At 70.5% G+C, this 42,024-nt stretch carries 39 protein-coding genes and 1 pseudogene; 23 read left to right on the top strand and 17 right to left on the bottom strand.

Features of this window, described 5'->3' with window-relative positions; genetic code table 11:
- Positions 1-206: 206 nt before the first annotated feature.
- A pseudogene (locus Vgi01_RS27260) lies at positions 207-1,305 on the top strand (IS630 family transposase).
- A 54-nt stretch (positions 1,306-1,359) separates the two neighbouring features.
- On the opposite strand, the gene Vgi01_RS27265 reads toward Vgi01_RS27260, so the two are convergent.
- Positions 1,360-1,629, bottom strand: coding sequence for a hypothetical protein (locus Vgi01_RS27265; RefSeq protein WP_239089184.1), 270 nt, complete (start codon positions 1,627-1,629; stop codon positions 1,360-1,362).
- Between the two features lie 243 nt (positions 1,630-1,872).
- Between Vgi01_RS27265 and Vgi01_RS27270 the strand changes: the two genes are divergently transcribed.
- A complete protein-coding gene (locus Vgi01_RS27270) occupies positions 1,873-2,172 on the top strand; it encodes a BON domain-containing protein (RefSeq protein ID WP_043724991.1) in 300 nt (99 codons plus the stop codon).
- A gap of 269 nt (positions 2,173-2,441) precedes the next feature.
- On the opposite strand, the gene Vgi01_RS27275 is transcribed toward Vgi01_RS27270, so the two are convergent.
- Positions 2,442-3,017 carry an STAS domain-containing protein gene (locus tag Vgi01_RS27275; protein WP_204292977.1) on the bottom strand — a complete coding sequence of 192 codons (576 nt, stop codon included), beginning with the start codon at positions 3,015-3,017 and terminating at the stop codon, positions 2,442-2,444.
- Between the two features lie 211 nt (positions 3,018-3,228).
- Between Vgi01_RS27275 and Vgi01_RS27280 the strand changes: the two genes are divergently transcribed.
- The 4 genes from Vgi01_RS27280 to Vgi01_RS27295 all read left to right on the top strand — a co-directional run bounded on the left by Vgi01_RS27280 (position 3,229) and on the right by Vgi01_RS27295 (position 7,897).
- Complete coding sequence (locus tag Vgi01_RS27280) at positions 3,229-4,335, top strand: L-dopachrome tautomerase-related protein (RefSeq protein WP_204292978.1); 1,107 nt, start codon at positions 3,229-3,231, stop codon at positions 4,333-4,335.
- Positions 4,336-4,437: 102 nt separating this feature from the next.
- Positions 4,438-4,608: a hypothetical protein gene (locus tag Vgi01_RS27285; protein ID WP_199180027.1), complete on the top strand. Its 171-nt coding sequence runs from the start codon at positions 4,438-4,440 to the stop codon at positions 4,606-4,608.
- Between the two features lie 137 nt (positions 4,609-4,745).
- Positions 4,746-6,098, top strand: coding sequence for an extracellular catalytic domain type 1 short-chain-length polyhydroxyalkanoate depolymerase (locus tag Vgi01_RS27290; RefSeq protein ID WP_204292979.1), 1,353 nt, complete (start codon positions 4,746-4,748; stop codon positions 6,096-6,098).
- Between the two features lie 185 nt (positions 6,099-6,283).
- Positions 6,284-7,897: an RICIN domain-containing protein gene (locus Vgi01_RS27295; RefSeq protein WP_239089185.1), complete on the top strand. Its 1,614-nt coding sequence runs from the start codon at positions 6,284-6,286 to the stop codon at positions 7,895-7,897.
- Positions 7,898-7,998: 101 nt separating this feature from the next.
- Here Vgi01_RS27295 and Vgi01_RS27300 read toward each other — a convergent pair whose 3' ends face one another.
- Positions 7,999-8,907 (bottom strand): AraC family transcriptional regulator, encoded by a 909-nt coding sequence (locus Vgi01_RS27300; RefSeq protein ID WP_013734582.1) that lies wholly within the window; start codon positions 8,905-8,907, stop codon positions 7,999-8,001.
- Between the two features lie 90 nt (positions 8,908-8,997).
- On the opposite strand from Vgi01_RS27300, the gene Vgi01_RS27305 reads away from it, so the two are divergent.
- Positions 8,998-9,972 (top strand): SDR family NAD(P)-dependent oxidoreductase, encoded by a 975-nt coding sequence (locus tag Vgi01_RS27305; protein WP_013734583.1) that lies wholly within the window; start codon positions 8,998-9,000, stop codon positions 9,970-9,972.
- A 170-nt stretch (positions 9,973-10,142) separates the two neighbouring features.
- Here the strand turns inward: Vgi01_RS27305 and Vgi01_RS27310 are convergent, their stop codons facing one another.
- The 3 genes from Vgi01_RS27310 to Vgi01_RS27320 all read right to left on the bottom strand — a co-directional run bounded on the left by Vgi01_RS27310 (position 10,143) and on the right by Vgi01_RS27320 (position 14,006).
- Positions 10,143-11,594 carry an endo-1,4-beta-xylanase gene (locus tag Vgi01_RS27310; protein WP_204292980.1) on the bottom strand — a complete coding sequence of 484 codons (1,452 nt, stop codon included), beginning with the start codon at positions 11,592-11,594 and terminating at the stop codon, positions 10,143-10,145.
- A gap of 318 nt (positions 11,595-11,912) precedes the next feature.
- Entirely contained in the window at positions 11,913-12,956 is a 1,044-nt protein-coding gene (locus Vgi01_RS27315) for an acetylxylan esterase (protein WP_102655816.1), read from the bottom strand.
- 18 nt (positions 12,957-12,974) lie between these two features.
- Entirely contained in the window at positions 12,975-14,006 is a 1,032-nt protein-coding gene (locus Vgi01_RS27320) for a LacI family DNA-binding transcriptional regulator (protein ID WP_102655815.1), read from the bottom strand.
- Positions 14,007-14,301: 295 nt separating this feature from the next.
- Between Vgi01_RS27320 and Vgi01_RS27325 the strand changes: the two genes are divergently transcribed.
- The 4 genes from Vgi01_RS27325 to Vgi01_RS27340 all read left to right on the top strand — a co-directional run bounded on the left by Vgi01_RS27325 (position 14,302) and on the right by Vgi01_RS27340 (position 18,731).
- Positions 14,302-15,285, top strand: a complete 984-nt coding sequence (locus Vgi01_RS27325) for an ABC transporter permease (protein WP_239089186.1) — start codon at positions 14,302-14,304, stop codon at positions 15,283-15,285.
- On the top strand, positions 15,282-16,220 hold the full coding sequence (locus Vgi01_RS27330) for a carbohydrate ABC transporter permease (RefSeq protein WP_233196539.1): 939 nt from the start codon (positions 15,282-15,284) through the stop codon (positions 16,218-16,220). Before Vgi01_RS27325 ends, Vgi01_RS27330 begins: the two co-directional genes overlap by 4 nt.
- Positions 16,221-16,268: 48 nt before the next feature.
- On the top strand, positions 16,269-17,912 hold the full coding sequence (locus Vgi01_RS27335) for an ABC transporter substrate-binding protein (protein WP_204292981.1): 1,644 nt from the start codon (positions 16,269-16,271) through the stop codon (positions 17,910-17,912).
- Positions 17,913-18,035: 123 nt separating this feature from the next.
- On the top strand, positions 18,036-18,731 hold the full coding sequence (locus Vgi01_RS27340) for a DUF624 domain-containing protein (RefSeq protein ID WP_204292982.1): 696 nt from the start codon (positions 18,036-18,038) through the stop codon (positions 18,729-18,731).
- Here Vgi01_RS27340 and Vgi01_RS27345 read toward each other — a convergent pair whose 3' ends face one another.
- The gene (locus Vgi01_RS27345) at positions 18,732-19,628 is read right to left on the bottom strand and encodes a LysR family transcriptional regulator (RefSeq protein WP_204292983.1); all 897 of its coding nucleotides are present in this window, start codon (positions 19,626-19,628) and stop codon (positions 18,732-18,734) included.
- Positions 19,629-19,710: 82 nt separating this feature from the next.
- On the opposite strand from Vgi01_RS27345, the gene Vgi01_RS27350 reads away from it, so the two are divergent.
- Positions 19,711-20,673: a DMT family transporter gene (locus Vgi01_RS27350; protein ID WP_204292984.1), complete on the top strand. Its 963-nt coding sequence runs from the start codon at positions 19,711-19,713 to the stop codon at positions 20,671-20,673.
- A gap of 42 nt (positions 20,674-20,715) precedes the next feature.
- Here the strand turns inward: Vgi01_RS27350 and Vgi01_RS27355 are convergent, their stop codons facing one another.
- Together Vgi01_RS27355 and Vgi01_RS27360 are read right to left on the bottom strand one after the other, a co-directional pair.
- Positions 20,716-21,555 (bottom strand): SCO4651 family lipoprotein, encoded by an 840-nt coding sequence (locus Vgi01_RS27355; protein WP_102655810.1) that lies wholly within the window; start codon positions 21,553-21,555, stop codon positions 20,716-20,718.
- A gap of 103 nt (positions 21,556-21,658) precedes the next feature.
- Positions 21,659-23,821 carry an alpha-glucuronidase gene (locus tag Vgi01_RS27360; protein WP_204292985.1) on the bottom strand — a complete coding sequence of 721 codons (2,163 nt, stop codon included), beginning with the start codon at positions 23,819-23,821 and terminating at the stop codon, positions 21,659-21,661.
- A gap of 140 nt (positions 23,822-23,961) precedes the next feature.
- On the opposite strand from Vgi01_RS27360, the gene Vgi01_RS27365 reads away from it, so the two are divergent.
- Positions 23,962-24,348 carry a DUF2267 domain-containing protein gene (locus Vgi01_RS27365; RefSeq protein ID WP_102655886.1) on the top strand — a complete coding sequence of 129 codons (387 nt, stop codon included), beginning with the start codon at positions 23,962-23,964 and terminating at the stop codon, positions 24,346-24,348.
- An 11-nt stretch (positions 24,349-24,359) separates the two neighbouring features.
- Here Vgi01_RS27365 and Vgi01_RS27370 read toward each other — a convergent pair whose 3' ends face one another.
- Together Vgi01_RS27370 and Vgi01_RS27375 are read right to left on the bottom strand one after the other, a co-directional pair.
- Positions 24,360-24,770: a roadblock/LC7 domain-containing protein gene (locus tag Vgi01_RS27370; RefSeq protein WP_102655808.1), complete on the bottom strand. Its 411-nt coding sequence runs from the start codon at positions 24,768-24,770 to the stop codon at positions 24,360-24,362.
- A gap of 153 nt (positions 24,771-24,923) precedes the next feature.
- Entirely contained in the window at positions 24,924-26,165 is a 1,242-nt protein-coding gene (locus tag Vgi01_RS27375) for a YncE family protein (protein WP_204292986.1), read from the bottom strand.
- A gap of 84 nt (positions 26,166-26,249) precedes the next feature.
- Between Vgi01_RS27375 and Vgi01_RS27380 the strand changes: the two genes are divergently transcribed.
- Positions 26,250-26,822: an RNA polymerase sigma factor gene (locus Vgi01_RS27380; RefSeq protein ID WP_204292987.1), complete on the top strand. Its 573-nt coding sequence runs from the start codon at positions 26,250-26,252 to the stop codon at positions 26,820-26,822.
- Positions 26,815-27,609: a hypothetical protein gene (locus Vgi01_RS27385; RefSeq protein WP_204292988.1), complete on the top strand. Its 795-nt coding sequence runs from the start codon at positions 26,815-26,817 to the stop codon at positions 27,607-27,609. The genes Vgi01_RS27380 and Vgi01_RS27385 overlap by 8 nt, the downstream gene beginning before the upstream one ends.
- Before the next feature lie 36 nt (positions 27,610-27,645).
- Here Vgi01_RS27385 and Vgi01_RS27390 read toward each other — a convergent pair whose 3' ends face one another.
- The gene (locus Vgi01_RS27390; RefSeq protein WP_102655885.1) at positions 27,646-27,981 is read right to left on the bottom strand and encodes a DUF952 domain-containing protein; all 336 of its coding nucleotides are present in this window, start codon (positions 27,979-27,981) and stop codon (positions 27,646-27,648) included.
- Between the two features lie 46 nt (positions 27,982-28,027).
- Positions 28,028-28,504 (bottom strand): molybdenum cofactor biosysynthesis protein, encoded by a 477-nt coding sequence (locus Vgi01_RS27395; RefSeq protein WP_102655804.1) that lies wholly within the window; start codon positions 28,502-28,504, stop codon positions 28,028-28,030.
- Between the two features lie 133 nt (positions 28,505-28,637).
- On the opposite strand from Vgi01_RS27395, the gene Vgi01_RS27400 reads away from it, so the two are divergent.
- The 5 genes from Vgi01_RS27400 (at position 28,638) to Vgi01_RS27420 (ending at position 33,862) form a co-directional block, all read left to right on the top strand.
- On the top strand, positions 28,638-28,943 hold the full coding sequence (locus tag Vgi01_RS27400) for a DUF6403 family protein (RefSeq protein WP_102655803.1): 306 nt from the start codon (positions 28,638-28,640) through the stop codon (positions 28,941-28,943).
- Positions 28,940-30,307 carry a hypothetical protein gene (locus Vgi01_RS27405; RefSeq protein ID WP_102655884.1) on the top strand — a complete coding sequence of 456 codons (1,368 nt, stop codon included), beginning with the start codon at positions 28,940-28,942 and terminating at the stop codon, positions 30,305-30,307. The genes Vgi01_RS27400 and Vgi01_RS27405 overlap by 4 nt, the downstream gene beginning before the upstream one ends.
- On the top strand, positions 30,304-31,233 hold the full coding sequence (locus tag Vgi01_RS27410) for a hypothetical protein (protein WP_204292989.1): 930 nt from the start codon (positions 30,304-30,306) through the stop codon (positions 31,231-31,233). Before Vgi01_RS27405 ends, Vgi01_RS27410 begins: the two co-directional genes overlap by 4 nt.
- Before the next feature lie 127 nt (positions 31,234-31,360).
- A complete protein-coding gene (locus Vgi01_RS27415; RefSeq protein ID WP_204292990.1) occupies positions 31,361-32,575 on the top strand; it encodes a S8 family peptidase in 1,215 nt (404 codons plus the stop codon).
- Between the two features lie 114 nt (positions 32,576-32,689).
- Complete coding sequence (locus tag Vgi01_RS27420; protein ID WP_204292991.1) at positions 32,690-33,862, top strand: DUF2332 domain-containing protein; 1,173 nt, start codon at positions 32,690-32,692, stop codon at positions 33,860-33,862.
- 95 nt (positions 33,863-33,957) lie between these two features.
- On the opposite strand, the gene katG is transcribed toward Vgi01_RS27420, so the two are convergent.
- Both katG and Vgi01_RS27430 read right to left on the bottom strand, forming a co-directional pair.
- Positions 33,958-36,162, bottom strand: coding sequence for a catalase/peroxidase HPI (gene katG / locus Vgi01_RS27425; protein WP_199180022.1), 2,205 nt, complete (start codon positions 36,160-36,162; stop codon positions 33,958-33,960).
- A gap of 66 nt (positions 36,163-36,228) precedes the next feature.
- Positions 36,229-36,660, bottom strand: a complete 432-nt coding sequence (locus Vgi01_RS27430; protein ID WP_102655799.1) for a Fur family transcriptional regulator — start codon at positions 36,658-36,660, stop codon at positions 36,229-36,231.
- Between the two features lie 226 nt (positions 36,661-36,886).
- On the opposite strand from Vgi01_RS27430, the gene Vgi01_RS27435 reads away from it, so the two are divergent.
- The 3 genes from Vgi01_RS27435 to Vgi01_RS27445 all read left to right on the top strand — a co-directional run bounded on the left by Vgi01_RS27435 (position 36,887) and on the right by Vgi01_RS27445 (position 40,429).
- Positions 36,887-37,585 (top strand): hypothetical protein, encoded by a 699-nt coding sequence (locus tag Vgi01_RS27435; protein ID WP_204292992.1) that lies wholly within the window; start codon positions 36,887-36,889, stop codon positions 37,583-37,585.
- Between the two features lie 107 nt (positions 37,586-37,692).
- Complete coding sequence (locus tag Vgi01_RS27440; RefSeq protein WP_204292993.1) at positions 37,693-39,822, top strand: sensor histidine kinase; 2,130 nt, start codon at positions 37,693-37,695, stop codon at positions 39,820-39,822.
- Positions 39,794-40,429, top strand: a complete 636-nt coding sequence (locus Vgi01_RS27445; protein ID WP_102655796.1) for a response regulator — start codon at positions 39,794-39,796, stop codon at positions 40,427-40,429. Before Vgi01_RS27440 ends, Vgi01_RS27445 begins: the two co-directional genes overlap by 29 nt.
- A gap of 12 nt (positions 40,430-40,441) precedes the next feature.
- Here the strand turns inward: Vgi01_RS27445 and Vgi01_RS27450 are convergent, their stop codons facing one another.
- Positions 40,442-40,969, bottom strand: a complete 528-nt coding sequence (locus tag Vgi01_RS27450; RefSeq protein WP_013734613.1) for a P-loop NTPase family protein — start codon at positions 40,967-40,969, stop codon at positions 40,442-40,444.
- Between the two features lie 65 nt (positions 40,970-41,034).
- The gene (locus Vgi01_RS27455) at positions 41,035-41,928 is read right to left on the bottom strand and encodes a hypothetical protein (RefSeq protein WP_204292994.1); all 894 of its coding nucleotides are present in this window, start codon (positions 41,926-41,928) and stop codon (positions 41,035-41,037) included.
- Positions 41,929-42,024 lie beyond the last annotated feature (96 nt).

The raw sequence follows: 42,024 nt of genomic DNA on the forward strand, positions 1-42,024 counted from the left end.
TCTTAGTGCGTTGCTTATCCGACACGAAGAGAGCCGCTCCAGGCGGACATCCCGTCACCTCCAGCAGCCCTGCCTGTAGCGCGAGCCACGAAGAAGCAGCACCGTAGTCGTCCGACCCGTCGCCAAGACTCGGCAGCGTCGCTCGTACGGGCAGCACGTTCGTGCTCTGGCTAGTGCCGTGACCACGAACGTTCACGGTTGTACGTGTGCGGCGGCTGAGTGATCAGGAAGGTCAGCAGCTGCTGCGGATCACTCGCCGGGGAACCGGTTCGGCGATCCGGCTGCGGCGGGCGATGGTCGTGCTCGCTTCGGCCGGTGGGAACACCGTGCCGGCGATCGCCCGCCTGGTGCAGGCCGATGAGGCCACGATCCGGCAGGTTATCCACCGGTTCAACGAGATGGGGATGGCCAGCCTGGACCCTCAGTGGGCGGGTGGCCGCCCCCGCCGGATCAGTAGCGACGAGGAGCAGTTCATCGTCGAGACGGCCCACACCCGCCCCGAGAAGCTGGGGCGGCGTTCACCCGCTGGAGTATCCGCAAGCTCGCCGACCACCTGCACCTGCACGCCAGCCGCCGGGTCCGGATTGGGCGGGAGCGACTGCGGCAGATCCTGCACCGACACCGGATCACCTTCCAACGGACCAAGACGTGGAAGGAGTCCACCGACCCGCAGCGGGACACCAAACTCGCCCGCATCGAGTACGTCACCAGCCACTTCCCGCAACGCGTGTTCGCCTTCGACGAGTTCGGGCCCCTCGTGATCCGCCCCCAGGCCCGCACGGGGTAGGCGCCCTCGGCCATCCGCACCGGCTGCCAGCGAACTACCACAAGCTGCACGGCGTCCGGCAGTTCCACGGCTGCTACTCCGTCTGCGACGACCAACTCTGGGGCGCCGTCCGGCGCCGCAAGAGCGCCGCGAACACCCTCGCCGCACTCAAGTCGATCCGAGCAGCCCGCCCGGACGGGGCACCGATCTACGTCATCCTGGACAACCTGTCCGCGCACAAAGGCCGCAAGATCCGGGCATGGGCGGCCCGCAACAAGGTCGAACTCTGCTTCACCCCGACCTACGCCTCCTGGGCCAACCCGATCGAAGCCCAGTTCGGACCGCTACGCACCTTCGTCATCGCCGGATCCCACCACCGCAACCACCCCGCGCTGACCCGAAAGCTGCAGGCCTACCTGCGGTGGCGCAACACGAACGCCCGCCACCCCGACGTCCTGGCCGCCCAACGCCGCGAACGCGCCCGCATTCGCAGCGAACGCCAACGACGCTGGGGCCACCCCACCACCCGCGCAGCTTGAACCCCAACACTCCGACACGTTGGTGGTTACGGCACTGCATCTGCTGCCCGAGCATCAGGCCTCGCCGGTTGGTCGCCCCACCTCGCCAAGCGCATCCAGTAGCCGATTCCTCGCCTCCTGCAATCGGACGGGATAGTCCGGCCTGAACACCTCCGCCAGCGAGGTCTCCAACGTCCCGGAGATGCGATACAGCGGGGACCACACCGCACGATCGCGATCGACCAACTCGTCGAAATCGGCAGTGCCCATCATCCGGTGAAGCCAGTCTGAGAACACCAACGCCTCGTCCCGGCTAAGCCCGATCATGAAGTCGTCCTCCGTCACCGCGCCGAGGCTACCGTCCGCTCGACACCGTGAACGTTCACGGTCACGGCACTAGCTAGCCGCAGACCGCCTCGATGACGACCCGCCACCTGCCTTCCCGTGGTGACCGCCGGGTGCCGGTGATCTGTCACGCAAATGTCATCCAACCGTGCGGTCGACTCCAAGGTCCTTGCGCAAGGTGGTCACCGATCGGGACGGCGCGTCGGGTTGCCGACCTCGACGACGAAGGAGACCGCTGTGGTGATGCCGTGGCCCTGGCCGATGCCCGACGATCATTCGTTCCGCGCACTGTGGGACGCGCCGCAGGACCATGACGAGGATGTCCGTCTCGCCGCACTTGTCGCCCAGCGACTGAGCGCCGACTGGAGCACCCGTCGTCAGCAGATCACAGTAATGGTGCAGAACCGCGTCGTGATCCTCACCGGTCTGGTCGCCGGCGCGGAGACCCGGCGGGCCGCCGGCGAGTTGGCCTGGGACGTCGAGGGCGTTGCGGATGTCTGCAACGCCCTCCGACTTGCCGGGCATCGACGCGGCCGTCGCTGAACTTCGACCCGCTCGCGCCGCCCGGCACCGGCGAGCGCGAGCGGGTCGGACTTCACCCCCCACGCACCCACGCACCCACGCACCCACGCACCCACGCACCCACGCACCCACGCGATCTTGCACTTCTCGACGGGGCAGATCCCGCGATAAGCCGCAAAAAGGCGACCGAAAGTGCAAGATCGCCGCAGCGTGGGCTCGCCGTGCGGGGCGTGGGGGTGGTGCCGGGCGGGCGGGCGTGCCTCGGGCCGCAGGGTCGGGTGGGGGCCGGGTCAGGAGGCGGCGGTGGTGGGGGCGGCGTTCCGGTCGGCTGCCAGGTACGCGAGGGCCGCGGTGCGGGTGTCCGCCACGGTGAGCACGTCGTGCAGGCCGGTGACCTGCAGGACCTGGCGGATCAGCGGCGACGTCACCGCGACGCAGAACCGCGCGCCGCGTTCGACGGCGTCGTGGTGGGCGCGGACGAGCAGGCCGAGGGCGATGGAGTCGATCAGGTCGGTACGCACCAGATCCACCAGCACGTGACCGCCCATGTCGGCCGCGTGTCGTAGCGCCATGCGCAGGGTGTCGCCGGTGTCGAGGTCCACGTCGCCGGCGGTGGTCACCACGGTGACGCCGCCGAGGTGCTCGATGCCGAGGATGCCGCCGGGCGGGGTGCCGGGCGTCGGGCCGAACCGGATGCAGTGGGCGCACCGGTGGGGACCGTCGGCCAGCGGGGATCCGCCCCAGCCGTGCTCCGACAGCAGGGTCCAGACGACCTCGCCGTCGGCGAGCGGACGCGTACCGGTGACGCTGTCCCCGCAGTTGTCACAGGTCAGGGTGGCCAGTTGGGCAGCCAGGACGACGGCCATACCGGGCTCCTTCCCACGTCGTGATGATCGGCCACCCACCCTGCACGGGCCAGGTGGCGGGCACCGCGCGGACACATGACGGTTGGGTGACGAATCGACTTCCGGTGGGCGTCGGGTCGGATGGCTGACCGCCGACTGCCGCGACACCGTTGATCTGGGACTATGACAGTGAGGTACGGAAATATCACTGTGTGCGACAGGAGGTCGAAGGATGCGGACCGGACTGCCCACCGATGAACCAGTCGGCACGCTGGAGGTCGTACACCGATTCCGGGGGCCGATGCCGACCGGGGTGACCGTCTCGCACCGCGGGCGGATCTTCGTCAATTTTCCCCGCTGGGGCGACGAGGTGCCGGCGACCGTGGTGGAGCTGCGCCACAACCGCGAGGTGCCCTATCCCGACCTGCGGTGGAACTCCCCCGCCGGCAACGATGACGCATCGGCGTTCGTGTCGGTGCAGAGTGTGGTGGTCGATCCCGTCGACCGGCTCTGGGTGCTCGACACCGGCAGCCCGATGTTCCAGCCCACCGTTCCCGGCGGGCCGAAGCTGGTACGCATCGACCTCAACACCAACACCGTCGCCCAGGTGATCACCTTCCCGCCCGACGTGGCGCTGCCCACGTCGTACCTCAACGACGTGCGCTTCGATCTGCGGCGGGGGACGGCGGGGATCGCGTACATCACCGATTCGGCGGACGGCGCGCCGAACGCGATCATCGTGGTGGACCTGGCCAGCGGCACCTCGTGGCGGCGGCTGAACGACCACCCGTCCACCAAGGCGGAGTCGCTTGTGAACTTCCGCCCGGTGGTGGAGGGTCGGCCGTTCCTGGTCCGACCGCCGCAGGGGCCGCCGCAGCCGGTGGGCGTGGGCGCGGACGGCATCGCGATCTCCGCCGACGGCGTCCGGCTGTACTACTGCGCGCTCGCCTCGCGCCGCTGGTTCAGCGTGGCCACGGACGCGCTCGCCGACCGGAGCGTCGACGAGGACGAGGTGGCCGCGACCGTACGCGACGAGGGCGACAAGGGTGGCGGTTCCGACGGCCTCGAATCCGACGACGCGGGGCGACTCTACCTCACCAACTACGAGCACAACGCGATCCTGCGGCGACGCCCCGACGGCGAGTACGAGACGGTCGTCCACGATCCGCGCCTGCTGTGGCCCGACACGTTGAGTGTGGCCAGGGACCGGCACCTGTACGTCATCGCCAACCAGGTGCACCGGCAGCCCCCCTTCAACCGCGGCCGGGACCTGCGGCGCAAGCCGTACGCCCTGTTCCGGACGCGCATCGACGCCGGCCCGGTCCTGTTGCGGCCCTGACCCGGCCCCTCGAACGGGTGGTGGTTGCGCCGGCCGGGGCGAGCGCCCACCGGTGCCCGCATAGCGTCGGTGGGACGTGACCCCGAGGTGAGGAGTGGGCCGGTGACCGAGCCGGAGGAAGACCAGGAGAAGACCCGCAAGACCGATCGGGTGCTCTTCTCCCCCGACGGCGATCCGCACCACACCCTGGCGGAGGCGCCGCAGCCCGACGAGCACCTGTCGGTGCGGTTCACCCACGACGACGAGACCGAGGTGGTCGACGACGATCAGTGACCAGCATGGCGCGGCTTGTCACCGCGCACCCTCAAGACTGATAATCATCAATGTTCTTGAGCCGGACGAGATCGGGCACCGGGCAGCCTCGATCGGAACACCCCCCTGTACACATCCGTCCGGAGGACATCCTGCCCATGAAGAAAGCGATCAAACTCGGCTGGGCCGCGTTCACGGCCATCGCCCTGACGACGCTCGCCGCGCTGTCGATCCCGAGCCCGGCCTCGGCGGCCACCCTGACCGAGGTGACCAACTTCGGCGCCAACCCCAGCAACCTGCGCATGTACCTCTACGTGCCGGATCGGGTCGCGCCGCGACCGGGCCTGCTGGTCGCGATGCACTACTGCACCGGCACCGGGCCGGCCCTGCACTCGGGCACTCAGTTCGCCGCCCTCGCAGACCAGTACGGCTACATCGTCATCTACCCGTCGGTGACCCGCAGCAGCCAGTGTTTCGACGTCTACTCGCCGCAGGCGCTACGCCGCGGCGGTGGCAGTGACCCGGTGGGCATCATGTCGATGGTCGACCACGTTCGGTCGCGTTACTCGGTCGACCCGTCCCGGATCTTCGCCACCGGCGTGTCGTCCGGGGCGATGATGACAAACGTGATGCTCGGGCTCTACCCCGACGTCTTCGCCGCCGGCGCCGCCTTCGCGGGGGTGCCGTTCGGCTGTTTCGCCACCACCAACGGCTCGGAGTGGAACAGCCAGTGCGCCAACGGGCAGATCAGCCGTACTCCCCAGCAGTGGGGTGACCTGGTGCGCAACGCCTACCCCGGTTACAACGGCCCGCGTCCGCGGATGCAGACCTGGCACGGCACCAATGACGACATCCTGCGCTACCCGAACTTCGGCGAGCAGATCAAGCAGTGGACCAACGTGCACGGGCTGAGCCAGACCCCCACCGTGACTGACAGCCCGCAGGCCGGCTACACCCGCACCCGCTACGGCGGCTCCGGCAACTTCGCGTCGGTTGAGGCGATCAGCATGCAGGGGGTGTCGCACAACCTGCCGGTCGATGCCACACAGGCGATCCGCTTCTTCGGTCTGAACAACCCGTCCACCACGCCCACGCCGACTCCTACGCCGACCCCCACCCCGACTCCGACTCCGCCGCCGGTGTCGCCGACCCCGACCCCCACGACGTCGCCGACCCTGCCGCCGGACTGGGCCTGCGAGGTCCACTACGAGGTCAACGCCTGGAACACCGGGCTGACCACCTCGGTGCAGATCACCAACACCGGCAGTACCGCCATCAACGGCTGGAGCCTGGCGTTCACCCTGCCCGGCGGGCAGACCATCACCAACGGCTGGAACGCCACGTACTCGCCGACCTCCGGGGCGGTGACCGCCCAGAACGTCTCCTACAACGGCACCATCGCGCCGAAGACCTCGACGACGATCGGGTTCCAGGCCAACCACACCGGAGACGCCGGTAAGCCGGGAGCGTTCATGCTCAACGGCCGCTCCTGCTACGACTCCCCCAGATGATCCGGTAGGCCGCCGCCCCACGGAGGCACGCCGTGGGGCGGCGGTACGGGTCCGCTGTCCGTGAGCACCGGCACCTCGACACGTCGCTGGTCGGGACCCGACTCGCGCCGTTCAGGAAAGCGCTTACCCTGGCAGGTGCCTCGCCCCCCTTCACCACCACCCGTCCGTCCGGAAAGGAAGCTCACATGCCGTCCAGGACAACAACACCCCGGCGTACGCCCCGATGGCTGGTCGCCGCCAGCACATTGGTGCTTGTCGCCGCCGGTACGGCCATCGCCGCGCCGAGCCCCGCGCAGGCCGCCACCGTCGACCCGAACGCCACGTACGTCTTCGTCAACCGGCACAGCGGCAAGGCGATGGACGTGTGGAACTGGTCCACCGCCGACCAGGCCCCGATCAACCAGTTCACCCGCAACGACGCCGCCGTGCAGCAGTGGCGCTTCGTCGACGTCGGCAGCGGCTACTACCAGATCCGGTCGGTGCACAGCGGAAAGGTCCTTGAGCTGCCCAACGCCAACGACGGCGTACAGCTGGTGCAGAACACCTCGGCCGGCGGCAACACCCGGCAGCATTTCCGGCTGGCCGACTCCGACGGCGGTCATGTCCGGTTCATCAACCGGCACTCCAACAAGGCGCTCGACCTGTGGGGCTGGTCCACCGCCGACGGGGCGATGATCTCGCAGTACCAGGACGTCAACGGTGCCAATCAGCAGTGGCGGCTGATCACCCTCGGCGGCGGCAGCGGCAGTGGCTGCGGCAGTGGCAGCTTCCAGGCCGAGGCGGTGCTCAACGGTGGCACCTGGACCTCCCGTAACGGTGGCACGACCGTCTACACCGGCGGCGACATGCGGGAGGCCGTGCAGGCCGCGATCAACAGCCTCAACTCCGGCCGGACCAGCAAGCAGCGGGTCGTGGTACGCGGCTCCGGTTCGATCAGCGCAGGCTCCCGGATCTCGCTGCCCAGCTACACCACGATCGACGTGTGCGGCACGATCAACGTGACCGGCTCCGGCAGCGGCGACCAGGCGCCGATCTACTCGCGCGGCACCACCCAGGTCGAGGTGCAGAACCTCAACGTCACCGGCACCCCGCTGTACGGCATCTTCATGCGCAACGTCAGCAACGTCATCCTCGGTCAGATCGACATGCGGCTGTCCAGCGGGCTCGGGATCCGCATCGACAACCGGGGCGACACCAGCCAGTGGAGCCGCAACATCCGCATCGACAACGTGTACGTCTCGGGTGCCCGCGCGCACGCCGTGGAGACGTACGGCGTCGACGGGTTGACCATCGGCACGGTGACGGCCCGCAACGTCGGCGAGTCCGGACTGCTGCTCAACGAGACCATCAACGCCACCGTGACCACTGTCGACGCGGAGAACGCCGGCTCCGGTACCGGGTACGCGGCGTTCCGGATCGCCAACCGGGCCGGCCGGATCAACTCCGGTTACCCGATCAACATCCGGGTGGGCACCGTACGGGCGCGCGGCGGCGGTCGGGGCATCTTCTGCGTCTCGGAGTCCGGCGGCCTGGCGGTCAACCGGGTGGACATCGCCAACACCGGCAACAACGCCATCCTCATCGAGAACTGCTACGGGGTGGACGTCGCCGCCGGTGGCGGCACGATCAGCGGTGGCGGTGAGGTGCGGCTGGCCGCACGCAGCGAGTTCCCCGGCAACCGCGACATCACCCTGCGCAACTTCACCCTGGTCAACAGCCGGATCCTGGAAAGCCCCTGCACAGCCAACCTGGTGATCAGCAACGTGGCCCTAAACAACGCGTCAATCAACCGCTGCTGACCGCTCTCCCCACACCGCCCCCGCGATCTTGCACTTCTGGTCGCCGACATGGGCCATACGCCCGTTGTTCCCCGACCGAAAGTGCAAGATCGCGGGGGTGGTCACGCCGGGGCGGGGAGGCTGCGGTAGGTGCGGGGGGATAGGCCGGTGATGCGTTTGAATGCGACGCTGAGCGCGCTTTCCGAGCCGTATCCGACCGCGCGGGCGATGCTGGAGAGTGTGTCGTCGCTGCGGCGGATTCGGTCGGCGGCGAGTTCGATCCGCCAGCGGGTGAGGTACTCCAGCGGGCCTTGGCCGACGACCTCCTTGAACCGTGCGGCAAGCGTGGACCGGGAGACCGCAGCGACCCGGGCCAGTTCGGCCACGGTCCACGGATGGGCGGGGTGGGCGTGCATCGCCCGCAGCGCGGGGGCGAGCACCGGCTCGGCCAGGCCGGCCAGCCAGCCGGCACCGCGGCCCTGGGCGAGGTGCAGGCGCAGGGTCCGAATCAGCATGACCAGGGCGAGGTGCTCGGCGACCAGCGTGCCGCCCAGCGGCGCCGACCGCAGCTCGGTTTCGATCTCCCCGATCGCCCAGCGTACGGTTGCGGCCTCCGGCGTCGCGGCGGGCACGTGGATGACGGGCGGCAGGAGGTCCAGCAGCAGGGCACGGGCCCGCTCGCTGAAGGAGAAGGCGCCACCGATGACGAAGACGTCGTTGCCCGCGCCGGCCCGGGCCACGCCGTCGACGGCCGCCATGAAGATGGGCCCGGCCGGTTCGGGCGGCGTGTCCGGGTCGCTGGCCAGGGTGAAACCCAGCGGCCTGGTCAGGAGGAAGCAGTCGCCCTCGGCCAGACCGACCGGCTCGGGCACGCCGTCGACCCGTAGCAGGCAGCTGCCGTGTCGGACGGCGTTGAACTTGACGCCGGCCGGCGGGTCGAAGCGGATGGCCCAGCGACCGCCGGCCGCCACGGCCGTGGACAGGTGGCTGGTCGCGCGGACGAGCGCGAGCACCTCCTCCAACGGATCCACGGTCTCCCCTACTGCTCCTGGACGCTTACTAAAGAGTGATGGATCCTAGACTACGGACAGTCCAGGGCCTCCGCTCATAGCGTGGAGGTCATGACAGCCCACACCCGAGTCAGCATCCCGTTCACCGCCCGCGCCACCGCCACCGAGGTCCTCGACGGCGTCGACCTCACCGGTCGTCGGATGATCGTCACCGGCGGCGCCTCCGGCATCGGCACCGAGACGGTCCGCGCCCTGGCCGGGGCCGGAGCGGAGGTCACCGTCGCCACCCGCAATCCGGCGACCGCCGACGAGCTGGTGGCTGAGTTCGCTGGATCCGGCCCCGGCACCGTACGGGCTGCCGGTCTCGACCTGGCCGACCTGGCCTCGGTCGATGCCTTTGTCGCGGCCTGGGAGGGGCCGTTGCACGCCCTGGTGGCCAACGCCGGGGTCATGGCGATCCCGACCCGGCAGCTGACTCCGCAGGGCTGGGAACTTCAGCTCGGTACGAACTATCTCGGCCATTTCGCCCTCGCTCGCGGCCTGCACGACAACTTGCGAGTCGCCGGCTCGGCGCGGGTGGTGGTGGTGAGTTCCGGGGCGCACCTGCGGGAGGCCTTCGACTTCGACGACCCGCAGTTCGAGCGGCAGCCCTACGACCGCTGGGCCGCGTACGGCCGGTCCAAGACCGCCGAGGTACTGCTCGCCGTCGGCATCGCCCGACGCTGGGCCACAGATGGGATCACCGCCAACGCGCTAAACCCCGGCTTCATCACGACCAACCTTCAACGCCACATGGACGACGAGACGCTGCGCGCGTTCGGGGCGATGGACGAGGCGGGCAACCGCATCGAACAGCCCTACTTCAAGACACCCGCCCAGGGCGCGGCCACCAGCGTGCTGCTGGCAGCGTCGCCGCTGGTCGAGGGCGTCACCGGCCGGTACTTTGACGACAACCAGGAGGCCGACGTCGTGGCCGGCGGCCCGGAGGCCACTGGAGGGGTCGCCGCGCACGCGGTTGACCCGGCCGCCGCCGATCGCCTCTGGGCGTACGCAAGTCAGGCCCTGGCGTCTCTCGGACGCGGATAGCCCTGCCCCACCAGCGGCCGGAGACGTGCACGCCCAAGGCCACGCGCTTACCCGGGCCATCGGTCGGCTGTCACCCGTCACGCGCGTTTGCACTGGCCGGGAGTGATTGAGGCGTTAAAAGGGGCCCCTTCCTATGCACGAGGCGTTAGGAAGGGGCCCCTCCTTTCAACTCAGCTGGCGTTGCAGGTGGGGGTGCCGGAGGGGGCGGAGCCCGTGCCCTGGAACCCGAACTCGGTAGTGGTGCCCGGTGCCACGTTGGCGTTGTAGCCGACGTTGCGGAAGGTCACGGCGCCACTGTTGGCACTCGCCTGGGTGTTCCACGAGTTGGTCACCGAGGTGCCACCCGGGAGTGTCATGTTCACCGCCCAGCCGTTGAGACCGCTGGAGCCGGCGGTCACCCGCACGTGGGCGACGAATCCACCGTTCCACGTGTCCAGCGTGTACGTCGCGGTGCAGGCACCGGACGGCGGCGGGGTGGTCGGCGGAGGCGTCGTGGGCGGCGGAGTGGTCGGCGGCGGGGTGGTCGGCGGAGGCGTCGTGGGCGGCGGAGTGGTCGGCGGCGGGGTGGTGCCACCGGCGTTCAGCGCCTCCAGCGTCGCGTTGTACGCCTGCTTCTTGTTGCCGTTGTTGTCGAACAGCAGCGGCGTGCCGTAGGAACGCCAGGAGTCGCTGTCCCGGATGCCCCAGACCGTGATGCCGTTGCAGCGCGGCACCGCGAGGCAGTCCTGGACCACCCGGCGATACGTGTCAGCCTGCTGGCTGCCGGAGCCCTCGATGTCCAGCTCGGTGATCTGCACGTCCACCCCGAGGGCGGCGAAGCTGGACAGCGTGGTGCGGTAGTTGCTGTTGTACGCCGACTGGGCGTTGAAGTGCGACTGGAAGCCCACGCAGTCGATCGGTACACCGCGCTGCTTGAAGTCCCGCACCATGTTGTAGACGGCCTGGGTCTTCGCCCAGGTCCAGTTGTCGGTGTTGTAGTCGTTGTAGCAGAGCTTGGCGCCCGGGTCGGCGGCGCGGGCGGCCCGGAACGCGGCCTCGATCCAGTCTCCGCCGGTGCGCTGGAGGTTGGAGTTACGGCGGGCGCCGCTGTTGCCGTCGTCGAACGCCTCGTTCACCACGTCCCACGAGTCGATCTTGCCGCGGTAGTAGGTCGCGACCTGGGTGACGTGGTTGAGCATGGCCGCGCGCAGCGGCTGCCCTTCCATCCGCTCCATCCAGGCGGGCTGCTGCGAGTGCCAGGCCAGGGTGTGGCCCCGGACCTTCCAGCCCCGGGAGAGGGCGTGGTTGACGATCCGGTCCGCGGTGCCGTAGGAGAAGACACCCTGCTGCGGCTCCAGGGCGTTGATCTTCATCTCGTTCTCAGCCGTGATCGAGTTGAACTCACGGTTGAGGATTCCGGTGTAGACGCTGTCGTTGAGCTTGTGCGCCGCGACCGCGGCCCCGAAGTACCGGCCGCTCTCCGCGGCGGCGGCGCCCAGGGTGGTCCCCGCACTGGCACTGGAGGCCGTCACCACCACGGTGGTGGCGACGAGGGAGAGACCGACCACGGCCGAGATCAGCGCGGGGCGTGATCGCAGTCGGGTCGCGGGACGCCCGCTGGCGCGGGCGAACGCGTTGTTCATGGCATGAGCCTTTCGACGAAGCCGTGCTGATGGAAAGCCGGCTCCGACTACCGCCCAACACGATGGCCTTCCGTCACCTGCGCGGTCGCCCGGTTGACGCGCAGGCCGGTGCACTCAGCCGGCCATCGTGAGTAGATCGGAGCTGTTCTATCGAAAACAGTATCGAAACCCGTCCGTAAGCTCAACGTGCCTGACGGTCTTCTCGGCAACGACACGGCCCACCGCGCCGCGACTCCGACGGCCGTTGACCAGAGTTGGCAGCCGGCCGGCATCGACCGCGCGGACCGAAAGTTTCGGTCCGCGCGAGTCGGCCGCCGATCAGCCGGCGACCGCCGGCTGCACCGGCCGGGCCGCGCCATCCGGTTGCGGCGCGCCGGGCCGATCAGCCAGCAGGTCGGCGAGCCAGCGCAGTTGCCGGCGTACGTGCACCGCTTCGCCGTGCTCGTGCCCGTTGAACGGGTAGACGTGCAGGCTCCGTTGCGGCACCGACCCGCCGTTGGCGGCACCGTACTGGTGGTAGGCGGCGAACACCGTGCTCGGCGGGCACACCCGGTCGCGCAGCCCCACGCCCAGGTGCAGCGGGGCGGTGGCCCGGCGCACCAGGCAGGCGACATCCACATAGGACAAGGTGTGTCGTACCGCCGCCTCGGCCTCGCGATGGACGGCGAGGTAGCCGGCGATCTCGCCGTACGGGCCGACGTCGGTGATCTCGATGGCCCGCTGAAGGTGGCAGAGGAAGGGCGCGGTGGCGAGCACGGCGGCGATCCCCGACGCCAACCCGGCGACCGCGAGCGCCAGTCCACCGCCCTGGCTGTTGCCGGCCACCACCACCCGCTGCGGATCGACCGCCGGCAGGAGCCGGGCCGCCTGCACGGCCCGGACCGCGTCGGTGATGAGCCGACGGTAGTAGTAGCCCTGCGGCGACAGGATGCCCCGGGTCACCGGCGACGGGCCACCGGGCGCGCTGCCGTGCGGGTCGGCCGTGTCGCCGACACCGTACTGGCCGGACTGCCCTCGGGCGTCCATGAGCAGGTGGGCGTACCCGGCGACGGGCCAGGTCAGCCGCTCGTGCGGGGTGCCCCGACCTCGCCCGTAGCCGACGTACTCGATGATCACCGGCAGCGGCTCGTCCACCCCGGCCGGCCGGGTGTACCAGGCGCGGACCGGGTCGCCGGCGAACCCGGCGAAGGTCACGTCCCAGGTGTCGAGCAGGCGCAGATCGGTCGGCTCGGGACGGACGTCGAGCAGCACCGGCACCGCCTCCGCCGCGCCCAGGGTGCCTCGCCAGTAGTCGTCGAAGCCCTCCGGCTCGGCCACCGTGGGCGCGTACTGCCGCAGTTGGTCCAGGGGCAGGTCGAACATGGGTCCTCGCAGCTGTCGTCAGGATCGCGGTGGCGGTGCGGTGCTCTCGCGCACCACCAGCTCGGCGACCAGGTCGATGCGACTGGTGGGCAGCGCTACGCCGCGGGCGAGGTCGAGCAGCATCTGGGTCGCCGTGCCGGCCATGTCGTGAAGCGGCTGGTGCACGGTGGTCAACGCGGGGCCGAGCCAGGCGGAGACCGGCAGGTTGTCGTAGCCGACCACCGAGACGTCGCCGGGCACGTCGAGACCGAGTTGCCGGGCCGCCCTCAGCACCCCCATCGCCTGCAGGTCGGAGCCGGCGAAGATCGCGGTCGGCCGGTCGGGTCGGCTCAGCAGCTCGATGCCGTGGGTGTAGCCGGCGTCGAGATGGAAGTTCCCCGAGCGGACCAGGCTGGGATCGACAGGTACGCCGAGTTCCTCGTGCGCGCAGCGGTAGCCCGCGGTGCGGGCCCGGGCGCAGAGTACGTCCTGCGGGCCGGAGATGACCGCGATCCGGCGATGGCCGAGGTCCAGCAGGTGCCGGGTGGCGAGCAGGCCGCCGTTCCAGTTGTTGGACCCGACGGTCGGCCCGGAGGCCACGCTCGCGCTGTCGCTGTCGACCACCACCACCGGGATGGCCTGTCGCCGCAGCTGTTTGCGCTGCTGGTCGGTGAGGTTGCACATGACCAGCAGGACACCGAGCGGGCGTCGGGTGAGCATCGCGTCGAACCAGGGCTGCGTCGGTCGATGGGCCCCGCCCAGCTGCGAGAGCACCACGTTCACCCCCTGGGGGGCGGTGACCGCCTCGACCCCGCGGATGATCTCCAGCGCCCAGTCCGAGCCGAACTCGTGGAACACCAGGTCGATCTGGCCGTCCCCGGTGGTACGCCGAGCGCGGCGTCGGTAGCGGTGCCGTTCCAGGCTCGCCTCGACGCGGGCCCTGGTCGCGGCCGCCACGTCCGAGCGGCCGTTGAGGACCTTGGACACCGTCGCCGAGGAGACGCCGACCTCCCGGGCGATTGTCGCGAGTGTCGTGGCGCCGAGCGCGGCCGCCGAGCGGTTCTCAGTCATCGGCCCCTCTACCACCCGGCCCCGAAAATATCGGAGAACTTAGCATGCCCGGACCGAGCGCCGATGACATCAGTCGATGACTCGGGCGATGGCCACCGAGGACAGGCAATCGCTTACCTGCACCACAGTGCCAGTGGCGTAGGCGGATTTCCAGGCCTTGACATCGATTTATCGACACACTTAGGTTCCCGACACAAGCTTCGAGCTGATTTCCGAAATTTTCGATGATCGCTGTTGCTCCGCAGCAGCAGGTGGAGCCGTCGGGACGACCTCCCGGACGTGACCGGAGGGGCGCATGACAAGCCAGCTGTCCGTCGACGATCCACCGGCGCCACCGCTTCCGGGCGTACCGCCTCCGGGCCTGCCCCGCGCGGCGCGGCGGACCTGGCGGCGGGCGCTGCGGCGGGACTGGCAGTTGTACTCCCTGGCGATCCTGCCGCTGCTGTTCTTCCTGATCTTCCGGTACCTGCCGATGCTCGGCAACGTCATCGCCTTCCGCCGGTTCCAGCCCGGCGGCAACATCTTCGGCGAGTACTGGGTGGGCCTGCGGTACTTCAAGATGTTCCTCAACGACCCGACGTTCTGGAACGTCTTCACCAACACGCTGACGCTGGGCGCGCTGACGCTGCTGTTCTGCTTCCCGCTGCCGATCGTGCTGGCGCTGCTGCTCAACGAGGTACGCGCCGGCCGACTCAAGCGGTTCGTGCAGTCGGTGTCGTACCTGCCGCACTTCCTCTCGATCGTGATCGTGGCGGCCATGGTCATGCAGCTGCTGTCCATGGACGGCACGATCAACCAACTGGTCCGCGCGGGCGACGGTGAGGCGATCCCGTTCCTGCAACGGCCCGAGTGGTTCCGCACCATCTACGTGTCCTCCGAGGTCTGGCAGACCGTCGGCTGGGGCACCATCCTCTACCTGGCCGCGCTCACCACCATCGACGACGACCTGTACGAGGCGGCCCGCATCGACGGGGCCAACCGCTGGCGGCAGACCTGGCACGTGACGCTGCCGGGGATCCGGCCGACGATGGTCACCCTGCTGATCCTCAACATCGGCACGTTCATGGCGGTCGGGTTCGAGAAGATCCTGCTGCTGTACAACCCGCTTACCTATCCGACCGCCGATGTCATCTCCACGTACCTGTTCCGGGTCGGTTTCACGTCCAGCAACTTCAGCTACGCGGCCGCGATCGGGCTGTTCGAGGCGGTGATCGGGCTGATCCTGGTGCTGTCGGCGAACCTGATCGCCCGTCGTACGGTGGGGACGAGCCTGTGGTGAGCATCGAGGCCGCCGAGCCGGCCACCGCACCCACGCCCGAACCCCGACGACGGCGACGCGGCATCCAGCAGACCCGCGGTTACCGGGTGTTCCAGGTGGTCAACGCGATCATCCTGACCGCCGTGGTGGTGGTGACGCTGTACCCGTTCGTCAACATCGTGGCCCGGTCGATGAGCCACGAGGCGTACATCATCGCCGGGCAGGTGAACCTGGTGCCGCGCGGATTCACCCTGGACACGTACCAGTTGGTGCTCTCCGACTCGATGTTCTGGACGAACTACCGCAACACGGTGTTCTACACGGTCACCGCCACGCTGATCTCGATCGTGATGACCACCTGTTACGCGTACGTGTTGTCCAAGAAGGACCTCAAGGGACGCAGCGCGCTGGTCGGCATCGCGGTGTTCACGATGTTCTTCACCGGCGGGCTGATCCCCAACTACGTGCTGGTGACCAGCCTCGGGTTGAAGAACAGCGTCTGGGCCATCGCGCTGCCGAACGCGATAAACGTGTTCAACCTGCTGGTGATGAAGGCGTTCTTCGAGAGCCTGCCGAACGACCTGGAGGAGGCCGCCGCGGTCGACGGGCTCAACACGTACGGCATCCTGTGGCGGATCGTGCTGCCGCTGTCGAAGGCCATCGTCGCCACGATGGTGCTGTTCTACGCCGTGGCCTTCTGGAACTCGTGGTTCGCCGCCTTCCTCTACCTGGACCGGCAGGAGCTGTGGCCGGTCACCATCTACCTGCGCAACCTGATCGCCGGGGCTACCGGCGCGGAGAACATCGGCGCCATCTCCGAGGCCAACGAGGTGCAGGCCGAGGCGACCCTCAAGGCCGTGACGATCGTGCTCACCACCCTGCCCATCCTGCTGGTCTACCCCTTCGTCCAGCGGTACTTCGTCCGCGGCATCATGCTCGGCGCGGTGAAGGGCTGAGCACGCAACACCCCCACCCTCCCACCACCAGTTCCGAAAGGACCTGCCATGTTCCGCAGATCGTGGCGTCACACCGCGGCGGTGGCCACCGTCGCGCTGCTCGCCCTTTCCAGCGTCACCGCCTGTGGCGACGACTCGTCCGACGCGAAGGACCTGTCGGAGAACCGGGCCGGCGCGATGGAGAACTACGCCGCCGGTACGCAGTTCAAGGCCACCGAGCCGCTCTCCTTCTCCGTCCTCTACAACAACCACCCGAACTACCCGCTGAAGAACGACTGGCTGTTCTGGAAGGAGCTGACGGCACGCACTAACGTCACGCTCGAACCGGTCGCCGTGCCGTTGAGCGACTACAACCAGAAGCGCAGCCTGCTCATCGGGGCCGGTGACGCGCCGCTGCTCATTCCGAAGACGTATCCGCCGGACGTGCACGCGTACGTCTCCTCGGGGGCGATCCTGCCGGTCAGCGACTATCTCGACCTGATGCCGAACCTCAAGGACAAGATCGAGAAGTGGAACCTGAAGCCTGAGCTGGACACGCTGCGCCAGGCCGACGGCAAGTTCTATCTGTTGCCCGGCGTGCACGAGAAGCCGTGGCACGAGTACTCCCTGGTGGTCCGCACCGACATCCTCGACGAGCTGGGCCTGGAGATCCCGAAGACCTGGGACGAGCTGTACACCGTGCTCAAGGCGATGAAGGCGAAGTACCCGGACGTCTACCCGTTCTCCGACCGGTACAGCCAGCCCAACCCGGCCGGCAACCTGCTCAACCTGCTGGCCGTGTCGCACGGTCTGGAGGGCGCGGGCTGGAACTTCCAGCACGTCAGCTGGAACGCCGGCGCGCAGAAGTTCGAGTACACCGCCGCCACCGAGCACTACCGGCACGTCCTGGAGTACCTCAACAAGCTGGTCGCGGAGAAGCTGCTCGACCCGGAGAGCTTCACCCAGACCGACGACCTCGCCCGGCAGAAGCTGGCCAACAGCAAGTCCTTCGTGATCAGCGGCAACGCCCAGGCCCTGGTGAACGACTACCGGCCGGACCTGGCGGCGACCAACCCGAAGGCGAAGATCACCAAGATTCCGCTGCCGGTCGGCCCGGCCGGGGAGATCAACCCGGCCAGTCGGCTGGAGAACGGCATGATGATCTCCTCGAAGGCCCGCGACAGCAAGAACTTCGTGGCGATGATGCAGTTCGTCGACTGGCTCTGGTACTCCGACGAGGGTCAGATGTTCGCCCGGTGGGGCGTGGAGGGCACCACCTACGTCAAGGACGCCACCGGCAAGGCCGGCCTCGCCGAGGACGTCGACATGATCGGCCTCAACCCGGGCGCTCCCAAGCACCTGCAGAAGGACTTCGGCTTCGCCAACGGCGTGTTCGCCTACGGCGGCAGGCCGGAACTGGTGCAGGCGTTCTTCTCCGCCGAGGAGCAGGAGTTCCAGAAGGTGATGAACGCCCGTACGCCGAAGTCGCCGCCGCCGCCGTACCCGCTGACCGACGAGGAGCGCGAGCAGGTGTCGCTCTGGGAGACCCCGCTCAAGGACCACGTCTACCAGGCGACGTTGCAGTTCGCCCTGGGCCAGCGTGACCTCGCCCAGTGGGACGCCTACGTCACCGAGCTGAAGAGCAAGAACATGGACGCCTACCTGGACACGGTCAACAAGGCGTACGAGCGCTACCGCGACGAGCACAAGTGATGTCGGGGCCGGTCCGGTTCCGGTGGGTGCCGGACCGGCCCCGCACCACCGGACGATGAGGACACCGATGCGCATCACCGTCGCCGCGTACCCCCGCGGTCGGACCGTCACGGCAGGGCCGTCATGAGTACGGCGACCCGACGCGAGTTCGGTGCGGGGCCGCTGTCGCGGGTGGCCGCGCTTGTCTACACGCTGCTGGTGGTCGAGGTGTTGCTGCTGGTCTGCGCGGCACCCGGACTTGTCGCGTTGTTCGCCCTGGAACGGCACGTGAGCAACCTGCCGCTGGTCGCCGTCTGCGCGGTGCCGCTCGGCCCGGCCCTGTCCGCCGCCCTGTACACGCTGCACCATCAGCGTCTCGACCTGACCGAGTTGCACCCGGCCCGGCTGTTCTGGCGCGGCTACCGGTTGAACCTGGTGGGATCACTGCTGGTCTGGGTGCCGATGCTGATGTGGCTGGCCCTGCTCGCGATCAACCTGGTCAACCTGACGGCGGTCGGGCTGCCCCGCTGGTGGGTGGCGCCGCTGATGCTTGTCGCCGCCGGGGTGGCCGTGGTCGGGGTCAACGCGCTGGTGATCACCTCGCTGTTCGCCTTCCGGCTGCGCGACGTGCTCCGGCTGGCCGGATACTTCGTGCTGCGTACCCCTGCGGTGGCGGTGGGCACCGCGTTGCTGCTGGTCGCGGCGGTGGTGTTGACCCTGGTCACCTCGGAGGCCGCGCTCGCCGCGCTGGGTTCGGTGCTGGCCCTGGCCCTGGTCCGCGGCGGTGAGCCGATGACCACCGCCATCCGCCAGGAGTTCACCCGGACCGACGGCGACTGATCACTGGACGGACCCGGTAGCGACCTGCCGGAGCGCGGCGATCGCGATGCGCACCGCCGGGGTGTGCTCGACGGCGTCGTGGATCACCAGGTGGATCGACCGGACCGGGGTCGGACGGAGCAGCCCGACCCGGGTCACGCCGTCGGGCAGCCGCACCGCGCCGAGCGCGGGAAGCACCGTGGGACCGATGCCGGCCTCGACGAACGCCAGTGCGGTCGGGTAGTCGTGCGCCTCCACACCGAAGGTCGGGGTGAACCCGGCCGCGGTGCAGGCCTCGATGAGGTTGGCCCGGCACCAGCCGCGGGCGAAGTCGTTGTCCACCCAGCGTTCCTCGGCGAGGGCGGCCAACTCCACCTCCTGCTGGTCGGCGAAGCGGTGACCGGCCGGCAGCACCGCCACGTACGGGTCGTCGACGAGGTGGTGGGCGGTGAAGCCGGAGCCCGGGTCGAAGCTGCGGGGCGCGACCACCAGCTGGAGGTCGGCGCGTTCCTCCCGGGTGTTGGGGATCTCCTCACGCAACTCCAGTTTGAGCCGTACCCCGGGCAGTTCGGCGCTGATCCGGCGCACCACGTACGGCATCCACGCGGCGCCGACGGAGGCGAAGTAGGCGATGGTGAGCACGCCGGTGCGGCCGGCGCGCAGGTCCGCGATCAGTGACTCGGCCTCGCCGACGCGGGCGAGCAGCCGATCCGCCTCGGCGGCGAGGGCATGCCCGGCGGCGGTCGGTCGCATGCCGCGACCGGCTCGGGCGAACAGGGCGAGGCCGGTCTCGCGTTGCAGCGCGGTGAGGTGCTGGCTGACGGCGGAGGGGGTGTAGCCCAGGTTGACGGCGGCGGCCTGCACCGACCCGGAGGCGACGACGGAGCGGAAGATCCGGAGGCGATGAACGTCGAGCACCGGACAACTATAAAGCCGGACTTAATCGTCGTGAAGAAATCGTCGCTGGTACTGAAATGTCGACGGGACCAGAATCGGCCCTATGACCAGTCTGGAGATGCCCGCCCCCACCGGGGCCCACGTCGAGCGCCCGACGCCGCCCGCCCCGCCGGCCGGAGCAGGTCGCTCCTGGCCGGTCATCGCTGCCGCCGGGACCACTGTGCTGCTCTGGGCGTCGGCCTTCGTCGGCATCAGATTCGCCGGACACGACTACTCCCCCGGCGCCATGGCGCTGGGCCGGATGCTGGCGGCGTCCGTCGCGCTGAGCGGGTTCGTGGCGCTTACCGCCCGACGTCGGCGATCCACCGCGCCAGCCCACACTCGTCGGCCGCGGGGCGCGGCCCTGGGGCTCGTCGCGGTCTGGGGCGTCGCCTGGTTCGGCGGGTACAACGTGGCGCTCAACGGCGCGGAGCGGCTGGTCGACGCCGGCACCGCGGCGCTGCTGGTGGCGGTCGCCCCCATCCTGGTCGCGGTGGCCGCGACCCTGGTGCTGGGTGAGCGACTGACCGGGCGGCTCGGTGTCGGGGTGGCGGTGGCCTTCGTCGGCGTGGCCCTGATCGCGGCCACCGGCTTCACCGGGCACGTCGATCAGCTCGGCGTGGCGTTGGCGGTGCTCGCCGCCGTGCTGTACGCCTTCGGCGTGCTCCTGCAGAAGCGTCTGCTGGCCCGGGTGGACGCGGTGACGATGACCTGGCTCGGCGCGCTGGCCGGCACGATCGCCCTGCTGCCGTTCACGCCCGCGCTGCTCGACGAACTCGCCGCCGCGCCGACGTCGGCCACCCTGGGCATGCTCTACCTGGGCGTGTTCCCGACCGCGATCGGCTTCCTCACCTGGGGTTACGTGCTGTCCCGCTGGACTGCCGGGCGCACCACCGCGGCCACCTACCTGGTGCCGCCGGTGACCGTCGCACTGTCCTGGATGCTGCTGGGCGAGGTGCCGGTACCGCTCGCGCTGCTGGGCGGCGCGCTCTGTCTGGCCGGCGTGGTCCTCGCCACCCGCCGCTGACGGGCCGGGGGCGGTGGGTCTCGCCCACCGCCCCCGGAGAGGTCAGTTGTTGTCCGGGTTCTGCATGTCCGCGATCATCTTGGCCAGGTCGAGGGTCTCCGCGTCCGGCGGCGTCTCGACGGTCACCGGCTTGCCGTAGTCGGTGTAGTCGATCGTCAGGTCGCTCATCTCACCCATCACCACGCCTGCCCGTCGCGGCCGGTACTGCTCGTCGACCCAGAGGTCGATCTTGATTTCCTTGACGCCCTGCTCGGTCAACTGCCCTTCGACGGCCGGACGCAGCTTGGCGTCGACCTGGTCGAGGTACTTCGCCAACGGCGTGGTGACGGTGTAGTGGACGGTACGGGTGCCGTCCAGCGTCTCCTCGCCGACGACCGTGACGCCCTCACTGGCGAGCAGCGTCTTGACCTGCTTGGTCGGGTCGACGTCGTCCAACTGCTTGCTGAACTCCAAGCCCTGCTGCCCGCCGCCCGCGGCTGGGTCCATCTTCATCCAGCTCTTGCCGTCCATGCTGTCCCGCTGATCCGCCGGGACCTCGACGAAGATCACCCCGTCGATGATCCGGACCGTGACGGTCTGGTTCTCCGAACTGGTGGTGGTCAGCTCGGCCTTGATCGGGTCGCGCAGGTCCACCGCGCCCGTCATCGAGATCTTCTCGCCGCCCACACTGCCCTGCACGGTCAGGGTGACCGAGTCGCTCTTCTCGGTGGCCTCGACCGTCTTCTGCAACGAGCCCTTGAGATCGGTGGCGAGCAGTTCCAGCGCGCTGGACCTGGCGGGCGCGTCGGCGCCCCCGTCGGACTTCGTGTCGCCGCAAGCGGTCAACACCGCGGCCGCGACGACGGAGACCGCCAACACCGCGGGCCTCTTCCACACTGACATGCAACAGCCTCTTTCCCGGATTCGTCTGGCTTGGACAGGCGATCGAAGGAACACGCTATGTCAGCCGGTCAAGCACCGCAGCGCCGCACGGGCGGGCGGGCGGTCAGTGCAGGGCGCGGCCGTGGGCGTCGGGGATGCCGGACTTGCGGTGGAAGTAGGCGTTGACCTGGTCACACCACTCCCGTGCGCAGCGCACCTGCTCGGCCAGCCGCTCGGTGACCCGGGCGTGCACCGCCGGGTCGACCAGCCGGGCGAGCCATTCCCAGCGCCGGCACATCGCCTCGACCTCGCGTACGCCCTCGAAGTGGGTGTCGTAGATGTGCTGGATGACCGTGCTGCCGCAGTGCAGCAGGTGGCCGTAGGGCACGTGGTGGAAGAAGAGCAGCAGCTCGTCGGGGCAGGTGTCGATCGACTCGTACTGCTCGGACCAGGGGGGCGGGTACTGGCCGGTGAAGCCGGTGCCGGTGGCGCGGGTACGGTCCACACCGACGCCGTCCCGGTCGGCGAAGTGGTACGTGCCCCACGGGGTGTACTCGTACCCGTCGACGTCGGGACCGTAGTGGTGGCCGGGTCGGACCATGAAGCCGACGCCGAGCGGCGCGGTGTACCGCTCGTAGGTTCGCCACGAGTCGTCCATGATCTCGTGCAGGGTGCGGCGCAGCAGCTCCGGGTCGACGCGGGCGTCCGGGGCGAAGGTCAGGTCGATCCACTCGTCGAGCACCTCCTGCGGGCGCAGCCGGGGGTTCCAGCAGAGCCGGCCGAAGGCGTACAGGTTCGCCTGGGCCAGCGGGTGCCCGGTCCAGAACTCGTCGTCACCCACATTGGAGACGGCGACCAGACCACCGCCGTCGGCCGCCACGTCGGCGACCGTGCGCCCGTCGTCGCCCCAGGGGGCGAACCGCAGGATCTCGCTCCACCAGGGCGCCAGGTAGCAGACGTGTTTCTGCTGGCCGGTGTACTCCTGGGTGACCTGGAACTCCACCGCCAGTCGGGTACCGGGCATCGCGGCGATCACCGGGGAGACCGGCTCGCGGGTCTGGAAGTCGATCGGCCCGTGCTTGACCTGCACGATCACGTTGTCGCGGAACCGACCGTCGAGCGGCGCGAAGTGGTCGTACGCGGCGCGAGCCCGATCGGTGGAGCGGTCGCGCCAGTCCTGCCGGTGGTTGTAGACGAAGGCCCGCCAGTGCACCACGCCGCCGTACGGTGCCAGCGCCTCGGCCAGCAGGTTCGCCCCGTCGGCGTGGTCACGGCCGTAGCTGAACGGGCCCGGTTGGCCTTCCGAGTCGGCCTTGACCAGGTAGCCGCCGAAGTCGGGGATGCGGGCGTACACCCGGGCGGTGGTCTCGGCCCACCAGTCACGCACCGCCTGGTCGAGCGGATCGGCGGTGGGCAGGCCGCCGAGCACCATCGGGGCGGCGAAGGTCACCGCCAGATGCACCCGGATGGCGTACGGGCGCAGCAGATCGGCCAGGTCGACGACGTCGTCGAGGCGTTCGGTCAGCAACCGTGCCTCGGTGGCGTGCACGTTCACGTTGTTCACCGACACGGCGTTGATCCCGCACGCGGCCAGCAGCCGGGCGTACGCGGTGACCCGGGCGACGTCCCCACGAGGTCGACCGTCGTGCCAGAAGATCGATCCGCCGGCGTAGCCGCGCTCGACCTGCCCCATCACCGGGTGCACGTCGACGTTGTCCCAGTGATCCAGCATCCGTCGGGCCATGACCGGACGATGCACCCGGACGGGGTGTGTCGGTCCGAAAGCCGCCTCCCCGAGCCGGACCAGCTCGAAGAGCCCGTAGAGCAGCCCGGCGGGCGCGTCGGCCAGCACCACGGTCACCCCGGCGTGCCGGGCCAGGGCGAACCCCTCGACACCGAGCGATTCGCCGAGCTGCGCCGTCGCGGTGGCGAGCTGTGCGGTCGCGGTGGCGACAGCGGTGGTGGTGGCGGTGGCGGTGGCGGTGAGCGTCTCGGGCGGGCCGGGTTCGGTGGCGGGTGAGCTGTCGGGGGGCAGTGCGTCGGTCAACGCGAGCACCAGGTCCGCCGGTGGCAGGCCGGCCTCGGTGGGGTTCCGCCGCGCCGTGCCGCCGTACCGGTCGGCGGCCCGCTCGACCTCGGCCTGGACGGTGTCGACGAGGGTCCCCTCCCCGCAGACCAGGATGCGGCGGACGCCGATGGCGCGCCACGCCTCGTCCGGCAGCCACGCGGGATGGACGTCGGTCGGATCGGGGGTGCTCATCCGCACCTGGTCGCGGTGCCGTCGCATTGCGCAGATCGTAACGATATTCCTGGATGCGTCAAGGTGCTTCCGGAAGATCCACCAGGCCGGTGACCGCCCTCGGCCGCCGTTTGCTGAGCCGCTGTGCGGGTACACGCCGCATCCGCAGCGAGAAGGGGGCCGGCCAGGTGGACGACAACGAGTTCATCGATTCCGTGGCGAGCCGTACCGGGGCGTCGGCCGAGCAGGCGACCGCCATCGCGCGGGCCACGCTGACCACCCTGGCCGAGCGGATCGACGGCGGGCAGGCCCGGGAACTCGCCGACCAACTTCCCGAAGGGCTGCGGGCGTACACGTTCGCCCCGCACGAGGACGCCGAGCGGTTCGGGCTGGACGTGTTTGTGCAGCGCGTCGGCGGGCGGGCCGACGTCGACCCGGAACTGGCCGAGGCGGGCATCCGGGCGGTTCTCGACACCATCCGGGCCGCCACCACCGCCGACGAATACGACGACGTGATCACGCACCTGCCGGCCGAACTGTGGCAGGTGGCCAACCCGGTCCCGCCGTACGAGTGACCGGGGCCGGGTCAGGCGTCGGCGACGGCCGGTTCCAGATAGACCGGCAGGTGGTCGCCGGCCTGGGCGACGAACATGGCGACCTCGTACGCCATGTCGCCGACCTCGGCCTCGGCGTCGATGCCGACGGTGAGGATCGCCCCGTTGCCGGTGGTGGCGTGGAACAGGAAGGCCCGCGACATGTGGATCACCACCTGGTGCAGTTCACCCTCGCCGCACACCCGGGCGGCGGCGGTGCCCAACGCCTGAAGCCCACAGACCATGCTGGACAACTGCTCGGCCAGTTCACCGTCGATGCCCCGGGATGCGCCAAGCATGATGCCGTCCGGCGAGAGCACCACCGCGAACTGGGCGCCCGGCACCCGGTCGACCAGGTCGTCCAGTGCACGACCCAGGTTGTCGGCGATCAGGGCAGAGGGCATAGGGCTGTCCTTCCTTTCGGCGGCGACTACCGACAGTACGCTCGTCGGTCCTTCTAACGTACGATGACCGACTCGCTGTGGATCAGCCGGGGCGGACGGATTCGTCCCGATGGTCCGTCTTCCCTGCCCACCGCCTCGGTGGGCGCTGCTGCGCTACGCCAGGCCGCGCAGACCGGTCAGGCCGGGCACGGCGAGCCGGCCGAGTTGCCTGCCGCTTGTCGAGTCGTGCCAGCTCAGCGCGGTGGGCCCGGCCACGTGGAGTCGGCTGCCGTCACGGCTGAGCAGCAGCCCGTTGATCCGCTCCCCCGTCGTCAACTCGACGCCGCCACCGAGGTCAGCGAGGTCGCAGACGACCACGGAGGCGTCGGCGGCGACGAACAGCCGGTCACCGTCGGTCACCGCGTACGCCGATCCGGCACCGCCGGTGATCGCGGCCGTCCGGCGTACGGTCAGCTCCTCGGTGCTGATGTCCGCGACGATGCCCGAGCCGACGTCGACCACCAGCAGCCGGGTGCCGTCCGGGGAGATCGTCATGGCGTGGCCCTCGGCCGGCCCGTGCCCGAACGGGTGCGGCAGATCCACGCAGTACGCCCACCGCTGTTCCAGGTGCAGGGTGTGCACGAAGGCGTGCACGTCGCTGCCCGGCCGCCCACTGATCCGGTCCCGGGTGTGCTGGTGGTCGGGCTGGTGGGTGTAGAGCGTGTAGAGCACCCGACGGTCCGCAGCGAGCACCGCCTGCCGCCCGTCGCCGCGCATCTCCTCCTCCGCGCCGGCCGGGATCGCCTCCTTGAGCCGGGTCGACAGCGGGCCGGACACCCCGCTGTCGAGGTCCACGACCCGGACCCGGTACCGGTCGGGCGCGTGCGGTGGCAACCATTCCAGCACGAACAGGCCGGTGTGGTCGGTGGTGAACGCCTCCGGCACGACGTTGCCCGGCAGCCGTAACCGCCGCCGTACGCCACCGGCGTCGGCGATCAGCACCGGCGTCTCCGTACGCCCCGCGGGGCGTTGCTTGGTGGCGCTCACCTCCTCGGTGGTCAACGCCACCTGCGTACCGTCGGTGGAGACGGTCTGCGGCACCCACCGGCCCGGCAGCCGGACCCGCTCGGAGGCCGCGCCGGTGCCGACATCGATGCGCCAGAGCGCGGTGTCGTCGCCGTCCGGGGCGGTGGCGTGGATGAACCGTGCGTCGGCGGTGGCGATCGCGTGCGGGAGCACCTGCGGCGCAGCGCCGCGTAACACGGCGAGCCCACCGTCGAGTTCCACAAGCAGCGGGTCCGGCAGCGTTTCCGCCGTCCGGCCACCGTCCGGTTCGCAGCCGGTCAGCGTGGCGGCCCCTACGGCACCAAGGGCGGCCAGCAGAGTACGGCGCGACATCATCGGTGTGGCAGTCATGACCGGATGACACCGCCGGAGCAGGTTCGGGTTCCGTCGACGAGAGGTGGAACCCGTCCGGGTCGGCCGGTGTCAGTAGGGGTGATGCCATCGGAGGTAGCACTGGACGACAGGGAGTTCGTCACCCGAGCACAGGCCGGCGACCTGGAGGCGTACGAACTCCTGGTCGCCCGGCACACCGCGCCCGCGTACCGGACCGCGGTGCTGCTCGGCGCGGGCACGGAGGCCGAAGACGTCATCCAGGAGGCGTTCGTGAAGGGCTACCGGAAGTTGTCCCACTATCGCGGTGACTCGTCGTTCCGGTCCTGGCTGCTGGCCATCGTCGCGAACGAGACCCGTAACCTGCACCGCTCCCGCGAGCGTCGCACCGGCCTGGTGCTGCGGGCCGCCCGGGTGGCACCGGGCTCGGAGGCCGGCGAGGACGGCGCGGTCGGTGCCGTCCTCGCCGAGGAACGACGCAACGCCCTGGTTCAGGCGCTGCGGCAGCTACCCGAGCGGGATCGTGAGGTGATCGTCTGCCGGTACTTCCTCGACCTCAGCGAGGACGAGACGGTCGCCATGCTCGGCTGGGCCCGGGGCACCGTGAAGTCACGCACCTCCCGCGCCCTGGCGAAGCTGCGTGGCCTGCTCGACGTCGAGGAACTCAGCCGTGGCTGACCTGGACCGGGAGTTGCGGGAACTGTCCGCCTGGCTGGAGACCCCCGATCCGCCGGACGTGACCGCCCAGGTCCGCGCCCGCCTGACCGCCGAACGCACCGCGACCTCCGCGCCGCGTTTCCAGATCCGCACGCCGCGCCTGCGGGCCGCCGTGCCGCGGCTGCGGGCCGTCGGGAGGCGGCGGCGTTGGCGGTACGCCGTGGTGGCGGCACTGGTCACGCTGCTGGTCGCGGTGCTGCCTCCCGGGCGGGCGGCGCTCGCCGACGCGGTGACCGGGCTGCTGCGCTTCGCCGGGATCACCATCAGCACCTCGCCGGAGCCGGTGCTGCCGACCGCGTCCCCGTCCCCGCTGCCTGCGCAGCACCCGGCCGGGTTGACGCAGGCCCAGCAGGCGGTGCGCTTCCCGATCCGGCTGCCCGCGGCCCTGGGACCACCCGAGCGGGTGCTTGTCGCCGACCCCGACGGCAGCGGTGGGCACCGGGTGGTGACAGTGCTCTGGCAGGGCGGTGCGGTGCGGCTGGACGCCTTCGACGGGAAGCTCAATCCGGTCTTCTTCAAGCAGGCCGGTGGAGCGGGAGCGGAGTGGACGTTCGTCGACGGGCGGCAGGCGGTATGGATCGACGCTCCGCACCCGGTGTCCTACGTGGACCGCTCCGGCGTGGTGCGCGAAGAGAGCGCCCGTCTGGCGGCGGAGACGTTGGTCTGGGAGCGGGACGACGTCACCTACCGCCTCGAAGGCGCGTTCACCCTCACCGAGGCGGTCGAGGTCGCACAGTCCCTGACGTGACGAGCGACCTGGCGTTCACGCAGGTGGTCGTCCGGCTTATGCGGGAGGGACATCCTCGTCGATGCGTGCCGCGCCCGCGACGTGGTGGACCCCGGTCACGGCGTCTGCCGGCAACACCCCGTAGACGTGGGGAAACACCCCGCCGTCCGACGCCTTCTCCCAGCGCAGCGTGTCGCCGAACCGGTCGGCGTCGAGCGCGACGACCACCAGTTGTGGTTGCTCGCCGAAGAAGCGGTTCGCCGTGGCGGGCAGTTGTGTCCGCGACGAGCAGTGGATGAAACCGCTGTCCCGGTCGAACGGTGAACCGTCGAACAGGCCAGCGGCCTGGAACTGCGCCCACTCGTCGGGCAGCAGGATCTTGTAGATCAGCACGCGGCCATGCTGCCACAGCCGCACGGCCGACGGGGCCCGGACTGAGCTAGGCGCGTTCGATCTGTACGTCGACCGGGCCGACCCGCAGCACGCCGTCGGTGAGCGGGGTGCAGCGTACGCCGCCCCGGCCGCGCAGCCCGCGCCAGGCGCCGGGGCCGACGGTGACGTCCATCCAGGCGCACGGGTGGGCGGGGCGGTTCACCCGCAGTCGCACCGGTCCCTGCCCCGTGTCCAGCACCAGCACCGTGCCGACCAGTTCGTCCACGGCGATGCCGCTGGTCAGGATGTTGCGGCGGACCTGGGCCAGGCCGGTGCCCGGCGGCAGCGACTCGGCCGCGATCACGGTCACGCTCGCCTCGCGGTGCGCGGGCTTGCCGAAGTAGCGGTCCCCCACGATGCCCAGTTCCGCCCGCAGGTCGACCTGCCCGACCAACTCCCCCGGCGGGGCGGGTGCCGGGCCGTCGGAGGGTCGTCCCACGAACCGGTGCGCGGGCGAGGCCAGCAACTCGACGATGTCCGACATGGTGGAACTCTACGACGCCTCGACGCCGGAGCACCCCGCGTTGCGCCCCGTCGGGCAGGGGGCTGGCGTGGCCGCTCTGGCGCGGTTGGGCTAGACAGTACCCGTACCGGAACCCCTCGGACGGTGGGAGCACATGTCACCATCCCTGCTGATCTGGTTGGTCGGTGGCGTGTTGCTGCTGGCCGCCGGGATCGTCACCACCCTGCTGCCCCGCCTGCGTACCCGCACCCGAGCGACCCGGGTCGCCTGGTCGAGGGCGCGGGCGGCGATCGACAGCGCCACGGTCAGTCGGGACGCGGCGGCCGTACGGCTGCCCGAGGCCGATCGGCTGCTGGCCCGCGCCGAGCTGCTGGCCGCCGAACGCGGCGGTACCGCGGCGGCGCAGGTCGCCACCGAGCACGCCCGGCAGGCCGACCGGTTGTGGCGGTCGCAGTCGTGAGGGCCCGGTTGTCGCGGCACCTTCACCTGCTGCGCTGGGTGCTGCTCGTCGTAGCGGTGCTCGTCCTGGTGGTGTTCGTGCTGGCCCAGCGGCAGAGCATCGAGGTCAGCTACGGCCAGTCGCCGTCGTCGTCGGTGCGCATCGAGGAGGGCTCGGCCGGCGAGTTGAGCGACGCCACCGTGCCGTCGACGCAGGAAATGACCACCCTGGTGGCCACCGATTCGGTGGTGCGGCTGCCCGGTGCCGTCGCCCGCTGGGACGAGCAGCGGGTACGCGAGGCGATCGGCGACGCCGACATCCGGATCCTGGTCGCGCCGCCCGGCCTCGACGAGGCCGAACACGACCGCGTACGGAAGGTCGACAACGCCACCGTACGGGTGATCGGCACGCAGGTCAGCGGCGGCGGCCTGGTGTCCACCCCGGACACGGTGGCCGGTTGGCGGGCGCAGTTCGCCACCCACGACGTGACAGACCAGTTGACCGCGCTCATCGCCAGACTGCGCAAGGCGCCGGCCCCGGCGGAGCGCGACGACCTGCGGTGGCGCGAACCGTCGGAACGGGAGTTGGCCACCGTCCTGGCCGACCTGCGCACCGGCGGGTCCCACGTCGGCCGGGGCGCCACCCTCGACGGGGTGCCCGAACAGGTGGCGCGGACCGCCTTCCCCGACGGGGCGTGGTACGTGGCCCTGCCCGCGCAGCCGTACGGCGAGCCGCTGCCGGCGTACGGTCCGGCGTTGACCCGACTCGCCCCGGACCAGCCGATCGTGGTGCTGTACGGCGGTTGGATCGAGTACCACGGTCCGGCGGCGGCCGAGTTCGCCGACCTGGCCGCGGTGAGCTTCTACGCCCAGCTCGGCAGCCGACTCAGCCGGTACGACTACCCCCAGCGCAACGTGCTCGGCGCGTACCTGGGCAAGGTCACCGACATCCGGTACGCGGGCCTGTTCGACCGGCCGCTGCCGTACCGGCCACTGGACCCGCTGCGGGTGGCGTTGCCGGCGCTGCCCTGGATCTTCACCGGCTGTGTGGCCGGGTTCCTGGTGTTGTCGGCCCGCTCGCTGCGCCGCTCGGGTGCGCTCGGCGTTTCGGGCCGGGCCCGTCACGGTGCCGGGGCGGCCCGGCTGGCCGGGCTCACCGCGCTCGCCGTCGAGGTGTCGCTGCTGACCGACGCCCGCAGCAATCCCGCCCTGACCCGGGGCATCGGCAAGCTGCAGGCCGCCCGCGCGGCACTGGACGACGGGCTGCCCGCCCGGCACGTGTGGGAGTTGCTCGACGAGGCGACGGCCGAGCTGGACGAGACCGCCCGGATGGTGGGTATCGCCAGTTACCGGCCGGCCAGCTACCTCCAGGGAAGGTTGTCGTGACCGCCACGCTCCGCCGCCTGCTCGGTGGCCTGTTCGGCAGTACGTTCGGCGGTGCCGTGCTGGCCACCCTGGTGCTGGCCGGGTGGGCGTTGTGGTCCGGTGGGGTTCTCGACGGTCCGATCGCCCGTGAGGTCCGCGCGTCGTCGGTGTACGTCGCGCCGGGCGTCGACCTGGATCGACCCGCCGCCGAGCGGATCATCGGCAACCGTCGGCTTGTCGTCCTGTTGATGGCGCCCGATGACGATCTGCGGGCCGCCTGCAAGCAGACCGAGCGGGCCGCGTCGGGCACCCTCGTGCTTGTCGTCAGCCGGGACGGGCAGGAGTGGGACACCTACGGTTGTTCCCGCTTTCCCCAGCGGGACAACCGGGACTTCGGTCGGGCGGTGGTGATGGAGACGACGATCAGCCGGGGCATCGACGCCTTCGTCGATCAGCCGCTGGAGGCGTTGAAGGTGGTGACACTCAACTACGACCTGCTGGTGCGGGCCGGCACCGTACCCGACGGAGCGCGCACGATCAGTCCGTCGCTGCCCCGATACCTGTTGGCGGGCGCGGCGGCCGGTGGTGTCGTCGCCGGCGCGGCAGGGCTCTGGCTGATCGGGCGGCGGGCCGGCCGGCTCGCTCATGCCCGGCAGGCCCGCCGCGCCGGGTACGTCGACGGGCGTGCGGCCCTCACCGCGGCAACGGCCGCGCTGGCCCAGCAGATCGTCGACCTGGACCAGCGGTTCGGCGGCCGTCTGGGGACAAAGGCACAGCCGGCGTACCTGCGGCTGGCCAGTGACTACACCCGACTGCTCGACGAGGTCACGGCGGTGCGGGCGGACGACGAGAGCGCCGTACGCCGGCTGCACGAGCAGGTCGACACCCTCAGCCAACAGGCGTCCCGGCTCGCCGACGAGCCGGGCGTCCCGAGAAAGGCGCTGTGACACCCGCCTGGGGCGAGGCGACATCAACCCGTAACATCCGTCGTCTTATATGTAGGAGCATGTCTATATAGCCTCCTCTCAGCGTCAGCGACCTTCCACATCGGAGGGTCCGCCCTGAGGAGGCTTCGTGTCACAAGCACGTCCAGTGCGCCTGCGCCGCGTCGCGGCCGCCGCCGGCATCACCGCGAGCACCGTCGTCGCCGCCCTGCTCACCCTGCCGCAGCCAGCGATGGCCGCAGGTGGCCCCTACCGGGCCACCGCCGTGCCGATCTCCACCCCGCAGGCGGCCGGCGACGTCGCGGTCATCCCCGGGGCGTACGTCGTCACCATGAAGCCGGGCACCGACGCGACCGCACCGGGCCGGGCGCTGCGCACCACTCCCACCGCCTACTTCAGCCGGGCGGTCAACGGCTTCGCGGCCAGACTCACCGCCGCGCAGGTCGCCGAACTGTCGCACAACGCCGACGTGCTGAGCATCGAACGCGACGTCATCCAGTACGACGTGATCGACGCGACCCAGAGCAACCCGCCCTCCTGGGGCCTGGACCGCATCGACCAGACCAACCTGCCGCTGTCGCGCAGCTACACCTACACCTCGACGGGCAGCGGCGTGCACGCCTACGTCATCGACAGCGGCATCCAGGCCAACCACCCGGACTTCGGCGGCCGGGCCACGTTCGCGTACAACGCGATCGACACCAACAACACCGACTGCAACGGCCACGGCACGCACGTGGCCGGCACCATCGGCGGCACCAGCCACGGGGTGGCCAAGAACGTCCGACTGTACGGCGTGAAGTGGCTGAACTGCGGCGGTGGTGGCACCCTGTCCGCCGCCGTCGGCGCGGTCGACTGGGTGACCCGCAACGCCAACAAGCCGGCCGTGGCCAACGCCTCCTGGAACTACACCTACAGCGCCACCCTGGCCACCGCGTTGACAAACATGATGAACAGCGGCGTCTTCCTCGCCGCCTCGGCCGGCAACACCGGCGGCAACTCGTGCGACCGGCTGCCGCGCAACCTCACCGCCACGCTCGTGGTTGCCGCCACCACCAACACCGACGCCCGCGCCAGCTACTCCTCCACCGGCTCGTGCGTCGACATCTACGCCCCCGGCTCGGCGATCGTCTCGACGTACCCCACCTCCACCACCTCCAGCCTGAACGGCACCTCGATGGCCACCCCGCACGCCGCCGGCGTCGCCGCCCTTTACAAGGCCACCTACGGCGACGCCGGCCAGGCCACCGTGCACAACTGGATCGTCAACAACGCCACCACCGGCGTGGTCGGCGGCAGCCTCTCCGGCACCCCCAACCGCCTGCTCAACAAGCGCAACCTCTAGCCACCGACGCCCATCCCGCACCCCAACGCCGCAGATAGATCTTGGTACGAAAGCGCCCCTATGAGGACGGTTTCGTACCAAGATCCGCGGTGGTGGATGGATAGAGTCGGAGGAATGAGGGGTGGAGGGACGGCGGAGGTGTTTCGGGCGGCGCGGGGGTTCGACAGTTCGCCGCTGTACCGGCATCTGCTTGCCGTGGTGGCGGACGAGCCAGCGTTGGTCGAGTTGGCGTCGCGTACGCGGCCGGGTCAGCAGCCGACGTTCGCGCTCTTCGGTGCCGTGCACCAGTTGCTGCTGGGCGGCGTGGTCGATCCGCTCGCCGCGTACTATCCGTCGGTCGTCGGTGGACGGGCCCGGCCGGTCGACGCGGACACCGGGCGGGCCTTCACCCGGTTCTGTCGCACGCATGCCGACCGGATCGCCGCGATCCTGGCCACCCGGCTGGTGCAGACCAACCACGTGCAGCGATCCCTGGTGACCCGGCTCGGGTTGGCGCTGCTGCGCCGTGCCACGGCGGCGCCGGTCTGCGTCGTCGAGGTGGGGTGCAGTGCGGGTCTGAACCTGCGCGCCGACCGGTACGCCTTCAGCGTGGGCGACAGCACTGTCGGCGTGGGCGACAGCACTGTGGGCGTGGGCGACAGCGCCGTCGGCGTGGGCGTGGGCGTGGGCGACAGCACTGTGGGCGACTCTGTGTCCGGTGGCCGATGGTCAGCTCGCGGCGGAAGTCGGGTGCACATCCGGGCCGACGTGCCGGACGGCCGGCTGCTGCCCGATCTTGACCGGCTGCCGGTCGTCGCCGATGTCGTGGGGGTCGACCTCGATCCGCCCGATCTCACCGACCCCGAGGACCGGGCCTGGCTCCGCGCGCTGGTGTGGCCGGAGAACGCGCATCAGGCGGCGCTGTTGGCCGAGGCGATGCGGATGGTGGCCGACGATCCGCCGCGGGTGGTGCGTGGTGACGTCGCGGACATCGGTGCCGAGGTCGCGGCGTCCCTTCCCGCCGGGCTGCCGCGTCTGGTGGTGCACACCGCGACCCGGATCCATGTGCCCGTCGACCGACGTCCGGCCTTCGACGCGGGGGTGGCCGCCTTCGCCGCGGACGGGCCGATGCTGCACCTCGCGCTGGAGGAGGACCACCGTGTCGCGCCCTCCGGTCGGGCCGGCATCGGGCTGACCGCCACGGACGCCGCCGGCAGCCGGAGGATCGCCGTCGCCGACGGTCACCTGGCCTGGTTGGAGCCGCTACCCGAGCTGGGCACGCCGATCACGCTCGGCGCGCAGAAGTAGATCTTGGTACGGCAGTGCCCCTGGAGGGCAAGGTCCGGAAAGGGCGACGCCCAGGGCGGCCCGTGAGACGGGCCGACCTGGGCGTCGAGGGTGGATCAGGCGAGGTCGAAGCGGTCCAGCTCCATCACCTTGACCCAGGCGGCGACGAAGTCGTGCACGAACTTCTCGCGCGCGTCATCGCTGGCGTACACCTCGGCCAGCGCACGCAGCTCGGAGTTCGAGCCGAAGACCAGGTCGGCGCGGGTGCCGGTCCAGCGGACCTCACCGGTGGCGAGGTCCCGGCCCTCGAAGGTGTTCGCGTCCTCGGAGGTCGACTTCCACGCCGTACCCAGGTCGAGCAGGTTGACGAAGAAGTCGTTGGTCAGGACGCCGGGGGTGGCGGTGAGGACACCCAGCTGCGACTGCTTGTAGTTGGCACCGAGCACCCGCAGGCCACCGACCAGCACGGTCATCTCCGGCGCGCTGAGGTTCAGCAGGTTGGCCTTGTCGATCAGCAGGAACTCGGCCGGCAGGCGGTTGCCCTTGCCGAGGTAGTTGCGGAACCCGTCGGCGGTGGGCTCCATCGCGGCGAAGGACTCCACGTCGGTCTGCTCCTGCGAGGCGTCCGTACGCCCGGCGGTGAACGGCACCTCGACGTCGACCCCGGCGTTGCGGGCGGCCTGCTCGACGGCGGCCGAGCCGGCCAGCACGATCAGGTCGGCAAGCGAGATCTGCTTACCACCGGTCTGGGCGGCGTTGAACGACGCCTGGATGCCCTCCAGGGTGCGCAGCACCTGGGCCAGCTCGTCGGGGTTGTTGACCTCCCAGCCGTTCTGCGGCTCCAGGCGGATCCGGGCACCGTTGGCGCCACCCCGCTTGTCGCTGCCCCGGAACGTCGACGCCGACGCCCAGGCGGTGGAGACCAGCTGGGCCACGGAGAGCCCGGAGTCGAGGATCTGCTGCTTGAGGGCGGCGATGTCCTCGGCGTCGACCAGTTCGTGGGTCACCGGCGGCAGCGGGTCCTGCCAGATCAGCGTCTCGCTGGGGACCTCCGGGCCCAGGTAGCGCTGGATCGGGCCCATGTCGCGGTGGGTCAGCTTGAACCAGGCCCGGGCGAACGCGTCCGCGAACTCCTGCGGGTTGGCCAGGAAGCGCCGCGAGATCTGCTCGTATACCGGGTCCACCCGCAGCGAGAGGTCGGTGGTGAGCATGGTCGGGGCGTGGCTGCGCGTCGGGTCGTGGGCGTCCGGGACGGTACCGGCGCCGGCGCCGTCCTTCGGCTTCCACTGGATGGCGCCGGCGGGGCTGCGGGTCTGCTCCCACTCGTAGCCGAAGAGGATCTCGAAGAAGCTGTTGTCCCAGGCGATCGGGGTGTTCGTCCAGGCACCTTCGAGGCCGCTGGTGATGGTGTCGCCGGCGTTGCCGGTGCCGAAGGTGTTGCGCCAGCCCAGGCCCTGCTCCTCCAGCGACGCGCCCTCGGGCTCGGGGCCGACGTACTTGTTCGGGTCGGCCGCGCCGTGGGTCTTGCCGAAGGTGTGCCCACCGGCGATCAGCGCGACGGTCTCCTCGTCGTTCATCGCCATCCGGCGGAACGTCTCCCGGATGTCGCGGGCGGCGGCGAGCGGGTCACCGCTACCGTGCGGGCCCTCCGGGTTGACGTAGATGAGGCCCATCTGGACCGCGGCGAGCGGGTTCTCCAGCTCCCGGTCACCGGTGTAGCGCTCGTCGCCGAGCCAGGTGGACTCGGGGCCCCAGTAGACGTCCTCGTCGGGCTCCCAGACGTCGGCGCGGCCACCGGCGAAGCCGAAGGTCTCGAAGCCCATCGTCTCCAGCGCCACGTTGCCGGCGAGGATCATCAGGTCGGCCCAGGAGAGGTTCTTGCCGTACTTCTTCTTGACCGGCCAGAGCAGGCGGCGGGCCTTGTCCAGGTTGGCGTTGTCCGGCCAGCTGTTCAGCGGGGCGAAACGCTGCTGACCGGCGCCGGCGCCACCACGGCCGTCACTGATGCGGTAGGTGCCCGCGCTGTGCCACGCCATCCGGATGATGAACGGGCCGTAGTGGCCGTAGTCGGCCGGCCACCAGTCCTGCGAGGTGGTCAGCACCTCGGCGATGTCCCGCTTGACGGCGGGCAGGTCCAGGCTCTTGAACGCCTCGGCGTAGTCGAAGTCCGCACCGAGGGGGTTGGCCACCGCGGGGTTCTTCGCGAGGATCTTGAGGTTGAGCCGGTTCGGCCACCATTCGCGGTTTCCCCCGCCCTGGGTGGGGTGCGGGGCGCGCGCGGACGTGACCGGGCAGCGACCCTCGCTCTCCTCCGATTGCATGTCTCCTACGACTGCGTCGTGCTTCTCAGCCACGGGGATCCTTCCAGGATTGCGGGAACGGGTGGTTCAGGAACTCTGAGCGGTCGAACAGTCGGGGCACAGGCCCCAGTAGATGACCTCGGCCTCGTCTATCGCGAAGCGGTGGTCGTCGGAGGCGGTGAGGCAGGGTGCCGCTCCGACGGCGCAGTCCACGTCGGCGATCAGGCCACACGACCGGCAGACGGCGTGGTGATGGTTGTCACCGACCCGCGACTCGTAGCGGGCCACCGAGCCGGGGGGCTCGATGCGCCGTACCAGGGCCGCCGCGGTCAGCGCGCGGAGTACGTCGTAGACGGCCTGGTGGGACACGTTGGGCAGATCCCGACGCACCGCTGTGATGATCGTTTCGGTGTCGGCGTGCGGTTGCGCGTACACCGCGTTGAGCACCGCCACCCGGGGACGGGTCACGCGCAGCGCCGCGTCACGCAGCAGCTGTTCGAGATCCCCGGAGGTCGGCATGCCGTGCAGTCTTGCCGCTTTTCTGGAATGAGTCAAGAAGAAATCTCGCCCGGGACGGTGGTCGGCGGGCGGAACCGGGCGTCGACTTGGTCACTCCGAGCGCCGGATCGTCGGGTGTCCCGGATGAGATCCCGGTCGGTCGGGACCGGGTGACCCATGCGCTCCGGGACGGGTGGTCGGCAGGGTCCGTGCCGAAGTGTCCAGAGACCGAGGAGGGTAACCACCCATGCATTCCGCCACGACAACGGCCGGCCCGACCGAGGTGCCACCGCAGGCCGTACGCCCGAGACGAGCCTGGGCGATCTTCGGCACGGTCGGTGGTCTGGTCGGTCTGGTCGGCATCTTCGCCACGGCCACGCTCACCGCACCGGCTGAGGAGTTCCGGGCCGACAACGCCGGTTACGTCGCCGCACTGAGCGAGCGCACCGGCTACGTCTGGGCGCACCAGGTGGTGACCGTGGTCGCCATCGTCTGCCTGGCGGTCTTCGCCGCCGGGCTCCGGCGGTACCTGGCAGCGCAGGAGCCGGCCGACAGCCTGGTGCCGGCGCTGGCCGCGACGGGTGTCGGGCTGGTGCTGGTCGGGCTGGTCGTCGGCGGCGGCATCTCGACGGAGTTGTTCTTCGCCCTCGGCGCGGCCGAGCAGTACGACCCCGACGTGATCGCCCCGCAGTTGACAATCGTCGCCACCATGCCCTGGCTCTGGGGCGGCATCGGGCTGACCGCCGGCGCGGTCGCGGTCGGCGGGTTGCGGCACGGTTCGGTGAGCCGATGGTTCGCGGTCTTCAGCGCGGTGATCGCCGTGTTGATCGCCGCCACCCAGCTGACGCCGGTGCAGTACATCGCGCTGGTGCCCGCCGGAGTCTGGACGATCGTGGCCGGGCTCGCGCTGGCGTTCGGTCAACGTACGGCGCCCCGACGGAGCTGAGCGTGCAACCGCCCGGATCACGCCGGCCGGCTCGGCATGACGTTCGAGATGCCGGGCCGGTCGCCCGATCCACCGGGCCGGACCGGGCGGCTAGTGTCGGCGGCGCGATGACCAGCCACCGCACGGCCAGCGAGCGGGCCGACGTGTCGACGCGCCCGGGCCATGACGTCCGCCTCGACTGGGCGCGCCGGGCGGCCTGGCCGGTGTGCGTCGCCACGCTGCTGCTGTCCGCCGCCGCCGTCGGACTGGCGGTGCTCAACCGCGCCACGGTCAACGACGTCACTCACCTGTTCCTGGTGGTGACGAACGCGGTCGTCGGCGCGACGGTAGCCGCGCGCCGCCCGGAGCACCCGATCGGCTGGCTGGCCCTGACCAGTGGGTTCTGCTTCGCCTTGCAGGAGGCGTGCGGCCAGTACGCGGCGCACGGGCTCGTCGTGGCGCCCGGCTCGCTGCCGCTGGCCGCCGCGCTGGCCTGGCCGCAGAACTGGCTCTGGGTGCCCGGCAACGCGGCGATGGCGCTGATCCCGGTGTTCTTCCCCGACGGTCGGCCGCCGTCGCCGAAGTGGCGGCCGGCGATCTGGGCGGTACTGGTCACCGGCGCGGCGGCGATGGTCACCGGCGCGCTGCGGCCCGGGGCCAACGAACAGGTCGCACCGGTCGGCGCGGTCAATCCGCTGGGTGTCGCGGGCTGGCAACCGGTCGCCGATCTGGCCGCCGGCGCGGCCACGCTGACCAGCGCGCTGATCTTCCTGGCGGCGGGCGCGGCGCTCGCCTGGCAGGCCCGCCGCGCCCGCGGGGTGCGCCGCCAGCAGGTCAAGTGGCTCGGGTACGCGGTGGCGCTGGCGGTCACGGTGGTGGCCGCCCGACTGGTGGCCGGGTCGACCGACGGGCGTCCCGGGCTGTTCCCGTACGGCAGCGTGTTCTGGGATCTGGCCGGTGGGATCAGTGGCGCGCTGATCCCGATCGCGATCGGCATCGCCATCCGGCAGCACCGGCTGTTCGACATCGATCTGCTGATCAGCCGTACCGCCGTGTTCGTCGCCCTGTCGACGGCCGTCGGGGGCACGTACGTGCTGGTCGTCGGCCTGCTCGGGGCCGGTTTCGACGCCTCGGCCGACCTGCCGGTCTCGTTCGTCGCGGCGGCGGCGGCCGCGCTGCTCGTCGCCCCGCTGCGGCACTGGCTGCAACGGCGGGTCAACCTGCTGGTGTACGGCGAACGGGATGACCCGTACGCGGTGCTGGCCCGGCTCGGTCAGCGGCTGGAACAGACCCAGGACGCCGCCGCCGTCCTCGCCACCAGCACCGCGACCGTACGCGAGGCGCTGCAACTGTCGTACGTGGAGATCGCCACGGTGGACGGCTGGTCGTACCGGTTGGGAGTGCCACCGGCCGAGCCGGTGCGGCTGCCGCTGGCCGCCGGTGAGCCGGTCGGTCACCTGCTGCTCGGTCCCCGGGCCGGGGAGAGCACGCTCGGTGCCCGGGAGCTACGGCTGCTGCGTGACCTGGCCCGACACATCGGCGTCGCCGTGCAGGCGGTCCGCACCCTCGACCGGGCCCAGTCCCTCGCCGCCGACCTGCAACGGTCCCGCGAACAGTTGGTGCTGGCCCGCGAGGAGGAACGCCGGCGGTTGCGGCGGGATCTGCACGACGGTCTCGGGCCGACCCTGGCCGGGCTGACCATGCGCGCCGAGGCGGCTCAGGAACTCGGGCCGGGTGCGGCGACGCAGCGACTGCTGGAGGAGATCGCGGTCGACGCCCGTACCGCCGTGGCCGACGTACGACGCCTGGTCAACGGGCTGCGGCCACCCGCACTGGACACCATGGATCTGGCGGCGGCGCTGCGGTCGCACGTCGCGACCGGTCCGGCCGACGGGCCGCGGGTGCTCGTCGACGTGCCGGCGGCGCTGCCCCCGCTGTCGGCCGCCGCCGAGGTCGCCGCGTACCTGATCGCGGTGGAGGCGCTGAACAACGCCCGCCGGCACGCCCGGGCCGACACGGTCGAACTGCGTCTGTGGGTGGACAGCGGGATGTTGCACCTTCGGGTACGCGACGACGGATGCGGTCGCCGGCCGGGCCGACCCGACGGCGTCGGCATGCATTCGATGCGGGAACGGGCCGAGGAACTCGGTGGTTCCTGCGTCGTCACCTCGACACCGGGTGGCGGTACCGAGGTGACCGTTACCCTGCTCACCGGCACGAAGGGGACCGATGGATCAGATCCGGGTACTGCTGGTTGACGATCACGCACCGTTCCGGGCGGGACTGCGGGCGTTGCTGGCCACCAGTGCCGACATCGAGGTGTGCGGTGAGGCCGCCAGTGGCGAGGAGGCGCTGGCCGTGTCGGGTCGTCTCCAGCCCGACGTGGTGCTGCTCGACCTGACCATGCCCGGCATGGGCGGCATCGCGGCGACCGAGCGGCTGGTTCGGATGAGTCCGCATGTGCGGGTGTTGATCCTGTCCATGGCCGACGACGACGATTCGGTCTTCGCCGCGCTGCGGGCCGGGGCACGCGGCTACGTGCTCAAGGGCGCCCGTCGACAGGAGATCATCCGCTCGGTACGGGTGGTGGCCGACGGTGAGGCGATCTTCGGTCCGGCCATCGCCACCCGGCTGATGGGCTACTTCGCCGGACTGGCCCGCAACGAGCCGGCCTTTCCCGAACTCACCGCCCGGGAGCGGGAGATCCTCACGCTTATCGCGCAGCATCTGACCAATCCGCAGATCGCGGCGCGGTTCGGGCTGAGCACCAAGACCGTCCGCAACCACGTCTCCAACATCTTCGCCAAGCTCCAGGTCGCCGACCGGGCACAGGCGATCAGCATGGCTCGGGAACAGGGGCTGTGAGCGGCGCGCGGCTCAGCGGGGCAGGCCGGCCAGCCAACGTTCCAGGGCCTGCGGGGTGTCGAACAGCAGCACGGGAGGCCCGGAGGAGTCCTGGTGCCAGGCCCGCATCCGTCGGCGTTCCTTGCCGTACTCGGTGAGGTGCCAGCGCAGCACGGAGTCCCAGGACAGCACGCTGCTCAGCGACTCGCGGTTGCCGTTGCAGATGATCTCGCCGGTGGAGAGCCGGTTCATGGTGCGCCGCAGCAGCCACCGGAAGGAGAGCCCGCGCGGATAGTCCAGGCCGATGACCAGGTCGGCGCGGGCCAGCGGTACGTCCCGCCAGCCGTGGTAGGCGCCGTCGAGGATCCACCGCTCGCGGCGGCAGATCGCCTCGATCCGGCTGCGTTGCACGGCGACCGGCACCTCCACCCAGCGCGGTTCCCAGAGCAGGTCGTCGACCGGGTACCAGGGCAGGCCGAGACGCTGGGCGAGCAGGTGGGCCAGGGTGGACTTGCCGGATCCGTGAACTCCGTAGACCAGGATGCGCGAGGGCGGGTTCATCGCGGTGCAGCCTAGTCGAGGTCTGCTCGGGCGGTCGGGTCAGCGCCCGACCGCCCGATCGGTCGTCAGCGCTTGCTGGCGAGGTCGCCGCAGTCGGTCTCGTCGGGCAGCAGCGGCCGCAGGTGGAGGGTCCACTGCCTGCCCTCGGAGCTCCAGGGGGTCACCGCGTTGGCGCTCGCGGCGGCGGCCAGCACCTGCTTGGCCTGGTCGCCGGTGGCGGTGACGCAGCTCAGGCCCAGGTCCTTGCTCAGTTCCGCGCCGGGCAGCGCCGGACCCGGCCAGGCCACCTCGGGCTGGTCGCCGACCTCGGAGTTGGTCACGTAGTCCTCGGCGACGGCGGCCACAGCGGTCGGCGCGTACGCCTGGGTGTCCGTGGTCGCCTTGCCCAGCGGGCCGGTTTCCGCAGTCAGGGACTCGGCGAAGGCGCGCAGCTTGTCCCGGGCGGCCTGCTGATCGGCGGTCACACCCTGGCCGGCACCCGCGCCGGGGTCCGCGCCCACCTCGAGCGCGTACACCTCCAGCTGCTCGGTCCGGGTGCCGTCGAAGACGGTGAACCGGGTAAAGGGCACGTCGCTGACCGGCGGGCTGCCCAGGTCGCTCACGCCGCCCACGCCGGCCTCCCGGGCCGCCTTGATCAGGTTCTCCAGCTCGACGGTGCTGATGGTGCCGACCTGGAGGTTGGGCAGGGCCGGGCCGGGATAGGCCAGGGTGACCGGCCCTTGGGTGATCACCCGCCCGTCGCCGTAGACGCTGACGGTGGGCAGCCGGGTCGCCAGCATGGCGGGTGTGGTGAACCCGCCGACGTGGTCGATCCGGAACACCACGGTGTCGGCGGAGTAGGACTTCTCGGGAGCGCCGGAGTCCCCGGCGCCGTCGGCGCCGGCCTGCTGGCCGCAGGCCGCCGACGCCAGCAACAGCAGGGGCAGAACGGCAAGTCGCCCGTAGCGTGAGGTTGTCATGCCCGATCTGACGTAATCGGGCCTGGGTTGGTTTCGCCGATCCGCGACCGGATCCGGCCGGGATGGGGGCCGCCGGGCGGCGGCCCCCACCGACTC

This window comes from Micromonospora gifhornensis (assembly GCF_016863515.1).
Lineage (GTDB): Bacteria > Actinomycetota > Actinomycetes > Mycobacteriales > Micromonosporaceae > Micromonospora > Micromonospora gifhornensis.

Coding starts and splice junctions, on each gene's coding strand:
- Vgi01_RS27325 (WP_239089186.1), top strand. CDS start 14,302: ATGACAAGCCAGCTGTCCGTCGACGATCCACCGGCGCCACCGCTTCCG.
- Vgi01_RS27395 (WP_102655804.1), bottom strand. CDS start 28,504: ATGTCGGACATCGTCGAGTTGCTGGCCTCGCCCGCGCACCGGTTCGTG.
- Vgi01_RS27420 (WP_204292991.1), top strand. CDS start 32,690: ATGAGGGGTGGAGGGACGGCGGAGGTGTTTCGGGCGGCGCGGGGGTTC.
- Vgi01_RS27380 (WP_204292987.1), top strand. CDS start 26,250: ATGCCATCGGAGGTAGCACTGGACGACAGGGAGTTCGTCACCCGAGCA.
- Vgi01_RS27355 (WP_102655810.1), bottom strand. CDS start 21,555: ATGTCAGTGTGGAAGAGGCCCGCGGTGTTGGCGGTCTCCGTCGTCGCG.
- katG (WP_199180022.1), bottom strand. CDS start 36,162: ATGCAATCGGAGGAGAGCGAGGGTCGCTGCCCGGTCACGTCCGCGCGC.
- Vgi01_RS27450 (WP_013734613.1), bottom strand. CDS start 40,969: ATGAACCCGCCCTCGCGCATCCTGGTCTACGGAGTTCACGGATCCGGC.
- Vgi01_RS27430 (WP_102655799.1), bottom strand. CDS start 36,660: ATGCCGACCTCCGGGGATCTCGAACAGCTGCTGCGTGACGCGGCGCTG.
- Vgi01_RS27400 (WP_102655803.1), top strand. CDS start 28,638: ATGTCACCATCCCTGCTGATCTGGTTGGTCGGTGGCGTGTTGCTGCTG.
- Vgi01_RS27335 (WP_204292981.1), top strand. CDS start 16,269: ATGTTCCGCAGATCGTGGCGTCACACCGCGGCGGTGGCCACCGTCGCG.
- Vgi01_RS27275 (WP_204292977.1), bottom strand. CDS start 3,017: ATGGCCGTCGTCCTGGCTGCCCAACTGGCCACCCTGACCTGTGACAAC.
- Vgi01_RS27305 (WP_013734583.1), top strand. CDS start 8,998: ATGACAGCCCACACCCGAGTCAGCATCCCGTTCACCGCCCGCGCCACC.
- Vgi01_RS27320 (WP_102655815.1), bottom strand. CDS start 14,006: ATGACTGAGAACCGCTCGGCGGCCGCGCTCGGCGCCACGACACTCGCG.
- Vgi01_RS27340 (WP_204292982.1), top strand. CDS start 18,036: ATGAGTACGGCGACCCGACGCGAGTTCGGTGCGGGGCCGCTGTCGCGG.
- Vgi01_RS27445 (WP_102655796.1), top strand. CDS start 39,794: ATGGATCAGATCCGGGTACTGCTGGTTGACGATCACGCACCGTTCCGG.
- Vgi01_RS27360 (WP_204292985.1), bottom strand. CDS start 23,821: ATGCGACGGCACCGCGACCAGGTGCGGATGAGCACCCCCGATCCGACC.
- Vgi01_RS27435 (WP_204292992.1), top strand. CDS start 36,887: ATGCATTCCGCCACGACAACGGCCGGCCCGACCGAGGTGCCACCGCAG.
- Vgi01_RS27270 (WP_043724991.1), top strand. CDS start 1,873: ATGCCGTGGCCCTGGCCGATGCCCGACGATCATTCGTTCCGCGCACTG.
- Vgi01_RS27350 (WP_204292984.1), top strand. CDS start 19,711: ATGACCAGTCTGGAGATGCCCGCCCCCACCGGGGCCCACGTCGAGCGC.
- Vgi01_RS27370 (WP_102655808.1), bottom strand. CDS start 24,770: ATGCCCTCTGCCCTGATCGCCGACAACCTGGGTCGTGCACTGGACGAC.
- Vgi01_RS27290 (WP_204292979.1), top strand. CDS start 4,746: ATGAAGAAAGCGATCAAACTCGGCTGGGCCGCGTTCACGGCCATCGCC.
- Vgi01_RS27440 (WP_204292993.1), top strand. CDS start 37,693: ATGACCAGCCACCGCACGGCCAGCGAGCGGGCCGACGTGTCGACGCGC.
- Vgi01_RS27310 (WP_204292980.1), bottom strand. CDS start 11,594: ATGAACAACGCGTTCGCCCGCGCCAGCGGGCGTCCCGCGACCCGACTG.
- Vgi01_RS27280 (WP_204292978.1), top strand. CDS start 3,229: ATGCGGACCGGACTGCCCACCGATGAACCAGTCGGCACGCTGGAGGTC.
- Vgi01_RS27375 (WP_204292986.1), bottom strand. CDS start 26,165: ATGACTGCCACACCGATGATGTCGCGCCGTACTCTGCTGGCCGCCCTT.
- Vgi01_RS27295 (WP_239089185.1), top strand. CDS start 6,284: ATGCCGTCCAGGACAACAACACCCCGGCGTACGCCCCGATGGCTGGTC.
- Vgi01_RS27455 (WP_204292994.1), bottom strand. CDS start 41,928: ATGACAACCTCACGCTACGGGCGACTTGCCGTTCTGCCCCTGCTGTTG.
- Vgi01_RS27315 (WP_102655816.1), bottom strand. CDS start 12,956: ATGTTCGACCTGCCCCTGGACCAACTGCGGCAGTACGCGCCCACGGTG.